At 71.4% G+C, this 56650-nt stretch carries 55 protein-coding genes (2 of these 55 only partly in view); 10 read left to right on the top strand and 45 right to left on the bottom strand.

Translation table 11 applies throughout. The features are described 5' to 3' along the window. Positions 1–395 carry the 3' portion of a pentapeptide repeat-containing protein gene (locus IE311_RS08420; protein ID WP_189830934.1) on the top strand. The gene continues 475 nt to the left of window position 1, outside the view, so 395 of the gene's 870 nt are visible here — the last part of the coding sequence; the start codon falls outside the window, past its left edge; the stop codon is at positions 393–395. A 101-nt stretch (positions 396–496) separates the two neighbouring features. After that, positions 497–961, top strand: a complete 465-nt coding sequence (locus IE311_RS08415) for a hypothetical protein (protein ID WP_189830933.1) — start codon at positions 497–499, stop codon at positions 959–961. A 16-nt stretch (positions 962–977) separates the two neighbouring features. On the opposite strand, the gene IE311_RS08410 is transcribed toward IE311_RS08415, so the two are convergent. The 6 genes from IE311_RS08410 to rpsB form a co-directional block, all read right to left on the bottom strand. After that, positions 978–2594, bottom strand: a complete 1617-nt coding sequence (locus tag IE311_RS08410; protein ID WP_189830932.1) for an MFS transporter — start codon at positions 2592–2594, stop codon at positions 978–980. A 115-nt stretch (positions 2595–2709) separates the two neighbouring features. Continuing rightward, a complete protein-coding gene (locus tag IE311_RS08405) occupies positions 2710–3813 on the bottom strand; it encodes a phosphatidate cytidylyltransferase (RefSeq protein ID WP_189830931.1) in 1104 nt (367 codons plus the stop codon). After that, a complete protein-coding gene (gene frr, locus IE311_RS08400; protein ID WP_073819003.1) occupies positions 3813–4370 on the bottom strand; it encodes a ribosome recycling factor in 558 nt (185 codons plus the stop codon). Before frr ends, IE311_RS08405 begins: the two co-directional genes overlap by 1 nt. A 94-nt stretch (positions 4371–4464) precedes the next feature. Continuing rightward, a complete protein-coding gene (gene pyrH / locus IE311_RS08395) occupies positions 4465–5229 on the bottom strand; it encodes a UMP kinase (RefSeq protein ID WP_189830930.1) in 765 nt (254 codons plus the stop codon). A 167-nt stretch (positions 5230–5396) separates the two neighbouring features. Continuing rightward, positions 5397–6233, bottom strand: a complete 837-nt coding sequence (tsf, locus tag IE311_RS08390) for a translation elongation factor Ts (RefSeq protein ID WP_148006367.1) — start codon at positions 6231–6233, stop codon at positions 5397–5399. 102 nt (positions 6234–6335) lie between these two features. Beyond that, the gene (rpsB, locus tag IE311_RS08385; protein WP_189830929.1) at positions 6336–7259 is read right to left on the bottom strand and encodes a 30S ribosomal protein S2; all 924 of its coding nucleotides are present in this window, start codon (positions 7257–7259) and stop codon (positions 6336–6338) included. 255 nt (positions 7260–7514) lie between these two features. Between rpsB and IE311_RS08380 the strand changes: the two genes are divergently transcribed. Further along, a complete protein-coding gene (locus IE311_RS08380) occupies positions 7515–8093 on the top strand; it encodes a murein hydrolase activator EnvC family protein (RefSeq protein WP_189830928.1) in 579 nt (192 codons plus the stop codon). On the opposite strand, the gene IE311_RS08375 is transcribed toward IE311_RS08380, so the two are convergent. The 17 genes from IE311_RS08375 to IE311_RS08295 form a co-directional block, all read right to left on the bottom strand. Then, positions 8074–8622: a TetR/AcrR family transcriptional regulator gene (locus IE311_RS08375; RefSeq protein WP_189831040.1), complete on the bottom strand. Its 549-nt coding sequence runs from the start codon at positions 8620–8622 to the stop codon at positions 8074–8076. The genes IE311_RS08380 and IE311_RS08375 overlap by 20 nt on opposite strands. A 71-nt stretch (positions 8623–8693) precedes the next feature. After that, complete coding sequence (gene whiG / locus IE311_RS08370) at positions 8694–9530, bottom strand: RNA polymerase sigma factor WhiG (protein ID WP_189830927.1); 837 nt, start codon at positions 9528–9530, stop codon at positions 8694–8696. Between the two features lie 245 nt (positions 9531–9775). Then, a complete protein-coding gene (dprA, locus tag IE311_RS08365) occupies positions 9776–10978 on the bottom strand; it encodes a DNA-processing protein DprA (protein WP_189830926.1) in 1203 nt (400 codons plus the stop codon). Further along, positions 10975–12597, bottom strand: a complete 1623-nt coding sequence (locus IE311_RS08360; RefSeq protein WP_189830925.1) for a YifB family Mg chelatase-like AAA ATPase — start codon at positions 12595–12597, stop codon at positions 10975–10977. Before IE311_RS08360 ends, dprA begins: the two co-directional genes overlap by 4 nt. 1 nt (position 12598) lies before the next feature. Further along, positions 12599–12964, bottom strand: a complete 366-nt coding sequence (locus IE311_RS08355; protein WP_189830924.1) for a YraN family protein — start codon at positions 12962–12964, stop codon at positions 12599–12601. Between the two features lie 137 nt (positions 12965–13101). Beyond that, positions 13102–13410 carry a DUF2469 domain-containing protein gene (locus IE311_RS08350; RefSeq protein WP_005311352.1) on the bottom strand — a complete coding sequence of 103 codons (309 nt, stop codon included), beginning with the start codon at positions 13408–13410 and terminating at the stop codon, positions 13102–13104. Between the two features lie 55 nt (positions 13411–13465). Then, complete coding sequence (locus IE311_RS08345; RefSeq protein ID WP_229901786.1) at positions 13466–14032, bottom strand: NUDIX hydrolase; 567 nt, start codon at positions 14030–14032, stop codon at positions 13466–13468. Then, a complete protein-coding gene (lepB, locus tag IE311_RS08340; RefSeq protein ID WP_189830923.1) occupies positions 14029–14796 on the bottom strand; it encodes a signal peptidase I in 768 nt (255 codons plus the stop codon). The genes IE311_RS08345 and lepB (IE311_RS08340) overlap by 4 nt, the downstream gene beginning before the upstream one ends. 74 nt (positions 14797–14870) lie before the next feature. Further along, positions 14871–15812 (bottom strand): signal peptidase I, encoded by a 942-nt coding sequence (lepB, locus tag IE311_RS08335; RefSeq protein ID WP_189831038.1) that lies wholly within the window; start codon positions 15810–15812, stop codon positions 14871–14873. Next, the gene (lepB, locus tag IE311_RS08330) at positions 15781–16815 is read right to left on the bottom strand and encodes a signal peptidase I (protein ID WP_229901785.1); all 1035 of its coding nucleotides are present in this window, start codon (positions 16813–16815) and stop codon (positions 15781–15783) included. The genes lepB (IE311_RS08335) and lepB (IE311_RS08330) overlap by 32 nt, the downstream gene beginning before the upstream one ends. Further along, positions 16808–17584, bottom strand: a complete 777-nt coding sequence (gene lepB / locus IE311_RS08325) for a signal peptidase I (protein WP_189830922.1) — start codon at positions 17582–17584, stop codon at positions 16808–16810. Before lepB (IE311_RS08325) ends, lepB (IE311_RS08330) begins: the two co-directional genes overlap by 8 nt. A gap of 69 nt (positions 17585–17653) precedes the next feature. Beyond that, on the bottom strand, positions 17654–18004 hold the full coding sequence (gene rplS / locus IE311_RS08320; RefSeq protein WP_053644504.1) for a 50S ribosomal protein L19: 351 nt from the start codon (positions 18002–18004) through the stop codon (positions 17654–17656). 128 nt (positions 18005–18132) lie between these two features. Then, positions 18133–18954, bottom strand: coding sequence for a tRNA (guanosine(37)-N1)-methyltransferase TrmD (trmD, locus tag IE311_RS08315; RefSeq protein WP_189830921.1), 822 nt, complete (start codon positions 18952–18954; stop codon positions 18133–18135). After that, a complete protein-coding gene (rimM, locus tag IE311_RS08310) occupies positions 18951–19568 on the bottom strand; it encodes a ribosome maturation factor RimM (RefSeq protein WP_189830920.1) in 618 nt (205 codons plus the stop codon). Before rimM ends, trmD begins: the two co-directional genes overlap by 4 nt. A 116-nt stretch (positions 19569–19684) precedes the next feature. Further along, complete coding sequence (locus tag IE311_RS08305; protein ID WP_005311361.1) at positions 19685–19924, bottom strand: RNA-binding protein; 240 nt, start codon at positions 19922–19924, stop codon at positions 19685–19687. Between the two features lie 2 nt (positions 19925–19926). Further along, entirely contained in the window at positions 19927–20370 is a 444-nt protein-coding gene (gene rpsP / locus IE311_RS08300; protein ID WP_024755885.1) for a 30S ribosomal protein S16, read from the bottom strand. Positions 20371–20583: 213 nt separating this feature from the next. After that, complete coding sequence (locus tag IE311_RS08295) at positions 20584–21177, bottom strand: hypothetical protein (RefSeq protein ID WP_024755886.1); 594 nt, start codon at positions 21175–21177, stop codon at positions 20584–20586. Positions 21178–21559: 382 nt separating this feature from the next. Here IE311_RS08295 and IE311_RS08290 point away from each other — a divergent pair, with 382 nt between their 5' ends. Then, positions 21560–22285, top strand: a complete 726-nt coding sequence (locus tag IE311_RS08290) for a class I SAM-dependent methyltransferase (protein ID WP_189830919.1) — start codon at positions 21560–21562, stop codon at positions 22283–22285. 103 nt (positions 22286–22388) lie between these two features. Here IE311_RS08290 and ftsH read toward each other — a convergent pair whose 3' ends face one another. The 6 genes from ftsH to nsdA form a co-directional block, all read right to left on the bottom strand. Next, entirely contained in the window at positions 22389–24311 is a 1923-nt protein-coding gene (gene ftsH / locus IE311_RS08285; RefSeq protein ID WP_189830918.1) for an ATP-dependent zinc metalloprotease FtsH, read from the bottom strand. Between the two features lie 221 nt (positions 24312–24532). Further along, positions 24533–26086 carry a signal recognition particle protein gene (gene ffh, locus IE311_RS08280; protein ID WP_189830917.1) on the bottom strand — a complete coding sequence of 518 codons (1554 nt, stop codon included), beginning with the start codon at positions 26084–26086 and terminating at the stop codon, positions 24533–24535. Between the two features lie 131 nt (positions 26087–26217). Further along, positions 26218–28701 (bottom strand): [protein-PII] uridylyltransferase, encoded by a 2484-nt coding sequence (locus IE311_RS08275; protein ID WP_189830916.1) that lies wholly within the window; start codon positions 28699–28701, stop codon positions 26218–26220. 43 nt (positions 28702–28744) lie between these two features. Further along, the gene (locus IE311_RS08270) at positions 28745–29083 is read right to left on the bottom strand and encodes a P-II family nitrogen regulator (protein WP_015036464.1); all 339 of its coding nucleotides are present in this window, start codon (positions 29081–29083) and stop codon (positions 28745–28747) included. After that, positions 29080–30426, bottom strand: coding sequence for an ammonium transporter (locus tag IE311_RS08265; protein ID WP_189830915.1), 1347 nt, complete (start codon positions 30424–30426; stop codon positions 29080–29082). The genes IE311_RS08270 and IE311_RS08265 overlap by 4 nt, the downstream gene beginning before the upstream one ends. A gap of 414 nt (positions 30427–30840) precedes the next feature. Further along, entirely contained in the window at positions 30841–32316 is a 1476-nt protein-coding gene (gene nsdA / locus IE311_RS08260; RefSeq protein ID WP_189830914.1) for a transcriptional repressor NsdA, read from the bottom strand. A gap of 426 nt (positions 32317–32742) precedes the next feature. On the opposite strand from nsdA, the gene IE311_RS08255 reads away from it, so the two are divergent. Continuing rightward, positions 32743–33396 carry a bifunctional DNA primase/polymerase gene (locus IE311_RS08255; protein WP_189830913.1) on the top strand — a complete coding sequence of 218 codons (654 nt, stop codon included), beginning with the start codon at positions 32743–32745 and terminating at the stop codon, positions 33394–33396. 66 nt (positions 33397–33462) lie between these two features. On the opposite strand, the gene ftsY is transcribed toward IE311_RS08255, so the two are convergent. Beyond that, positions 33463–34686 carry a signal recognition particle-docking protein FtsY gene (ftsY, locus tag IE311_RS08250; protein ID WP_189830912.1) on the bottom strand — a complete coding sequence of 408 codons (1224 nt, stop codon included), beginning with the start codon at positions 34684–34686 and terminating at the stop codon, positions 33463–33465. Between the two features lie 86 nt (positions 34687–34772). Here ftsY and IE311_RS08245 point away from each other — a divergent pair, with 86 nt between their 5' ends. Both IE311_RS08245 and IE311_RS08240 read left to right on the top strand, forming a co-directional pair. After that, positions 34773–36239 (top strand): cytosine permease, encoded by a 1467-nt coding sequence (locus IE311_RS08245; protein WP_189830911.1) that lies wholly within the window; start codon positions 34773–34775, stop codon positions 36237–36239. A 72-nt stretch (positions 36240–36311) separates the two neighbouring features. Then, positions 36312–37283, top strand: coding sequence for an LLM class flavin-dependent oxidoreductase (locus IE311_RS08240; protein ID WP_189830910.1), 972 nt, complete (start codon positions 36312–36314; stop codon positions 37281–37283). A gap of 130 nt (positions 37284–37413) precedes the next feature. Here the strand turns inward: IE311_RS08240 and IE311_RS08235 are convergent, their stop codons facing one another. The 4 genes from IE311_RS08235 to IE311_RS08220 form a co-directional block, all read right to left on the bottom strand. Further along, on the bottom strand, positions 37414–38847 hold the full coding sequence (locus IE311_RS08235) for a sugar porter family MFS transporter (RefSeq protein ID WP_189830909.1): 1434 nt from the start codon (positions 38845–38847) through the stop codon (positions 37414–37416). Between the two features lie 193 nt (positions 38848–39040). Continuing rightward, on the bottom strand, positions 39041–42595 hold the full coding sequence (gene smc / locus IE311_RS08230) for a chromosome segregation protein SMC (protein WP_189830908.1): 3555 nt from the start codon (positions 42593–42595) through the stop codon (positions 39041–39043). 261 nt (positions 42596–42856) lie between these two features. Continuing rightward, positions 42857–43075, bottom strand: coding sequence for a hypothetical protein (locus IE311_RS08225; RefSeq protein WP_015036455.1), 219 nt, complete (start codon positions 43073–43075; stop codon positions 42857–42859). A 389-nt stretch (positions 43076–43464) separates the two neighbouring features. Then, a complete protein-coding gene (locus tag IE311_RS08220) occupies positions 43465–43746 on the bottom strand; it encodes an acylphosphatase (RefSeq protein WP_189830907.1) in 282 nt (93 codons plus the stop codon). A 181-nt stretch (positions 43747–43927) separates the two neighbouring features. Here IE311_RS08220 and IE311_RS08215 point away from each other — a divergent pair, with 181 nt between their 5' ends. After that, positions 43928–44878, top strand: a complete 951-nt coding sequence (locus IE311_RS08215) for a CAP domain-containing protein (RefSeq protein WP_189830906.1) — start codon at positions 43928–43930, stop codon at positions 44876–44878. A 139-nt stretch (positions 44879–45017) separates the two neighbouring features. Here IE311_RS08215 and IE311_RS08210 read toward each other — a convergent pair whose 3' ends face one another. Beyond that, positions 45018–45602: a flavodoxin family protein gene (locus tag IE311_RS08210; RefSeq protein WP_189830905.1), complete on the bottom strand. Its 585-nt coding sequence runs from the start codon at positions 45600–45602 to the stop codon at positions 45018–45020. 121 nt (positions 45603–45723) lie between these two features. On the opposite strand from IE311_RS08210, the gene IE311_RS08205 reads away from it, so the two are divergent. Beyond that, positions 45724–46110: a winged helix-turn-helix transcriptional regulator gene (locus IE311_RS08205; protein WP_189830904.1), complete on the top strand. Its 387-nt coding sequence runs from the start codon at positions 45724–45726 to the stop codon at positions 46108–46110. A gap of 150 nt (positions 46111–46260) precedes the next feature. Here IE311_RS08205 and mutM read toward each other — a convergent pair whose 3' ends face one another. From mutM to IE311_RS08160, 9 genes are all read right to left on the bottom strand, one after another. Further along, positions 46261–47145, bottom strand: a complete 885-nt coding sequence (gene mutM / locus IE311_RS08200; RefSeq protein WP_189830903.1) for a bifunctional DNA-formamidopyrimidine glycosylase/DNA-(apurinic or apyrimidinic site) lyase — start codon at positions 47143–47145, stop codon at positions 46261–46263. Positions 47146–47272: 127 nt separating this feature from the next. Continuing rightward, complete coding sequence (rnc, locus tag IE311_RS08195) at positions 47273–48085, bottom strand: ribonuclease III (protein ID WP_189830902.1); 813 nt, start codon at positions 48083–48085, stop codon at positions 47273–47275. A gap of 20 nt (positions 48086–48105) precedes the next feature. Continuing rightward, entirely contained in the window at positions 48106–48279 is a 174-nt protein-coding gene (rpmF, locus tag IE311_RS08190; protein WP_015036448.1) for a 50S ribosomal protein L32, read from the bottom strand. A gap of 2 nt (positions 48280–48281) precedes the next feature. Next, positions 48282–48935, bottom strand: coding sequence for a YceD family protein (locus tag IE311_RS08185; RefSeq protein ID WP_189831036.1), 654 nt, complete (start codon positions 48933–48935; stop codon positions 48282–48284). Between the two features lie 151 nt (positions 48936–49086). Further along, on the bottom strand, positions 49087–50145 hold the full coding sequence (locus IE311_RS08180) for an ATP synthase F0 subunit B (RefSeq protein ID WP_189830901.1): 1059 nt from the start codon (positions 50143–50145) through the stop codon (positions 49087–49089). 110 nt (positions 50146–50255) lie between these two features. Then, positions 50256–50735, bottom strand: coding sequence for a pantetheine-phosphate adenylyltransferase (coaD, locus tag IE311_RS08175; protein WP_189831035.1), 480 nt, complete (start codon positions 50733–50735; stop codon positions 50256–50258). Positions 50736–50761: 26 nt separating this feature from the next. Beyond that, positions 50762–51346: a 16S rRNA (guanine(966)-N(2))-methyltransferase RsmD gene (rsmD, locus tag IE311_RS08170; RefSeq protein WP_189830900.1), complete on the bottom strand. Its 585-nt coding sequence runs from the start codon at positions 51344–51346 to the stop codon at positions 50762–50764. A gap of 67 nt (positions 51347–51413) precedes the next feature. Further along, a complete protein-coding gene (gene recG, locus IE311_RS08165; protein ID WP_189830899.1) occupies positions 51414–53606 on the bottom strand; it encodes an ATP-dependent DNA helicase RecG in 2193 nt (730 codons plus the stop codon). A gap of 60 nt (positions 53607–53666) precedes the next feature. Further along, on the bottom strand, positions 53667–55286 hold the full coding sequence (locus tag IE311_RS08160) for a DAK2 domain-containing protein (RefSeq protein ID WP_189830898.1): 1620 nt from the start codon (positions 55284–55286) through the stop codon (positions 53667–53669). Between the two features lie 275 nt (positions 55287–55561). On the opposite strand from IE311_RS08160, the gene rpmB reads away from it, so the two are divergent. After that, a complete protein-coding gene (rpmB, locus tag IE311_RS08155; RefSeq protein ID WP_015036441.1) occupies positions 55562–55747 on the top strand; it encodes a 50S ribosomal protein L28 in 186 nt (61 codons plus the stop codon). Positions 55748–55934: 187 nt separating this feature from the next. Here the strand turns inward: rpmB and thiD are convergent, their stop codons facing one another. Further along, positions 55935–56650: the 3' portion of a bifunctional hydroxymethylpyrimidine kinase/phosphomethylpyrimidine kinase gene (gene thiD / locus IE311_RS08150; RefSeq protein ID WP_189830897.1), read on the bottom strand. The gene runs 85 nt beyond the window's last position; only the last 716 of its 801 coding nucleotides appear in the window; the start codon falls outside the window, past its right edge — the gene reads right to left on this strand; it ends in the stop codon at positions 55935–55937.

Raw genomic sequence — 56650 nt, 5'->3', positions numbered from 1 at the left:
ACGCGGATCTTTCAAAGGCGCACATCGGCCATGCTTCCCTCAGTGGCGCGGATCTCGCCGACTCGCAGCTCGGCGAAGCAGATCTGCGCGGTTCGAAGCTCACCGGCACCCGTCTGATGCGCTCCGACCTCCGCGGGGCGGATCTCAACGGTGCGGAGCTCGCCGATGCCCGCCTCGCAGGGGCGAACCTCTCCCGGGCCGACCTCACCGGCGCGGACCTCATCGGCGCCGACCTCTCGGGCGCCGACCTCTCGGGGGCGAACCTCACCGACGCCGACCTGACACACGCGAACCTCGCCGGAGCGAACCTCGCCGGAGCGAACCTCGCCGGAGCCGATCGAACGAGGACGAAGTTCACCACCGAGGAGGACTGGTCCTTCCCCGTCCAACCCTGACGCAGGAGCCCCTGCCTCGACCGGCTGGGCTCCAGGGAGTGTGTAAGGTGCACGCCACCCGTGACGGACAGACCGTCCGCAGGGCACAAGGGGTGGGATGCATGAGGACGTTGTGGGCCTGTGGCCTGGTACTGAGCATGATCGGCCTGGCAGGGTGCACCGGCGCCGCGCAGGACTCGAAGGGCGAACCGCAGACCCCGAAGCCCTCCCCGGTCATGATCGCCATCAGTGGCAGGGTGCAGGTCCTCCTGTCCACCGACGGCACCGGCCCCGGGACGGGCGAGCCCTGCACGCCCCCGCAGGGCGCCAAGGCCCAGGCCGGGATGGCGGTCCGCGTGACGGACGGGAGCGGCACGGCGCTCGGGGCCCAGAAGCTCGCGGCAGGCCGCACCACGGGCTCCGCGCTCAAGGGGTGCGCGCTCGACTTCTCGTTCAAGGTCTCCGGTGCGTCCGAGCACTACAAGCTGATCATCGGGGAATTCCCGCCGATGACGTACACCCGCGAGGACATCCGCCGCGGGCTCTCCTTCTACGAGACGGAGCAGGGCACGCTGGCCGAGCAGTAGACCGCGCGGTCGGCGTTCAGGGGGCCGGTGACCTGGGCTGGGTCCGTGGGATGCGGTGGGTGAAGAAGAGTGCCACCACGGACGCGCCGGCGAGGATCGCCAGGGCGGCTCTCAGGCCGTCCAGGCGGGCGGCCTCGTTCGCCTCCAGGGCGGCGTCGGCGACCTCCGGGCTCGTGCCCGCGTCTTCGAGGGCGGTCGTCAGCTGGGCGTCCGAGAGGAACGGGACACCGCTCTGCAGCTCCACGACGGCCTGGCTCTTGACCTCGGCCGGGATCGCCTCGTTCCGCTCCACGGCGCCCAGGAACGAGGACGTGAGCGCGGCGATCATCAGCGAACCGGCGAGCGCCGTGCCGATCGAGGCGCCGAGGTTGGTGACGGCGTTCTGGATGCCGCCGACCTCCGCGCTCTCCCGGTCCGGCACCGCGGAGACCGTCACCGATCCGAGCTGCGACGCCAGCGCCCCCATCCCGAACCCGATGAGCAGCAGCGGGACCGTCACGATCTCCGCTCCCGCCTCCGCGTCCAGCGCCGCCATCAGGGCGACCGCGCCGGCCAGCAGCGCCACCACCCCGAGCCGTACCACCCGCCGCGGCGAGACGTCCGGGAGGAAGCGCGGGATCAGGACCGCGGCGGCCAGCAGCGTCAGCGAGAGCGGCAGGATCCGCGCGCCCGTCTGCAGTGCGGACAGTCCGAGGGCCACGGACAGGTAGAGCGGGACGACGAAGAAGACGCCCATCTGCACGAGGTACTGGAAGAAGAACATCGTCAGCCCGCCGGTGAGCTGCCTGTTGTGCAGCAGGGCCGGGTGGACGAGCGGCTCCCTGCCCTGCTTGACCAGCCGGGCCTCCCAGTGGAGGAACAGGTACACCAGGAGCAGTCCCGCCATCATCAGCCACACGGTCATCGACACACCGATCCAGGCGGGTGCGTCGGGCTTCGGCTGGAGCCACCCCCACTCGTCCGAGCGCAGCACGCCGTAGACGAAGATCCCGAGACCCAGGGCCGACAGGACGGCACCGACCAGGTCGATCCTCGGGCGTTCGTCGTCGACGGCGTCGGCGATGCGGCGGGCGAACACCAGGATGACGAGCACCACCAGGACCTCGCCCGCGAAGACCCAGCGCCAGGAGAAGTAGGTCGTGGCCACACCGCCGATCAGCGGACCGAGCGCGATGGCCACGGCGCCCGCCGCCGCCACGATCCCGTACGCGGCAGCCCGGCGCTCGGTGACGAAGTTGCCGGCCACCAGCGCCACGATCGACGGCAGGATGAGCGCCGCCCCGATGCCTTCGAGGAACGCCCAGCCGAGCAGCAGCACGGGGAGGTTCGGGGCGAGCGCCGTGGTCAGCGAACCGCAGCCGTAGATCGCGCAGCCGATCATGAACGCGCGCCGGCGGCCGATCAGCACCCCGACCTTGCCCCCGGGGATCATGAACATCGCCATCACCAGCGTGTACGCGGTGATGGCGCCCTGGATCCCCGTCACCGTCGTGTCCACGTCGTCGGCCACGGTCGCGATCGACACGTTCATGACGGAGCTGTCGAGGGCCATCAGGAACTGGCCGGCCGCGAGCGTCAGCAGGACGAGAGTTGGCCCTGCGGGTGCGCCGTCGGCGCCTGCCTTGGGTGACATGAGCACATTGTCACCATCTGCCGGTCCTTCGGCTCGGCGAGCCGACTCCGCGCGGGTACGAGGAAGGGCCCGCCACCCCGGAGGGTGACGGGCCCTTGTGTCCCGCGCGTACGGATCAGGCCGAACCGACGAAGATCACGAACAGCAGCCACACGACCGGCGCGGTCGGCAGCAGCGAGTCCAGCCGGTCCATGATCCCGCCGTGACCCGGCAGCAGGGTGCCCATGTCCTTGATGCCCAGGTCACGCTTGATCATCGACTCGCCGAGGTCGCCGAGCGTCGCGCTCGCGGCCACCGCGAGACCCAGCAGCAGACCCTGCCACCAGATCCCGTCTTCGATCATGAACTGCATGCAGAGCGCGCCCGCCGCCATCGCGAAGGCCACCGCCCCGAACAGACCCTCACGGGTCTTCCCGGGGCTGATCCTCGGCGCCAGCTTGCGCTTGCCGAAGCGCCAGCCGATCGCGTACGCACCCGTGTCGCTGACCACCGTCAGCACCAGGAACGTCAGCACCCGCTCCGGGCCGTCGTCGGCGGTGAGCATCAGCGCCACGAACGTCGCCAGGAACGGCACGTAGAACGCCGCGAACACACCCGCCGTGACGTCCTTCAGATAGCCCTCGGGAGGCTCCGTCATCCGCCAGACGAGCACGGCCAGCGCGGTGAGCGCCATCGCCACCCAGGCGCCCTCGGGCCCCCGGACGTAACCGGCGACGACCATCGCCGCGCCGCCGACCGCGAGCGGCACCAGCGGAGCCTTGATCCCCTTGCGCTCCTGGAGACGCGAGGTCAGCTCCCACAGCCCGACCACCACGGCGACCGCTATCACCCCGACGAACGCCGGCGGCCAGATGTACAGAGACGCGATGATGACGGCCCCGAGACCGACCCCGACTCCTATGGCCGCGCCCAGATTGCGCCCCGCGCTCTTCTTCTGCCGTGGCGCCGGCGGCGCGGGCGGCGGAGGCGGGGTGGGGCTGGGCATGGGCTCCTGCGGGTGCTCGTGCGGCGTCTCGTCACGGAACAGGGGACCGCTCGGGTGAGCGGCCCCCCGACCGTGACCGTCCTGGAATCCGCCGGCGGGAACGTCGGGCACGATGGGCATGGGCCGAGTCTGCGCCGCCTGATGCCGATCGTATGCGGGACCCGCCGGGGCGGGCCCCTGGTCGGGTCCCCCACGGCCGGAACCGGCCGGGGCACCCCAGGAAGAGTCGTTCATCAGACCTCGAGCAGCTCGGCTTCCTTGTGCTTCAGCAGCTCGTCCACCTGCGAGACGTACTTCGCGGTGGTGTCGTCGAGCTCCTTCTCGCCGCGGCGGCCCTCGTCCTCGCCGACCTCGCCGTCCTTGACGAGCTTGTCGATGGTCTCCTTGGCCTTGCGGCGGACCGAGCGGATCGAGATCTTCGAGTCCTCGGCCTTGCCCTTGGCGACCTTGATGTACTCCCGGCGGCGCTCCTCCGTCAGCTCGGGGAACACCACCCGGATGATGTTGCCGTCGTTGCTCGGGTTGACGCCGAGGTCCGAGTCACGGATCGCCTGCTCGATGTTGCGCAGCGCGCTCTTGTCGAACGGGGTCACCACGGCCATCCGCGGCTCCGGGACGGAGAAGGACGCCAGCTGGTTGATGGGGGTGATGGCACCGTAGTAGTCCGCCACGATCTTGTTGAACATCGCCGGGTGCGCACGGCCGGTGCGGATCGCGGCGAAGTCCTCCTTGGCGACCACGACGGCCTTCTCCATCTTCTCCTCGGCCTCGAGGAGGGTCTCTTCGATCACCACATGCTCCTGCGTGTCGTCGCGTTGTGTCCTGCACGGTGTACGACCGGCAGGGCTCTGTCCATCCCCTTGCGGGGCGGTTCCCCGGTTCGGGTCAGGCCCGGGTGCCCTGGTCGCTCACGAGCGTGCCGATCTTCTCACCCTTCACCGCGCGAGCGATATTGCCCTCGGTGAGCAGTTCGAAGACGAGGATCGGGAGATTGTTGTCCCGGCACAGGGTGATGGCCGTGGCGTCGGCGACCTTGAGGTCGCGGGAGAGCACCTCGCCGTACTCCAGTGCGTCGAACTTGACCGCGTCGGGGTTGGCCTTCGGGTCGGAGTCGTAGACGCCGTCCACGCCGTTCTTGCCCATCAGGAGCGCCTCGGCGTCGATCTCCAGGGCTCGCTGTGCGGCGGTGGTGTCCGTGGAGAAGTAAGGCATGCCCATGCCCGCACCGAAGATGACCACACGGCCCTTCTCCAGGTGGCGCACGGCGCGCAGCGGGATGTACGGCTCGGCGACCTGGCCCATGGTGATGGCGGTCTGGACGCGGGAGTCGATGCCCTCCTTCTCCAGGAAGTCCTGGAGGGCGAGGCAGTTCATCACGGTGCCGAGCATGCCCATGTAGTCGGAGCGGGCCCGGTCCATGCCGCGCTGCTGGAGTTCGGCGCCGCGGAAGAAGTTGCCGCCGCCGATCACCACCGCGATCTCCGCGCCGTCGCGGACGACGGCCGCGATCTCACGCGCGATGGCGTGCACGACATTGGGGTCGACGCCCAGGCCCGTACCGCCGGAGAAGGCTTCTCCGGACAGCTTCAGCATGTAGCGGCCGACCTTCTTGCCGTTGTTGTCGTCGCCCTGTACGGCGTCCTGGTTCATGGAGATCTCCTCGTGCACATACATACGAAGGAGGCCATTGCCTTGGGTCCTCGCGGTATCCCGTGCGGCAATGGCCTCCTCGTCAGATCTGCGGTCGTCCTGCGCGTGCGCGGACGACTGCCTCAGACCCTACCGGGGTCCGGTGTCCGTCGCGTTCGCGTACGGACTCAGATGCCGACCTTGATGCGGGTGAAGCGCTTCAGGGTGACACCGGCCTCGTCCAGGATCTGCTGGACGGACTTCTTGTTGTCAAGGGCGTACGGCTGACCGAGCAGCGTCGCGTCCTTGAAGAAGCCGTTCACGCGACCCTCGACGATCTTCGGGAGCGCGGCCTCGGGCTTGCCCTCGGCGCGGGTGGTCTCCTCGGCGACGCGACGCTCGGTCTCGACGACCTCGGCCGGAACGTCCTCACGGGTGAGGTACTTCGGCGCGAAGGCGGCGATGTGCTGGGCGACACCCTTGGCGACGGCGGCGTCGGCCTTGTCGAACTCGACGAGGACACCGATCTGCGGCGGGAGGTCCGGCATCGTGCGGTGCATGTACGCGAAGACGAAGCCGTCGGCGTACTGCGCGAAGCGGTCCAGGACGATCTTCTCGCCGAGGTTGGCGTTGGCCTCGTCGACGAACGCCTGCACGGTCTTGCCGGCCTCGATCTCGGAGGCGAGCAGCGCCTCGAGGTCGGCCGGGGCGGTGGCGGCGACGTGCGCGGCGAGCTGGTTGGCGACGGCCTGGAACTTGTCACCCTTGGCGACGAAGTCCGTCTCGCACTTCAGCTCGACGAGGACACCGGAGGTGTTGTCGTCGGCGATGAGGGAGACCACGGCGCCGTTCTCGGCGGAGCGGCCCTCGCGCTTGGCGACACCCTTCTGGCCCTTGATGCGCAGGGCCTCGACGGCCTTGTCGACGTTGCCGTCGGCCTCGTCGAGGGCCTTCTTGCAGTCCATCATGCCGGCGCCGGTGAGCTCGCGGAGCTTCTTGACGTCAGCGGCGGTGTAGTTCGCCATGAGTCTGTTTCTCTCTCGAAGTCTGAAAGATCGGGCGGGTCCACGGGTGGACGGCGGGGGCTTCGTGGGCCCCCGCCGTCGTCACCCGAAGGTCCTGAAGGGTCAGGCCTGCTCGGCGTCCGCGGCCGGAGCCTCGGCCTCGGCCGGAGCCTCGGCCTCGGCGACGACCTCGGTGACCTCGGCAGCCTCGGCGTCCGCGACCTTCTCGGTCTCGGCGGAGGTCTGGACCTCGGCGTCGTCGGCCTTCTTCTCGCCCTCGAGCAGGTCGCGCTCCCACTCGGCGAGGGGCTCGCCGGCGGCCTTCTCGCCCGGCTTCGAGTCGCCGGTCGCGGCGCCGGAGCGGGCGATGAGGCCCTCGGCGACGGCGTCGGCGATCACGCGGGTGAGCAGGGTGACGGAGCGGATCGCGTCGTCGTTGCCCGGGATCTTGTAGTCGACCTCGTCGGGGTCACAGTTGGTGTCGAGGATCGCGACGACCGGGATCTTCAGCTTGCGCGCCTCGCCGACGGCGATGTGCTCCTTCTTGGTGTCCACGATCCAGACGGCGCTGGGAACCTTGGACATCTCGCGGATACCACCGAGGGTCTTCTCCAGCTTGGCCTTCTCGCGCGAGAGCACGAGAAGCTCCTTCTTGGTGAGACCGGAAGCGGCGACGTCCTCGAAGTCGATCTGCTCGAGCTCCTTGAGGCGCTGCAGACGCTTGTAGACGGTGGAGAAGTTGGTGAGCATGCCACCGAGCCAACGCTGGTTGACGTACGGCATGCCGACACGCGTCGCCTGCTCGGCGATGGCCTCCTGGGCCTGCTTCTTCGTACCGACGAACATGATGGAGCCGCCGTGCGCGACGGTCTCCTTGACGAACTCGAAGGCGCGGTCGATGTACGACAGCGACTGGAGCAGGTCGATGATGTAGATGCCGTTGCGCTCGGTGAAGATGAAGCGCTTCATCTTCGGGTTCCAGCGACGGGTCTGGTGACCGAAGTGGACGCCGCTCTCCAGCAGCTCCCGCATCGTGACGACGGCCATGGCCGTATCTCCTTGGGTTTCTCGGTTGTGTTCCTGACGCCCCGACGCGCCATGCCCACGAGGGACCGAAAGGCGCTGCCACGGCCGGTGAGGGAAGTGGCGGGGCGTGCGAAGTCGACCCGGTGACCCGGGTCGCCATAGGAAGTGTACGGGACCCCGGGAGCGACGGGTGACGGCACTGTCCACAACCCGCGAGTAGTCCACAGAAACCCTCGCCGACCCCTATGAACCGGACAGCGCGGAGAGCCTTTCCCCATGCGCCTCACGACTCTGGTCCTCGCCCTGGGCCTGCTCTGGCCGGTCGGCCCGCCGCCCCCGGAGATCATCCGCGGCTGGCACCCTCCGCCCGGCCCCTATGCCGCCGGCCACCGGGGCATCGACCTCGCCGCCCCACCGGGCACCCGGGTCCTCGCCCCCGCCGCGGGGACCGTCACCTTCGCGGGCCCCGTCGGCGGCCGCGGAGTCCTCACCCTCACCCTGCCCGGCACGGGCGCTCCCCCGCTGCGCACCACCTTCACCCCGGTGACCCCGCTGGTGAGGGCCGGCACCCGGGTCCCCGCCGGCACTCCGATCGCGCAGGTCGCCCAGGTCGCCCCGGGCTCCCCGGCCGCCCACTGCCCGCGGAGCTGCCTCCACTGGGGGCTCCTCAGGGGCGACCGCTATCTGAACCCGCTGCTCCTGACGAAGCGCGCCCCGTCACGCCTCCTGCCGGTCGGCGACCGACGGGCCGGTCGCGCGCACGGACACATGGCACACATACACCCGTACACCGGCGTACGGATGTACGGAGTTACGGACGTACAGATGCGGACGATCAGGCCGGCGAGCCGTTGACCCCGTGGAGGGCCATCGTGACCGCCGCCTCGGCGATCTCCGTCGGGTCCTCGGCCGCGCCGAGCTCGATCCGGCGGACGGCGGCGTCGACGACGCCCTGGAGGAGCATGGCGCCGAGCCTCGGGCGGGGCTGGCCGAGGGCCGCGAGCGCTTCGACGATCATGGCGACGAGGCCGCCGTGTGCCGCGCGGATCTTCTCGCGGGCGCCGTCGTCGAGCTCGCTCGCCGAGATGGCGACGACGGCACGGTGGCGCCGGTCACCGACCAGCTCCAGCTGCTTGCGGACATAGGCCTCGACCTTGCCCTGGGGGGTCTCCGCACCGTCCATGGCCACCTCGACCTCGGCGGCCCAGACGGGGAAGTCGACGGCGCACAGCTCTTCGACGACGGCCGCGCGCGATCGGAAGTACTCGTACACCGAGGAGCGGGCGAGGCCCGTGCGCTCGGCGAGTGCGGGGAAGGTCAGCGCCTCCGTACCGCCCTCGGACAGCAGGGAACGCGCGGCGTCCAGGAGGGCGCCGCGCTGCATCGTCCGGTGCTCGGCCACCGAGGCCGCTCGAATCCTGGGCACGGCTCCACTGTACGACCGGCTCGCGCCGGTCAGCGTCCGACGTCGGCCAGCTTCGCGCGGAGCTGGAGGACGGACTTGGTGTGGATCTGGCTGACGCGGCTCTCCGTGACGCCGAGGACGTGGCCGATCTCGGCGAGCGTGAGGCCCTCGTAGTAGTAGAGCGTGACGACGGTCTTCTCGCGCTCGGGGAGGGTGTTGATGGCACGGGCGAGCAGTCGGCGCAGCTCGCGGTCCTCGGCCACCTCGACGGGGTTGTCGGCGGCCGTGTCCTCCAGGGTGTCCATGAGGCTGAGCCGGTCGCCGCCCTCACCGCCGACGTGCAGCAGCTCTTCGAGGGCGACGACGTTCGCCAGGGACAACTGGCTGAAAACCGCGTGCAGTTCCTCCAGCGTGATCTCCATCTCGGCCGCGACCTCGGTCTCCGAGGGAGTGCGCCGGAGCTGGGCTTCGAGGGTGGCGTAGGCACGCTCGACGTTGCGGGCCTTCTGGCGGACGGAGCGCGGGATCCAGTCGAGGGCGCGGAGTTCGTCGATCATGGCGCCGCGGATGCGGGTGATGGCGTACGTCTCGAATTTGATGGCGCGCTCGACGTCGAACTTCTCGATGGCGTCGATGAGGCCGAAGACGCCGGAGGAGACGAAGTCGGCCTGTTCCACGTTGGACGGCAGCCCGACGCTGACTCGTCCGGCGACGTATTTGACGAGGGGCGAGTAGTGCAGGATCAGCTGCTCCCGCAGCCGCTCGTCGCCGGTGTCCTTGTACGACCGCCACAGTTCGTCGAGGGAGGTCGGTGCGGGTGGTCGCACGGTGCCCCGGGCTGCTGGGGGCACCGCAGCGCGGTCAGACCCGGAGGTGTGCTGGGGCATGCGTTGCCTTGAGCCGTTCTGCCGTCGGGTGCGTCGGTGTGGGTGCGGGTGTCCTGGACGGAATTCTGGTGAGCGTAGCGTGAGTGCGCGGTCGCGGTGCGCGAACGTCGGTGGATCGCGCCGCTCCGGGTGGACGCCGTCGGTCACATCTTCGAACCCGGGCCGTGGCGCGTGTCGGCCCCTCGGGTGCGGCCGAGAGAACTCGATTGTTCATCGCCTTCACCCTTTCACCCGAATGCTCCAGGTCAAGTACCGCCTCGCCGCGCGTTCGAAGCGGGAGTCGTCGCGTTCGTCAACCTCCAGCCGTCTCCGTGCCGCTCCGCGAAGCCGAGGGAGTGGAGTTCGTACAGCTTGGCGAGGGTGTCGTCGGGGGTGGTTCCGGCCCGCTGGGCGATGACGGTGGCGGGGGTGGGGCCGCGGGCGGGGACGGCTTCGAGGACGTGCGCCGTGGCGGGGGCGAGCAGGTCGCGGGGAAGGACGGGTCCTCGGCGCGCCGGGGCGAGCTGGCCCATGTCGCCGATGAGTTCGACGACCTCGTCGGCGTCGGTGACGAGGGTGGCGTCGCCGCGGAGGAGCTCGTGGACTCCGGCGGAGAGGGCGCTGGTGACGGGGCCGGGGACGCCCATGGTGTGGCGGCCGAGGCGGGCGGCGGCGCGGGCGGTGGCGAGGGAGCCGCTGCGGTGCTGGGCCTCGACGACGACGGTGCCTCGGGTGAGGGCGGCGATGACCCGGTTGCGGAGGATGAAGCGGCTGGGAGTGGGGTGGCTTTCCGGTGGCAACTCCCCGATGACCAGGCCCTGTTCGGTGATGCGTCGGATGAGCTGGTCGTGGCCGCGGGGGTAGGGGGTGTCGACGCCGCAGGCGAGGACGGCGACGGTGGCTCCGCCCGCGGCCAGTGCGCCGCGGTGGGCGGCGCCGTCGATGCCGTAGGCGGCGCCCGAGACGACGACCCAGCCGTGGCGGGCGAGGCCGGTGGCGAGGTCGGCGGCGGTGTGGGCGCCGTAGGGGGTGCAGGCGCGGGCGCCGACGAGGGCGACGGAGCGCAGGGCCCAGGTGCGGAGGTCGGCGGGGCCCCGGACCCAGAGACCGAGGGGCCGGGCGTCTTCGAGGTCGTCGAGTTGACGGGGCCATTCGGTGTCGCCGGGGACGAGGAAGCGGCCGCCGAGCTCGTGGACGGTCGTGAGGTCGCGGGCCGGGTCGGCCGCGGTGGCGCGGAGTCGCCAGGAGGCGACGCGTTTGTGCCCGGTGCCGGGGAAGGGGTCGGTGCCGGTGTCGTCGCCCCGGGTGGGGTGGAGCAGTCGGTCGAGGAAGCCGGTGGCTCCGTAGCGGCGGAGCCACCGGCCGGCGTGTTCGTCGCCGGGTTCGACGGTCCGGCTGAGTGCGGCGCGGGCCAGCCGCTCGTCGGGGGATGCCGGGGTGGGAAGAGGGACGGGGACGGGGGTGTTCATGCGCGTTCTCCGGCCGCTACGGGCACCCCGCGGGTGATGCCGGTGCGCAGTTCGAGGGCGAGGGCGATGTCCTGGCTGTCGGGCCGGTCGTGCCCGGCGAGGTCGGCGACGGTCCAGGCCACGCGGAGGACCCGGTCGAGGCCGCGGGCGGTGAGGTGTCCGCGTTCGATGTCGCGTTCGGCGGCGGCGAGGGCTCCGGGTGCGGCGTGGTAGCGGGTACGGAGTTCGTGGCCGGGGATGTGGCTGTTGACGCTCCAGGGGGTGTCGGCGAGGCGGGCAGCGGCGCGGGCGCGGGCCTCGTGGACGCGGGCGGCGACGGCCGCGGTGGATTCGCCGCGGTCGCCCTGGCCGAGGAGGTCGGCGCGGGTGACGGGTTCGACGTCGACGCGCAGGTCGACGCGGTCGAGGAGGGGTCCGGAGAGGCGTGCCTGGTATCGGCGGACGACCGCGGCGGGGCATTCGCAGCCGGCACCGTGCCTGCTGTGCCGTCCGCAGGGACAGGGGTTGGCGGCGAGGGCGAGAAGGAAGCGGGCGGGGAGGCGTACGACTCCGGCGGCGCGGGCGATGACGACGTGTCCGGATTCGAGGGGCTGCCGGAGGGCGTCGAGGGCTTTTCCGGAGAATTCGGGGGCTTCGTCGAGGAAGAGGATGCCGCGGTGTGCGAGGGAGACGGCGCCGGGCCTGGGGAGGCCGTTCCCGCCGCCGACGAGGGACTGCATGGTGGCGGAGTGGTGGGGTGCGCAGTAGGGGGCGCGGCGGACGAGGGGTTCGCCCGGCGGGAGGATCCCGGCGACGGAGTGGACGGCGGTGACTTCGAGGGATTCCTGTCGGGTGAGGGGCGGGAGGATGCCGGGGAGGCGCTCGGCGAGCATGGTCTTCCCGGCGCCGGGCGGGCCGGAGAGCAGGAGGTGGTGGCTGCCGGCGGCGGCCACCTCCAGGGCGCGGCGGGCGCGGTGCTGGCCGGCGACGTCTGCGAGGTCGGGCCCTTCGGCGGGGTCGGCGGGGGTGGAGCCGAGGCCGGTGCCGAGGGCGGCGCCGGGGACGAGGAGCCCGGCGAGCATGGCGTCGGGCCGGCCGGCCTCGGTGGGTTCCTCCTCGGGGACGGGTTCGTCGGTGAGGACGGCGATGAGTTGACGGAGGCTCCGGACGCCGAGGACGGAGACCCCGGGGACGAGGGCAGCCTCGCCGGCGGTCTGTTCGGGGACGACGACGTGGTGGTATCCGGCGTCCGCGGCGGCGAGGACGGCGGGGAGGATGCCGCGGACGGGGCGGACGCGTCCGTCGAGGCCGAGTTCGCCGATGAGGACGAGGTCGGCGATGGCGCGGGGGTCGATGCGTTCGGCGGCGCCGAGTACGGCGGCGGCCACGGCGAGGTCGAATCCGGATCCGCCCTTGGGGACGGACGCCGGACTGAGTCCGACGGTGAGTTTCTTCTGGGGCCATTCGGCGCCGGAGTTGACGATGGCGGCACGGACCCGGTCGCGGCTCTCGGTGAGGCTCTTGTCGGGGAGGCCGACGAGGGTGAAGGCGGCGACGCCGGGTTCGAGGTCGGCCTGGACTTCGACGACGACGCCCTCGACGCCGACGAGGGCGACGGAGCACGTGCGGGCGAATCCCATGTCAGGCCACCCCCTGGGCGTGGGTGAGGACGGGGGCGCCGCGGCGCGGCAGGACGATGCCGACGAGGTCGATGCGGACGCCGCCCGGTGGGGCGGGGGTGGCGTGGTGGTCGAGCCAGCAGGCGGCGAGACGGCGGAGCCGGTCGGCCTTGCGGGGTGTGACGGCGGCCATCGGGTGCTCGTAGCCGCCGTGGCGTCGGGTCTTGACCTCGCAGATGACGAGGGTGTCGGCGTGGCGGGCGACGATGTCGATCTCGCCGGTGCGGCCGCAGCGCCAGTTGCGGGCGAGGATGTGCATGCCGGTCGCGGTGAGCAGGCGGGTGGCGAGCTCTTCGCCGTACCGTCCGAGTGCTTGGGTCTTGTTCATACGAGACCACCTCCGTCACCGACTGTGACGGAGGTGGTGGAATCGCGTGTGACGCTGTGGACGGCCGGGAGCCTGTGGAGAACCCGCTCACTCCTGAGGGTGAACGGGCGTCCTCGTGCGTGCGGCGGTTCGGCGGGTCAGCTGCCCGGGAGTTCGAGGTCGCTCTTGTTGAGCTCCTCGATGTTCACGTCCTTGAAGGTGAGGACGCGGACCTGCTTGACGAACCTGGCAGGCCTGTACATGTCCCAGACCCAGGCGTCGGCCATGCTGACTTCGAAGAAGACCTCGCCCTGGACCGAGTGCACCTGCATCTCGTAGTCGTTGGTGAGGTAGAAGCGCCGCTCGGTCTCGATCACGTATTTGAACAGCCCGACGACATCGCGGTACTCCCGGTAGAGCTTCAGCTCCATCTCGGTCTCGTACTTCTCGAGGTCCTCGGCGCTCATGGCATGTTCCCCTTCAGCCGTGCGTCCCCCTATTGTGCGCCAGCCGAACGCGCCCCTAAACGATTTCCGGGGCGAGAACCACCGGTGCACTCGGAGGTCCCTCGTCGAGCAGCGTGCGCAGCAGCTCGGCGAGTCTGGTCGGGTACACCGTCTCACGGGCCGCCGACAGTTCGGCGGAGGTCCACCATCTCAGGCCCGCGAGGCTGCGGTTCTCCAGTTCGGTGAGGGCCTGGGGCCGGGGTGCGGCCTCGGTGCGGCGGGTGCGGGCGAGGTAGTACCACTCGTCCTGGTCCCAGCGGCGTCCGTCGAAGGGGAAGGAGCAGTACCGCGTCCAGAGCACGGGCCCGAGCTCGATGTCGGTGATGCCGGTCTCCTCGGCGAGCTCGCGCCGCGCCGCCTCTTCGCGGCTCTCGTCGCCCTCCAGACCGCCGCCGGGGGTGAACCACCAGGTCCGGCCGGGGTCGTCGGGTTCGTAGCCGTGGAGGAGGAGGATGCGGTCGTCGGGGTCGAGCAGCACGACCCGGGCGACCCGGCGCGATTCGGTCCGCGGGTCGCCCCCCGGTTCCCTCTGGTCGTCGTCGGGTTCCGTCCGGGCCCCGGGCCCTGACGCGGAGTCCGTCATGTGCGTGCCTTCTCCTTCTCCCCCGCCCGCGTTCCCGCCCCGCGTCGCTTCGTGAACAGTCGTACCACCGGCCCGTACGCGCCCCCGGCCAGGACGAGCAGGGCTCCTGCCCCGATCGCGGTGAGGAGGGGGCGTACGGGTCCGGGCTCCGAGATCCCGCCCGGGAGCCCGGCGAAGCCCTTCGGGGGCTCCAGGAGGCCCTTGACGGGCCAGACGACCGCGTCGACCCTCGCGACGACGCTGGAGCGGGGCACGGTGCCCTGTCCGGCTTCCTGCATGTGGGTACGGGAGTCGAGGGAGGTGTGCCGGTCGTCGCCGAGGAGGAAGAGGTTGCCCTCCGGGACGGTGACGGAGAACTCGGTGCCGGAGGCGATGATCCGCCCGCTCGGTCCCGGACGCAGGTAGGGCTCGTCGACGGCCTCGCCGTTCACGGTGAGGTGTCCGTCCCGGTCGCAGCAGGCGACAGTGTCGCCGCCGACGGCGGCGACCCGCTTGACCATGGGCGCGTCGCCCCAGAGCGGGTCGGTGAAGACGACGACGTCCCCGCGTCGTACCTCCTCGCCGTCGACGCGCTGGGCGAGGATCTTCGATCCGACGTCGAGGGTGGGGGTCATGGAGTCGGTGGGGACGGAGTACGGCTGGTAGAGCAGGGCTCCCCAGACGAAGCCGCCGAGGAAGAGCACACAGCCGACGGCCACGGCCAGCCCCGACAGTGCGCTGCCGAGGCGGCCGTGGCCGCTGGTGGTCCGTATGTTTCCGCTCATGTGCGCACCCCGCAGGTCTGTCGGCGGACCGCTGGTCTGTCGACGGTCCGGGACGGCACCCTACCCGCGGGTCACTACTCGGCGGTATGCCGTGCGGCGAGCTTCTTCCGGCGCCACAGCACCAGCGGGAGCGCTCCGGCGAGGCCGGCGGCGCCGAGGGGGGCGGCGCTCATGGCCTTGTTGAGCGCGGGGTTGTCGAAGATCTCGGGCACGGGGAGGGTGGCCCAGCGGGTGACGGGCCAGGCGATCACGACGGCGCGGCCCACGACCTCGTCGTTGGAGACGGTGCCGCCGCCGGGGAGCTGCTGGTGGAAGCGGGAGTCCAGCGAGTTCTGGCGGTTGTCGCCCATGACCCAGATGCGGTTCTCGGGGACCTTGATCGGGCCGAAGGAGTCCTGGCAGGGGACGGAGCCGGGGTAGAGGTACGAGGTCTCGTCCAGGGGAACGCCGTTGAGAACGACCTTGCCGCCCTCCTTGCAGGAGACGGTGTCGCCGCCGACGGCGATGACCCGCTTGATGAGGTCCTTCTCCTCGGCGGACGGCATGAGGCCGATGAAGCTGAGGAACTTCTGGACGACGTTGGGCGTGGGCGCGGTCTGGCCCTCGAGCCAGCCGCCCGGGTCGTGGAAGACGACGACTTCGCCGCGCTCGGGCTCGGAGCCGAACCAGGGGGTCAGTTTGTCGACGAGGACCCGGTCGCCCTTCTGGAGGGTGTTCATCATCGATTCCGAGGGGATCGAGAACGCCTGCACCAGGAAGGTCTTGATCAGCAGGGCGAGGACGAGCGCGATGCCGACGAGGAGGGGCAGTTCCTTCCAGAAGGAACGCTGCTTCTTGGGGGTCCGCCCGGAGCCGCCCGCCGCTTCGTCGCCGCCGTCACCGTCGCCCGGCGTACCACCGCCGGGCGGGTTCGCCTGCTGGTCACCCGTCACGTCGTCACCCGTCGTGTCTTCGCCGAAGGCCCCGCCGGCCCTCTTGTCGGGCTCATCGTGTCCGGATCGTGCGCCGACGGCCAAATCCCCCACATCCACTCCTCAGTCCGTGCGAACGCCTGCCCCGGAACAGGGACAGGCCCACCACTCCCATAACGAGCAGAAGTTCCGCAGGGGTCGGGAGCCCGGGGAATCCGTTCAGATTCCGCTGGGACACACTATGCGACAGACCGAGCGCGGACTCGGAACTCGTACTGCCGTCCGGCACGGCGGCGAAGGTCTCGCGTTCCTCCAGGCCACGCCAGTGTCCGACCGGCCAGGCGATCACCACGGCGCGTCCCACGACCTGCTCCTCGGAGACGGTTCCGTGGTCCTTCTCGTCGAGGTGGAAGCGGGAGTCCGCGGAGTCGGAGCGGTGGTCGCCGAGGACGAAGATCCGGCCCTGCGGGACCTTCACCTCGAAGGGGATCGTGGACGGCTGGTTCCCGGGGTGCAGGTACGGCTCGTTCAGGGGTACGCCGTTGACGGTGATCCGGCCGTCCTCGCCGCAGCAGCGGACGGTGTCGCCGCCGACGGCGACGACGCGTTTGATGAGGTCCCGGTCGTCGGCGGAGGGCAGCAGTCCGATGAAGGTGAGGGCCTGCTTGGCCTGCTTGATGCCGACGGGGTCGTCGGCGGGCGGGGTGGCCTCCTGCTGGAGCCAGTTGCCGGGGTCCTTGAAGACGACGACGTCGCCGCGCTGGGGGCGGGAGCCGAACCAGGGGGTGAGCTTGTCGACGAGCACCCGGTCGGAGATGCGGATCGTCTGTTCCATGGAGCCGGACGGGATGACGAACGCCTGGACGAGGAAGGTCTTGAGGACGAGGGCGATGAGCACGGCCACCGTGACCAGGAGGGGGATCTCGCGGATCGCGGAGCGCTGTCGGCGGCGTTTGACCTTGCGGGCGAGCCTGCGCCGCTCGGCCCGCCCCGGCAGGGGCGCGGCCTGGGCGGGTCCCCGGTCGGCGCCATGGCCGGCGCCGCCGGGCGGTCGTCCTCGGTCGGCACCGTGGCCGGCGGCGCCGGGCGGTCGTCCTCGGCTACCCATGGGGCCCTGCCCCGTGTCCGCCGGCCGGAGCGGCCGGCACGGCGTCGAAGGCCTCGGTCCCGGGCAGGGTCGACCAGCGGTCGAAGGGCCAGGCGATCCAGTCGGCCCGGCCGACGACCTTGTCGACGGGGACCATGCCGCCGCCGGGGTTCCCGAGGTGGTCGCGGCTGTCGCTGGACTGGCTGCGGTGGTCCCCCATGACCCAGAGCCGGCCCTGCGGGACCACGATGTCGAAGGGGACGCTGGACGGCTGGTCGCCGAGCATCACGTACCGCTCCTCGACGGGGACGCCGTTGACGGTGAGCCGGCCGTTCTTGTCGCAGCAGACCACCCGGTCGCCGCCGATGCCGACGACCCGCTTCACGAAGTCGGTCTCGTCGGGTTCGGCGAGCCCGAGGGCGGCCGCGCCGTCGTGGAGGAGCCCGGTGACGGGGTTGCCGCGGGGCTGTTCCCTGACGAAGGATCCGGTGCCGTCGAAGACGACGACGTCACCGCGGCCCGGCTCACTGCCGAAACGGTACGCCAGCTTGTTGACGAGGATGCGGTCGCCGACCTGGAGCGTGGGCTCCATGGAGCCGCTCGGGATCAGGAAGGGCTGCAGCACGAAGTGGCTCAGGAGCAGCAGGAACGCCACGCAGGCGCCGCCGACGAGGGCGGTGCGCCGCCAGGAGGGCGTACTGCTGCTGTCCTCGGAAACGCGCGCGGAGCGCGACCCGTCCTCCGTGTCGGAAGACGGGTCGCGCTCCGTGTGCTGTGCTTCGGTGTCCATCGGGGGCAGAGCCTATCCGGCCTGCCTGTGCGAGGGCTCGGAAGCGTCGAGCGTGCCGGGAGCCGAAGCTCAGCGGTCGCGCTTCTCCTTGATCTTGGCAGCCTTGCCGCGCAGCTCGCGCAGGTAGTAGAGCTTGGCGCGACGGACGTCACCGCGGGTCACGAGCTCGATCTTCTCGAAGATCGGGCTGTTCACCGGGAAGGTGCGCTCGACGCCGACGGAGAAGGAGACCTTGCGGACCGTGAAGGTCTCGCTGACGCCCGAACCCTGGCGGCGGATGACGACGCCCTTGAACTGCTGGATACGGGAGCGGCTGCCCTCGATGACACGCACGTGGACGTTCACGGTGTCGCCGGGACGGAAGGCGGGGAGGTCGGAGCGGAGCGAACCCGCGTTGACCTGGTCGAGCAGGGAGGCCATGGAGGTCTCTTTCCTCGCTGATGCCACAGGTCATCAGCGGTACGTTCGAGGATGATTCGGATCGCCGTCCGCTCCTGGCGGCGTCTTCCCCCTGTGGCAGGGGCGCGCGCCGGACGGACGACAGCGGCCTATTCTTCCACGTCGTGGAGCTTGCGCCAAAATCGGCCGCCGGGCTCGGGGGCCCAGCCCATCATGGAGAGGATCTCGCGGTCCTTCTTGTCGAAGGCGGCGGGGTCGCAGCGCTCGATGAGATCGGGCCGGTGGGCGGCGGTGCGGCGGAAGGCCTCGTCGCGTCGCCAGCGGGCGATCCTGCCGTGGTGCCCGCTCAGGAGGACGTCGGGGATTCCCCGGCCGCGCCACTCGGGGGGCTTGGTGTAGACGGGGCCCTCCAGCAGGTTGGCCATGGCGCCGGGGGCGAAGGAGTCGTCCCGGTGGGACTCGGCGTTGCCGAGGACGCCGGGGAGCAGGCGGGCGACGGCCTCGGTGACGACGAGGACGGCGGCCTCTCCGCCGGCCAGGACGTAGTCGCCGATGGAGACCTCGTAGACGGGCATCCGGGTGGCGTACTCGTCCATGACACGGCGGTCGATGCCCTCGTAGCGGGCCGGGGTGAAGATCAGCCAGGGCCGCTCGGAGAGCTCGACGGCGAGCTCCTGGGTGAAGGGGCGGCCGCTGGGGGTGGGGACGACGAGGACGGGGCCGTGGGCGCCGCCCTCGTAGCCGTCGGCGAGCGTCTGGTCGAGCGCGTCGCCCCAGGGGTCGGTCTTCATGACCATGCCGGGGCCGCCGCCGTAGGGGGTGTCGTCGACGGTGTTGTGCCGGTCGTACGTCCATTCCCGCAGGTCGTGGATGTGGACGTCGAGCTGTCCGCGCGCACGGGCCTTGCCGACCAGGGAGACGTTCAGCGGTTCGAGGTACTCGGGGAAGATCGTGACGACGTCGAGCCTCATGCCGTCTCCTCGCCGGACTTCTCGGCGGAGCCCTCACCGGTCTTCTCGGTGGAGCCTTCGCCCGCGTCCTCGTCGGACTCGTCCCGGGTGGAGACGATCTCGGCACGGTCGTCGATCAGGCCGGGCGGCGGGTCGATGACGGCCCGCTGCTCCTCCAGGTCGATCTCGGTGACGATCTCCCCGACGAACGGGATCATCAGCTCGCTGCCGTCGGGGCACTCGACGATGAAGAGGTCCTGGGACGGCAGGTGGGAGATCTCGATGATGCGGCCGACCTCGGTGCCGTCGGCGAGCACCACGTCCAGGTCGATGAGCTGGTGGTCGTAGTACTCGTCCTCCTCCTCGGGCATCTCCGTGGGGTCGACCTCGGCGATGAGGAGGGTGTTGCGCAGGGCCTCGGCGCCGGTGCGGTCGCGGACGCCCTCGAAGCGCAGCAGCAGCCTGCCGCTGTGCACCCGGCCGGTCTCGATGGTCAGCGGCCCGGCGGTGGCCGGATCCGTGAACAGGACGGCACCGGGTCCGAGCCTGAGCTCGGGCTCGTCCGTGCGCACCTCGACGGTGACCTCGCCCTTGATGCCGTGGGCGCGGCCGATCCGCGCGACTACCAACTGCACTGCTCCACACTCTCCTGTCACACGGTTCGTACGACGCGAACGACAACGGGCCGGGGTGGGCTCGTAAGCCCTCCCCGGCCCGTGCCGGCACTACTAAGGTGATGCTGCCGGCCTGCTCAGCGGACCTGGTCCACGTCGACGAGGTCGACCCGGATGCCACGACCGCCGATGGCGCCCACGACGGTGCGCAGCGCACGCGCGGTGCGGCCGTTGCGGCCGATCACCTTGCCGAGGTCGTCGGGGTGGACCCGGACCTCCAGCACGCGGCCACGGCGCAGGTTGCGCGAGGCGACCTGCACGTCGTCGGGGTTGTCGACGATGCCCTTCACGAGGTGCTCGAGAGCCTCCTCGAGCATGATCAGGCCTCGGTCGACTCGGTGGACGCGGCCTCGGCCTCGTCCGCCTTCTTGTCGGCCTTCTTGGCCTTCGGGGTGATGGCCTCACCCTTGTCGTCGCCGCCCTCGAGGGCCTTCGCGAACTCGTCGAACGAGGCGCGCTTGGCTTCCTTGGTCGCCGGGACGAGCAGGGCCTTCTCGGGGGCCGGGAGGCCCTTGGCCTTCTGCCAGTCGCCGGTGAGCTTCAGGATGGCGAGAACCGGCTCGGTCGGCTGGGCGCCGACGGACAGCCAGTACTGCGCACGCTCGGAGTCGACCTCGATACGCGACGGGTTGTACGTCGGGTGGTAGAGGCCGATCTCCTCGATCGCGCGACCGTCCCGACGGGTGCGGGAGTCGGCGACGACGATGCGGTAGTGGGGCTGGCGGATCTTGCCGAGGCGCTTGAGCTTGATCTTGACTGCCACTGGAGTGGTGTCTCCTGGTCTTGACGTGGTTGGGCACTTTGAGATGCCACGTGGGGTTGCGGTACTCGGATGCCCGATGGACGCGTCAGCCGGAGGAGAGAGGGGTCCTGTGCGACTGTCGAGTACAGCTAGCCATTGTGCCACACGCCTGGGGGGTGTCGTCCGGCCGGCCGCCCCCGGTCCGGCCCGGCCGACGGGTCACCCCCCGAGGGGTCAGCTCGCGGCGCCCACGGTCTCCGGAATGCGGAAGGGCTTGCCGCAGCCGCCGCAGACGATCGGGGCCTGGGCCAGGACCGACGGGACCACGCGCACGTTCCGCCCGCAGTCGCAGACGGCCTTGACGCGGACGCCGCCGCCCGAGGAGCCGTGCCGGGCGGCCGGTCCGCGGAAGGAGCGCTTGGTGTCGGCGGCGGTGGCCACCGTGTGGGCCTTGAGGGCGCGCTGGAGCCGCTCGATGGTCGGGCGGTAGCGCCGCCTCGCCTCGGGGTTGAGCGTGACCAGGGAGAAGCCGCTGCTGGCGTGCGGCTCCTCGGGGTGGTCGAGGCCCATCTCCTCGGCGATCGCGAGGAATCTGCGGTTGTGGTAGCGGCCGGCCCTGGAGGTGTCGCGGACACCCCGGGCTGCGGCGATGCCGTGGACTGCCTCGTGGAGCAGTCGTTCGAAGGAGAGTTCGGCGCCGCAGGCGGACGAGGACTCTCCGATCAGGGACTCGGGCGCGGCAAGATCGGGCAGCTCGGGGTGGTGCCGCTGAATGTCGGCCCACGCCTGTGCCAGCTCTGCGGCGAGAACAGGTGGTGTCGTGCTCACGTCGCGTACAACGAGCCGAAGTGCCCCCGGGTTCCATTCCGGGGCATCCCAAATAATTTGCACGTACCCGTCAGTTGCCGTTGATGTGTCGCGACGAGGGCCAGTGCGCCGATCTGCGGAGAAGCCACGCAGGGGGCGTCAAGCTGGTGCGTAGTAGCGCATACGCCCCGGCGCGTAGCCGTGGTGCGCGCGCCCCTGGGAAAGACGCTCCCCGAACCGGGCGGGGAGCCTGGCAGGGACATTACCGGGTCGGGGCGCGCCGTCGTGCGCCCACCCCTCTTCCGGACGAATCGGTGCGGTGCGAGCACTGGACGCGGCCCGGGATGCGCAGTTCCCTGACTACGGGGGGCTGTCGTCCGAGCACGGATTGGGGCACTTTTCCATGACACCTACGCTCGTCCCGCACCACCCCGCGCGCGACTGGGCCGAGATCCAGGAACGGATGCTCGCCCCGCTCTACGAGGCGGTGTACGACCGTCTCGGTGTGGGCGCCGGGACCCGGGTCCTGGGCCTCCGCTGCGGCTCCGGCCTGGCCCTTCTCATGGCCGCGGCGCGAGGCGCCCGGGTGGCCGGGGTGGACCGGGACCACGCGCGCGTGGAGCTGGCGAGGGAGCGGCTCCCGGAGGACGTGACGGTCACGGAGGAACCCCCGGAGGGTGTTCCGTACGACGTGGTCACGGCCTTCCACACGACGGACGGAATCCTCCCGGAGCTGGCGGCGCTCACCCGTACGGCGCAATCGGGCACGGTGGTCGTGCTCGCCGGATGGGGGCCGCCGGAGCGGTGTGCCTCGGAGCCGGTGCTGCGGGTCGGCGCCCGGCTCGCGGACCGCCGACCGCCCCTGCGGACCGACCTGGACGGTCTGGTGGCGGGTGCGGGGCTGCGGGTGGACGGCTCGGGGCGGGTGTCCTGCCCCTTCGGGTACGCGAACGAGGGCAGCGCGGTACGCGGGCTGCTGTCCACGGGGGCGTTCGACGAGGCCGTACGGGCCACCGAGCTCGCCCAGGTGGAGAAGGAGATCGAGGAGGCGCTCGCCCCGTACGTGCGCGGGGACGGCACGGTGTGGATGCCGAACGTCTTCCGTTACGTCGTCGCCCGGGTGCCGTAGGAGCGGGAGTCCGTCGGATGCGGAGGGCGCGGAGACCGGTCCCGACGGCGCGGAAGGCGCGGCGCCGGGACCGTCGGACCGGCGCGGGCCCCTCGTGGCGGGCTCAGTCCTCGCGGTCCGCGCGCGTGATGCCCGCCGCGCGGTAGGCGGCGGCCTCCTCCAGGGTCTCGTTCTCGAGGAGCGCGGCGGCCAGCGCGTCCAGCTGGTCACGGTGCTCACGGAGCTGGCGCAGGGCGCGCTCGTAGCACTCGTCGACGATGCGGCGCATCTCGGCGTCGACGGTGTCGAGGGTCGCGGGGGCCGCCGAGAGTCCGTATGCCTGCTGGGCGTCGCTCGGGATGGCGGTGAGACGGCCGACGCGCTCGCTCATGCCCCAGCGTCCCGCCATGCCCCGGGCGATGTTGGTGACCTGTTCCAGGTCGCTCTCGGCGCCGGTGGTGATCACTCCGAACACGACCTGCTCGGCGGCCATGCCGCCGAGGGCGCCGATGATCCGTCCGCGCAGATAGTCCTCGGTGTAGGCGTACCTGTCGGCGTCGGGGGTGGAGAGGGTGACGCCGAGGGCGCGGCCGCGCGGCACGATGGTGATCTTGCGGACCGGGTCGGCGCCGGGCTGGAGCATGCCGAGGAGGGCGTGGCCGCTCTCGTGGTACGCGGTGCGGCGGCGCTCCTCCGCGGGCATCACGAGCGGGCGTTCCGCGCCGAGCTGGACCTTCTCCAGGGCGTCGGAGAGGTCGGACCGCGTGACGGCCTTCTGGTCGCGCTTGACCGCGAGGAGGGCGGCCTCGTTGGCGAGGTTGGCGAGTTCGGCGCCGGTCATGCCGGGGGTGGTGCGGGCGACGTGCTCCAGGTCGACGTCCTTGGCGAGGGGGATCTCCCGGGTGTGGATCCTGAGGATGGCTTCGCGGCCGTCGCGGTCGGGCGGGTTGACGTGGACGATCCGGTCGAAGCGGCCGGGACGGGTGAGGGCGGGGTCGAGGACGTCGGCGCGGTTGGTGGCGGCGAGGACGATGACCCCTTCGGAGCCGGTGAAGCCGTCCATCTCGGTGAGGATCTGGTTGAGGGTCTGCTCGCGTTCGTCGTGGCCGCCCATGCCGGAGCCGCCGCCGCGGGCGCGGCCGATGGTGTCGATCTCGTCGATGAAGACGATCGCGGGGGCGACCTTGCGGGCCTCGGCGAAGAGTTCGCGCACCCGCGAGGCGCCGACGCCGACGATCATCTCGATGAACCCGGAGGCGGAGGCGGAGAAGAAGGGCACTCCGGCCTCGCCGGCGACGGCGCGGGCGAGGAGGGTCTTGCCGGTGCCGGGCGGTCCCGCGAGGAGCACACCGCGGGGCATCTTGGCGCCCATCTCACGGTAGGCCTGCGGGTTCTTGAGGAAGTCGACGACGTCGTTGAGTTCGCCCTCGACCTCGTCGATGCCGGCGACGTCGGCGAAGGTGGTGCGCTTGGCCCCGGCCTCCAGCTCGACGGGTTTGGGCGGGGTCTTGCGGCCGAGCATGCCGCCCGCGCCGCCCATGCCCGAGCTCATCCGGCGGGCGATGAACACCCACAGGAGGACGAGCAGCAGCATCGGTGCGAGGGAGATGAGGAGGTTGGCGAGGAAGCTGCGTTCCTGGACGACCGGTTCGGCGGTGACGACGACGTTCTGCTTGGTCAGCTGGGCCCAGAGGTCGTCGTCGGCGAAGGCGGGCCGCTGGGTGGTGAACTTGGTGTAGTCGCCGTCGCCGTCGGGGACGGGCTGCTTGTTCTTGAGCTGTCCCTGGATCGCGTCGCCCTTGGAGTAGATCTTGGTGACGTTCCCGGCGGCGACCTGTTTGTCGAACTCGGTGTACGAGATCGTCGGCCCGTCGCCGTCGTTGAAGAACGACAGGACGATGTTGGCGATCAGGTAGACGACCAGCGCGGTGAGGATGAGGCCGCCCCAGCCACCCGGCATCCGCCGCTTCGGCGACGGGGGCGGCGGTGCCCCTTCCGAGCGCCAGGGCTGGTCGGTCCGGTCGCGCGGGGGTACGGGGTTGGCCACGTGGCTCTCCTCGGGGCGGCTGTGGCCCCAGTATCGAAGAGCGGGACGAACCCGGCATCGCGGGCGGCGCGGAGGGGTGAGAAGGGGCCCGGGGCGGTTTCGCACCGCCCCGGGCCCCCGGGTTCTCCTCCGGCCGGCGCCCGGTCGGGCGTCGGTCCGCGGGCCTCACCGGCCCCTGGACTCCCCGGAGAGCGTGGAGTCCATGGAACCCGTGGGCCTCGTCAGCCCATGAACTTCTTGAACTCCTCGGGGAGCTCGAAGTCCTTCGGTGCCTGACCCGGCGCCGGGAGGCCGAAGGCGCCGCCCTGCTGCGCCTGGTCGCGGCGCTCGGCGGCGGCCTGCTCCTCGGCCTTCCGCTTCATCGGGTTGCCGCTCTTGCGCTTGCCCTTGGCCTGCTTGATCTGCTTCTTCTGACGGCCGGGGCCGCCACCCATGCCCGGCATGCCCGGCATGCCGGGGAGGCCACCGCCCTGGGCCATGCGGGACATCATCTTGCGGGCCTCGAAGAACCGCTCGACCAGACCCTTGACCGCGCTGACCTCGACGCCCGAACCCTTCGCGATACGGGCGCGGCGGGAGCCGTTGATGATGGTCGGGTCCTGGCGCTCGGCCGGGGTCATCGACTTGATGATGGCGGCCGTGCGGTCGACGTCCCGCTCGTCGATGTTGGCGATCTGCTCCTTCATCTGGCCCATGCCGGGCAGCATGCCGAGCAGCTTGGAGATGGAGCCCATCTTGCGGACCTGCTCCATCTGCGCCAGGAAGTCGTCGAGCGTGAACTCCTGGCCCTTCTTCGAGGCGAGCTTCGAGGCCATCTTGGCGGCCTCTTCCTCGTCGAAGGTCTGCTGCGCCTTCTCGATGAGGGAGAGCATGTCGCCCATGCCGAGGATGCGGGACGCCATGCGGTCCGGGTGGAACGCGTCGAACTCGTCCAGCTTCTCGCCGTTGGAGGCGAACATGATCTGCTTGCCGGTGACGTGCGCGATGGAGAGCGCGGCACCACCGCGGGCGTCGCCGTCGAGCTTGGAGAGCACGACGCCGTCGAAGCCGACGCCGTCGCGGAAGGCCTCGGCGGTGTTGACCGCGTCCTGACCGATCATGGCGTCGACGACGAAGAGGACCTCGTCGGGGCTGACGGCGTCGCGGATGTCCGCGGCCTGCTGCATCAGCTCCTGGTCGATGCCGAGGCGGCCGGCGGTGTCGACGATGACGACGTCGAACATCTTGGTCCGCGCGTACTCGATCGAGTCCTTCGCGACCTGGACCGGGTCGCCGACGCCGTTGCCCGGCTGGGGGCCGTAGAAGGCGACACCGGCGCGCTCGGCGACCACGCCGAGCTGGGTGACGGCGTTGGGGCGCTGGAGGTCGCAGGCGACGAGCAGCGGGGAGTGGCCCTGGCTCTTGAGCCAGAGGCCGAGCTTTCCGGCGAGGGTGGTCTTACCGGCACCCTGGAGACCGGCGAGCATGATGACGGTCGGGGCGGTCTTGGCGAACCGCAGGCGGCGGGTCTCGCCACCGAGGATGCCGATGAGCTCCTCGTTGACGATCTTGATGACCTGCTGGGCCGGGTTCAGGGCCTGGGAGACCTCGATGCCGGTGGCGCGTTCCTTGACCTGCTTGATGAAGGACCGGACGACCGGCAGGGCGACATCCGCTTCGAGCAGCGCGATACGGATTTCGCGCGCGGTGGCGTCGATGTCCGCCTCGGACAGACGGCCCTTGCCGCGGAGGTTCTTGAAGGTCGCTGCAAGGCGGTCGGAGAGGGTATCGAACACGGCGGTCGCGGATCCTCGGTGTCGGGGGCGGTCGGATTGCCCTCCAGGGTATCGGGCCGCTCGAAGTGTGTGCCCCCGCCCGCCGAATCCGGCGCGCGGGGGTGGTGCGGACCGGGCGTCCGGGCCGGGGATCAGCGGAGCGCCGACTCCAGGGTCCGGGCCAGGTCGATCGCCTCCTCGTCGGGGAGGAGGGTGCCGTCGGGCCGGGTGACGTACAGGGTGTCGACGGCGTTCGCGCCGAGTGTCGACACATGTGCGCTGCGTACGCGGACGTCGGCGCCCTCCAGGGCGCGGCCGATGCGGTGGAGGAGGCCGGGGGCGTCCTGGGCGCGGACTTCGATGACGGTGGCGAGGCGGGAGTCGGCGGCGGCGACGGTGACGCGCGGCGGTGGCGCGGTGAGGCCGCGGCGGCGGGGGTAGGCGGCCTCGCGTTCGGCGAGGCGGGCGGGGATGTCGAGGGAGCCGTCGAGGGCGCGGACGAGGTCGGCGCGGAGGCGGGCGGCCTCGGGCAGGGAGCCGTATTCGGCGGCGACCCGCCAGTCGAGGACGAGGACGGGTCCGGTGCCGGTGCCCAGGTCGGTGGGGAGGTCGACGGCGCGGAGGTCGGCGGCGCGGACGGTGAGCCGGTGCAGGGCGAGGACTCCGGCGACGGCGGGGAGGACGCCGGGCTGGTCGGGCAGGGCGATGACGAGTTCGACGCCGACGGGTTCGGAGCCTTCGCCGTCGGCCTCGGGGTCCACGGGCTGCTCGCTCCGGGTGCGCAGGGCGAGGACGGGTTCGCCGGTGCGCAGGGCCTCGATGGCGAGGCGTTCCTGTTCGGCGCTGGGGGCGGCGGCCTCGGGGTCGGGCGGGGTCTCCCCCGCCAGGACGCCGGCGACGCGTTTGACGAGGTCGGCGACGAGCGAGGCGCGCCAGGAGGACCAGGCGGCGGGTCCGGTGGCGAGGGCGTCGGCCTCGGTGAGGGCGTGCAGGAGCTCCAGGGTGCCGACGGTGCCGACGGCGGTGGCGACGGAGCGGACGGTGGCGGGGTCGTCGAGGTCGCGGCGGGTGGCGGTCTCGACGAGGAGGAGGTGGTGGCGGACGGCGGTGGCGACGGTGGTGACGTCGGTGCGGTCGAAGCCGATGCGGGTGGCGAGGTCGCGGGCGATGGTCTCGCCGGCGACGGAGTGGTCGCCGGGCCAGCCCTTCCCGATGTCGTGGAGGAGGGCGGCGACGAGGAGGAGGTCGGGGCGGCCGACGCGGCGGGTGAGCGAGGAGGCGCGGACGGCGGTCTCGACGAGGTGGCGGTCGACGGTCCAGGTGTGGACGGGGTTGCGCTGGGGGCGGCAGCGGACGCGTTCCCAGTCGGGGAGGAGCCGGGTGACGATTCCTTCGGCTTCGAGGGCTTCCCAGACGGGGACGGTGGCCTCGCCGGCTCCGAGGAGGGTGACGAGTTCCTCGCGGGCCTCGGCGGGCCAGGGCACGGGGAGGGGTGCGGCGGTGGCGGCGAGGCGGCGTACGGCGTGGAGGGAGATCGGCAGGGCGGACTGGGCGGCCGCGGCGGCGGCCCGCAGGGGCAGGACGGGGTCGCGTTCGGGGCGGGCGGTGCGGGCGAGGACGACTTCGCCGTCCATCTCGACGACGCCTTCGGCGAGCGGGGTGCGCTCGACGGGCGGTTTCCCGGTGGCGGACCTGCCCGCGCCGCCCCGGCCGCCGAGGAGGCTGCGCAGGCGGGGCCGGGCGGAGCGGGCCTTGAGGACGCGGTTGACCTCGCGCCAGGTGACGTCGGTGGCGTACGAGATGGTCCGGGCGGCCTCGTAGACCTCGCGGAGCAGGGTGTCGGCGTCGAGGAGGCCGAGTTCGGCGGCGACGGCGTCCTGCTCCTGGAGGGCCAGCCGGTCGGTGGCGCGGCCGGTGGTGAGGTGGAGGGCGTCGCGGGCGTCGAGGAGGCGGCGGCGGGCGCCGTCGAGGCCTTCGCGGGGGGCGTCGGCGAGCCAGGAGGCGGCGACGGCGCGGAGGGCCTGGGCGTCGCGGAGTCCGCCTCTGGCCTCCTTGAGGTCGGGTTCCAGGAGGAACTGCAGCTCACCCATGCGTTCGGCGCGTTCGCGGCAGAGTTCGTCGAGTTCGGGGAGCCGTTCGGGTGCCTGGTTGCGCCAGTCCGCGAGGACGGTGGTGCGGAGGGCGGCAACGAGTCCGTGGTCTCCGGCGAGGGGCCGTGCGTCGAGGAGCCCGAGGTGGACCTTGAGGTCCTCGGTGGCGGTGGCGCGGGCTTCGGCGGGGGTGCGGACGGAGTGGTCGAGGGCGAGTCCGAGGTCCCAGACGGGGTACCAGATGCGATCGGCGAGGGCGGCGACGGCGGCCTTGTCGGCGCTGCCGTCGTGGAGCAGGAGGAGGTCGAGGTCGCTGCGGGGGGAGAGTTCGGCGCGGCCGTAGCCGCCGACGGCGACGAGGGCGACTCCCCGGGGTGGCGCGGCCGCCGTGAAGAGTCCGGACAGCCAGTCGTCGGTGAGCCGGGCGAGGGCGGTACGGCGCGGCGGCCCGGACCGCTCCTTCTCGTGGAGAAGGAGCAGCCGGGCCGCCGCGTAACCGCCGGGTCCCGATTCTTCGGTCTCTTCGCTGACTTCGAGGCTCGTCACCCGGCGGCTCCTTCGTGTGCGTACGGTGCGTCCGGACCGCTGCTTACAGGGCGTCCGGGCCGCGTTCGCCGGTGCGGACGCGTACGGCGGTCTCGACCGGCACGCTCCACACCTTGCCGTCTCCGATCTTGCCGGTTCGGGCGGCCTTCACGACGACGTCGATGAGCTGTTCGGCGTCCTCGTCCTCGACGAGGACCTCGATGCGGATCTTGGGAACCAGGTCGACGGTGTACTCGGCGCCCCGGTAGACCTCGGTGTGGCCGCGCTGGCGGCCGTAGCCGCTGGCCTCGGTGACGGTGAGGCCGTGGACGCCGAACGCCTGGAGGGCCTCCTTGATCTCGTCGAGCCGGTGCGGCTTCACGACCGCGGTGATGAGCTTCATGCGTCCACCTTCTTGTTCTCCGTGACGGCCGGGGCGGGGGCGGCGGTGGAGCGCGAGGACGCGCCGCCGCCGGCTCCGCTGAAGTCGTACGCGGTCTCGGCGTGCTCGACCTGGTCGATGCCGGAGACCTCGTCGTCCTCGCTGACCCTCATGCCCATGGTCTTGTCGATGATCAGGGCGAGGATCGCGGAGGCGATCAGAGAGTAGGCGAGGACGGCGAAGACGCCGACGGCCTGCTTGCCGAGCTGTTCGAGACCGCCGCCGTAGAAGAGGCCCTTGGCGTCGGACTGGACGCCGCCGGTGGCGAAGAGGCCGACGAGGAGGGAGCCGATGACACCGCCGACGAGGTGGACGCCGATGACGTCGAGGGAGTCGTCGTAGCCGAACTTGTACTTGAGGCCGACGGCCATGGCGCAGAGGAGACCGGCGATGGCGCCGACGGCGATCGCGCCGAGGGGGCTGACGGCGCCGCCGGACGGGGTGATGGCGACGAGGCCGGCGACCGCGCCGGAGGCGGCGCCGAGGGTGGTGAAGGAGCCGTGGCGGATCTTCTCGTAGGCGAGCCAGGCGAGCATGGCGGCGGCGGTGGCGACCTGGGTGTTGACGAACATCACGGCGCCTACGCCGTCGTCGTTGCCGAGCCACGAGCCGGCGTTGAAGCCGAACCAGCCGAACCAGAGGAGACCGGCGCCGAGCATGACCAGCGGGAGGCTGTGCGGGCGCATCGGGTCCTTCTTGAAGCCGACGCGCTTGCCGATGACGAGGATGACGCCGAGGGCGGCGGCGCCCGCGTTGATGTGGACCGCCGTGCCGCCGGCGAAGTCGATGACGCCCATCTCGAAGAGCCAGCCGCCGGCGCCCCAGACCCAGTGGGCGACGGGGAAGTAGACGACGGTGACCCAGAGGGTGATGAAGAGGGCCCAGGCGGTGAACTTGACGCGGTCGGCGAGGGCGCCGCTGATCAGGGCCGGGGTGAGGATGGCGAACATCAGCTGGAAGACGGCGAAGACGTACACCGGGATGGTGTAGCCGTCCCAGAGTTCGGTGACGCCGATGCCGCTGAGGCCGACGTAGTCGGAGGACCAGCCGATGATCGAGCCCGAGTCGGCGCCGAAGGCGAGGCTGAAGCCGTAGAGCACCCAGAGGATCGTGACGATCCCGAGGCTGATGAAGCTCATCATCAGCATGTTGAGGGTGGACTTGACGCGGACCATGCCTCCGTAGAAGAAGGCGAGTGCCGGGGTCATCAGCATGACCAGGGCGGAGCAGATGAGCATGAACCCGGTGTTGGCGGCAGACAGCTCGGGGGCGTCTGCTGCCAGGGTCGTGATGGCTGGTGCCATCGGCGTCTCCTCGTCGTCGGTACGGCCTGTGCGGGGCGGGGCCGGAGAGAGCGGCCGGCCGCGAGGGGCGTGGCCGGTTATGGGCCAGAGATTCGCGCAGCGCGGTTTCCGTCGATGCCGCACGATGTTTCGCGACGGTGACGAAGGGGTGTGGCGTGTTACGCGGCCGTGAACGTCTGGGTCACGGGCACGTAACGGGCCCCTCTCCCGAGATCGCCCCGCGAAGACCGCGACCATCGATGGACGAGCCACGACGGCGATCAGCCACATCCGCGAGAGCGGCGCCGGTTCAGGCGCAAAAAGGGGAACCGGCCGCGCCGGGCGTCCGTGTGACCTTGCGGCGGGGGAGCCGAGTCGGGCAGTACGGGACGTCCGGCGCGGCCGGAGTGCGGGGGCGCGGGGCGCCGGGTGGGGTCAGACCGCTTCGGCGGCCTCGGGCAGCAGCTGGGTGAGCCGGTCGGTGAGCTGGACGACCTCGGCGACGTCGCTGTAGTTGCGGGCGGCGTGGTCGACGGTCTTGCGGAGTCGGGTGTTGACCCGCTCGGACCGGATGCTGCGGGCGACTCCGAGGGCCTTCTCGGCGAGGACGACGGACTGCTCGGGCTCGCGCTTGAGGAGGTGGACGGTGGCCATGCCGATGAGGTTGAGGGCGTACGACCGCTGGTGGTCGGGGTCCTTCTCGAAGAGTTCGACGGCCCGCTCCATGACGGGCTCGGCGAGTGAGGCGTAGGTCGGGGAGCGGCCGGCGACATAGGCGAGGTCGCGGTAGGAGTGGGAGTTCTCGCCGTTGAGTTCGGCCTCGGAGAAGAAGCCGATCCAGTCGGGCTCGGGCTCGCCGTCGAGGCCGACGTCGGAGAAGGTGTCCTCGGCCATCCGGACGGCCCGCTTGCACTTGGAGGGCTGGCCCATGTTGGCGTAGGCGCGGGCCTCCATCGCATACAGCATGGCCTGGGTGCGGGCGGTGGCGCAGTCTCGACTGCCGTACTGGGCGAGGTGGATGAGTTCGAGTGCGTCGTCGGGCCGGCCGAGGTGGATCATCTGGCGGCTCATCGAGGACAGGATGTACGAGCCGAGGGGCTTGTCGCCGGCTTCCTTGGCGGCGTGCAGGGCGAGCACGAAGTACTTCTGGGCGGTGGGCTGGAGGCCCACGTCGTAGCTCATCCAGCCGGCGAGTTCGGCGAGTTCGGCGGCGCAGGTGAAGAGGCGCTTGGCGGTGGCGGCGGGCTGGGGTTCCTGGAGGAGGTCGGTGACCTCGTGGAGTTGTCCGACGACGGCCTTGCGGCGCAGTCCGCCGCCGCACTGGGCGTCCCACTTGCGGAACATGGCGGTGGTGGATTCGAGGAGGTCGAGCTCGATCTCGGAGAGCCGGTTGGGGCGGCGGGCGTCGGCGAGCGGGTCGGGGCGCTCGATCTCGCCGACGGGGGTGGGGACGAGCCAGCGCTGCATCGGTTCGATGAGGGCGGGTCCGGCGGCGAGCGACAGGGACGAGCCGAGGAAGCCGCGGCGGGCGAGCATGAGGTCGCTGCGGGAGAACTCGCTGAGCAGGGCGACCGTCTGCGGGCCTGCCCAGGGCAGGTCGACGCCGGAGACGGAGGGCGACTGGTGGGCGGTGCGCAGGCCGAGGTCCTCGACGGCGACGACGGAGCCGAAGCGTTCGGAGAACAGCTCGGAGAGGATCCGCGGGATGGGTTCGCGCGGCTGCTCGCCGTCGAGCCAGCGGCGTACGCGCGAGGTGTCGGTGGAGATGTGGTGGGCGCCCATCTGGCGCGCCCGCCGGTTCACCTGACGTGCGAGTTCGCCCTTGGACCAGCCGCTGCGCACGAACCACGAGCCCAGCTGCTCGTTCGGGCGCTTGCCGGCAGTCGTACCGTCTGCGCCGTTGCCGCCCACTGGAACGCCCCCATCCACCTGATTGCCTGTCGTGCGAACCCCTATCAGAATGCCGTGTCTCGCGGCACCCGTCCGGCGTTCGCGCTCCTTCGAACTGGAAACCGGGTTGCCTCCGGCATACCCGCGCGCGCAAGCCGACCCGGGGTTCGAGTACCGAAAGTAATCCTACGATCACCCGTCCACGAGGGCGATTCAAGAAACGCCACCATTCGCCACCCCTTCGAATGAACTCGCCGCCCGCGGAACGCGATTCACTTGACATGCGACGAACCGGAGTCGGCGGACGGAAGCGCGGCGAGGCGCGCGCCCCGGCCCGCACCACCCCGCACGCGACCGCACGCCATCTTCGGCGACGGAAGCGTGACGAAGGGTGACGACGGTGCTCCGGGTCGTAACCACCGGCGCGCTCTACCCGTTGGAGGGGGCATGGGTTTCACGATCGGCGGCATTCGTGAGATGCGGTCCGGCGCACGCCGCCGCGTACGCACCACGGAGTGCACCGCGGTGGCGGAGTACACAGGACTGTGGGGCTGGGACGTGGCCCCCGGAGCTCGGGCCGTCTCCGGCCAGTGCTCGTGCGGGGACCGGGCCTGCGCGGCTCCGGGCGCGCACCCCCTCTCCTTCGCGGAACCGGTCCCGGCGGGCGCCGGGCTCGACGACGCGACCAAGGCGTGGTCGGAGTATCCGGGCGCCGCGCTGATGCTGCCGGTGGGCAGGGCCTTCGACGTGATCGAGGTCGCGGAGGCGGCGGGCCGGCGCGCCCTCGTCCGCCTGGAGCGCATGGGGCTGCCGCTGGGTCCGGTCTGCGCGACGCCGACCGGCCGGGCGCGGTTCTTCGTGGCGCCCGGGGCGGCGGCGGAGCTGCCGCAGCTGCTCTACCGGATGGGCTGGGACGACGCCGATCTCGACCTGCACTGTCTGGGGCCGGGAACCCACATCACCGCTCCCCCGTCGGACCTGGGCGGTCTGGGTCCGGTGCGGTGGCTGCGGCCCCCGACCCTGGACACGGCGGGTGCGCCGCCGCAGGCACGGCTGCTGCTCGGCACCCTGGCGTACATCTGCCACCGCACGCACTTCTGAGACCGGCTGCGCGGAAGGGCCCTCGCCACCTGGTGGCGAGGGCCCTTCCGCGTACCGTACGAGGCGTCAGTCGCCGATCAGGGCGTCGACGAAGGCGCCCGGCTCGAACGGCGCCAGGTCGTCCGGGCCCTCGCCCAGGCCGATCAGCTTGACCGGGACGCCCAGCTCGCGCTGGACGGCGACGACGATGCCGCCCTTGGCGGTGCCGTCGAGCTTGGTCAGCACGATGCCGGTGATGTCGACGACCTCGGCGAAGACACGGGCCTGGGTCAGGCCGTTCTGTCCGGTGGTGGCGTCGAGGACGAGGAGGATCTCGTCGAGCGGGCCGTGCTTCTCGACGACGCGCTTGACCTTGCCGAGCTCGTCCATGAGGCCGGTCTTGGTGTGGAGCCGGCCGGCGGTGTCGATGAGGACGACGTCGGCGCCCTCCGCGATGCCCTCCTTGACCGCGTCGAAGGCGATCGACGCCGGGTCGCCGCCCTCCGGGCCGCGGACGGTGCGGGCGCCGACGCGCTCGCCCCAGGTCTGGAGCTGGTCGGCGGCGGCGGCGCGGAAGGTGTCGGCCGCGCCGAGGACGACGGACTTGCCGTCGGCGACGAGGACACGGGCCAGCTTGCCGGTGGTGGTGGTCTTGCCGGTGCCGTTGACGCCGACGACCATGACCACGCCCGGCACGTCCGCCGGGCTCTCGGTCTTCACCGTGCGGTCGAGGTCGGGGCCGAGGAGCGCGACGAGCTCCTCGCGGAGCAGACCGCGCAGCTCCTCGGGGGTGCGGGTGCCGAGCACCCGGACCCGCTCGCGCAGTCGCTCGACGAGCTCCTGGGTGGGGGCGACGCCGACATCGGCCGTGAGGAGGGTCTCCTCGATCTCCTCCCAGGTGTCCTCGTCGAGGTGCTCGCGGGACAGGAGCGTCAGCAGCCCCTTGCCGAGCGAGTTCTGGGAGCGGGCGAGCCGGGCCCGGAGCCGTACGAGACGGCCGGCGGTGGGCTCCGGGATCTCGATCTCGGGAGCGACGGGCTCGGCGACGACGGGGTCCTCGACGGCGGCCGGCGTCTCGACGGCCTCCTCGGCGGGGAGTTCGACCTCCTCGACCGTGCGGCGTGGTTCCTCCCGCGGCGTCTCCGCCTCCTCGCCGACATGCGGTTCGGCGGGCGGAGCGGTGATGGTCGGCGTGGTGGACGGCGGCTCGGCCGGCGGCAGCTGCTTCTTCTTGCGGCCGCTGATCACGAGCCCGCTCGTCACGGCGACCGCGACGACCAGAGCGATGACTACAGCAAGGATGAGTTCCATAACCTGACCAGTATCGGCCAAGAAGCGTCGGAAGACGGAGCACGTACGCTGGGTGGGTTCCCCCCACATCTGTACGGAGTACCCCCATGCCCCACGACGCCTCCGAAGCCGCAGGCGCGACGCACGACGGTGCCATGGAGACCCGAGGTCTCGAACCCGTCCCCGACGCCGAGCGGACCGGCCGGGTCCGCGAGCTCTTCCCGACCTGGGTCGCCGCCAACATCAGTGTGCTGCTGCTCACCATGGGCGCCGGTCTGATCGTCTTCAACGGCCTGAACTTCTGGCAGGTGCTGACCGTGGCGATCGCCGCGCCCGTCCTGTCGTACGGGATCGTCGGCCTGATCTCGATCGCGGGGAAGCGGGGCGGTGCGCCGGGGATGGCGCTGTCGAGGGCCGTCTTCGGCCAGCGCGGAAACCTTTTTCCCGGGGCGCTGATCTGGGTGGCCCGCTGGGGCTGGGAGACCATCAACGCGGTCACCGGCGCCTACGCGGTGCTGACCGTCCTGGACCTGCTCTTCGGCGTGAAGTCGAACACGCTCCTCATCGTGGTCACCCTGCTGCTCTTCGTGACCTGCACGTTCCTGGTCTCCGGGCTCGGGATCAACGCGCTCCGGGTGTGCAGCAAGTGGTCCACCTACCTCTTCGGCGCCTTCTCGGTCCTCGTCCTGGCCTATCTGGTGGCGAACACGGACTGGTCGGCGGTCTTCGACAAGCCGGCCGGTTCGACGGCGATGATGGTCGCCGGCATCGGCACGATCGCGGCCGGCGGCATCAGCTGGGTCCCCTCGGGCCCCGACTTCACCCGCTATCTGCCCCGTACGGCCTCGTCGAGGGCGATGGTCGGCTCGACGGTCGGCGGCGCCGGGATCGTCGTTCTGCCGATGGTGCTGATGGGCGCGGTGATGGCGGTGTCGACGCCGGATCTGGCCTCGGCGCAGGACCCGGTCTCCTTCATCGGCGAGCTGCTGCCGATGTGGATCTCGGTGCCGTACCTGGTGATCGCCCTGCTCGGGATGCTGCTGATCAACTCGATGTCGATGTACTCGGCCGGGTTCACGGCACAGACCCTGGGCATCAAGGTGTCGCGTGCGGCGGCGGTCAGTGTGAACGCGGTGATCAGCCTGGTCTTCGGTTTCCTGCTCATGGTGGTGGCGACCAGCTTCATCGGCTCGTTCATCTCCTTCCTTACGCTGCTCGCGGTGGCGTTCTCGGCGTGGATCGGGGTCTTCGGCGCGGACATGCTGCGGCGCCGGTCGTACGACGCGGTGGCGTTGATGGACACCACCCGGACCAGTGCGTACTGGTACCGGGGCGGTTTCGCCTGGCAGGCGATGACGGCCTGGGCGGTCGCCCTGCTCGTGGGGCTGCTGTTCACGAAGGTGGACTGGTTCTCCGGTCCGCTCGCCTCCTCGTGGATCGGAGAGAACGGCCTGGGCTGGGCGGCGACGATCGTGGTGGCGGGCGCGCTCTACGCCGTACTGCCGCGGACGACCGCGGAGGCCCCGGTGGAGCCGGTGGAGCCGGCCGAGGTCCGCGAGACCGTTTCCGTCTGAGCGTTCTCATCTGACACTGCGTCAGATACTGTCCCCCTTCGCCGGTATCCCACTCGCGGAGGGGGACTTCCCATGCCCTTCACAGTCGTACGGTTCAACCTCGTCGACCCGGACGCGACCCCCGAATCCCTCTCGGAGCGCTACCGGGCCGCCGTCCGGATGGCCGCCCACGCCGACCGGCACGGGGTCGACACCGTGCAGACCGAGGAGCACCACGGCGTCGAGAACAACTGGCTGCCCTCCCCCTTCGCCTTCGCGGGCGCGGTCTTCGGCGCCACGGAGCGGATCGCGGTGACGGTGTCGGCGATCATCGGGCCGCTGCACGACCCGCTGCGGCTCGCCGAGGACATCGCCGTCCTCGACCTGCTGAGCGGCGGACGCCTGGTGACGGTGGCGGGGATCGGCTACCGGCCCGAGGAGTACGAGGAGCGCGGGGTCGACTGGGGGCGGCGCGGCAAGCTCCAGGACCTGCTCCTGGAGACCCTGCTCACGGCCTGGACCGGGGAGCCCTTCAGCTACCAGGGCCGTACGGTACGGGTCACCCCGCGGCCCTTCACCCAGCCGCATCCGATGCTCCTGGTCGGGGGCTCGTCGCGGGCGGCGGCCCGGCGGGCGGCCCGGCTCGGGCTGCCGTTCTTCCCCAGCGCGCATCTGCCGGAGCTGGAGGCGTACTACCGGGAGCGGTGCGCGGAGTACGGCACGGAGGGCTGGACGATGATGCCGGCGGAGGTGACCCCGCTGCTGCATCTCTCGGAGGACCCGGACCGGACCTGGGCGGAGTACGGGGAGCACTTCCTGCACGAGGCGCGGACGTACGCCTCCTGGCAGTCGAAGGACATCCGCTCGGCGGTGCGGTCGGCGGCGACGACGGTGGCGGAGCTGCGGGCGGAGGGGGTGTACCGGGTCGTGACTCCGGAGGAGTGCCTGACGCTCGGTCCGGAGAGCCTCGTACTGCATCCGCTGTGCGGCGGGATGCCGGTCGAGGAGGGGTGGCGGAGCCTGCGGCTGTTCTGCGAGGACGTGCTGCCCCGGCTCACGGCCTGAGGGCGGGGGGCCGCGGCGTACCCGCCCCGGCTCACGGCCCGAGGAGGCCGGCCACGGCGTACTGCCCCGGCTCGAGGCGGGAGGCCTCGGGCCGGGGCAGTTCCGTGGACGAGGAGAGGGGCAGCGGGGATTAGCCCATCTCCTCCAACGCCTTGCCCTTGGTCTCCTTGACGTACCTGAGCACGAAGGGGATCGAGAGCACGGCGAAGACCGTGTAGATGATGTAGGTGCCGGAGAGGTTCCAGTCCGCGAGGGACGGGAAGCTGGCGGTGATGGCCCAGTTGGCGATCCACTGCGCGGAGGCGGCGACGCCGAGGGCCGCGGCCCGGATCCGGTTGGGGAACATCTCGCCGAGGAACACCCAGACCACCACGCCCCACGAGAGGGCGAAGAAGAGCACGAAGACATGGGCGGCGACGAGGGCCACGACGCCCTGGGTCTCGGGCAGCTTGCCGTCCACGAGGTCGGCGGAGAAGGCCCAGGCCTCGACGGCGAGGGCGATCGCCATGCCGACGGAGCCGACGAGGGCGAGCGGCTTGCGGCCGACCCGGTCGACCAGGACCATCGCGATCACGGTGCCGATGATGTTGATGATCGACGTGGTGAACGAGTAGAAGAACGAGCTCGACGGGTCGATGCCGACGGACTGCCAGAGGGTCGCGGAGTAGTAGAACGCGACGTTGATGCCGACGAGCTGCTGGAAGACCGAGAGTCCGATGCCGACCCAGACGATGGGCAGCAGCCTGAAGCGGCTGCCGGCGACGAGCAGGTCCCTGAAGGTGGACTTGTGCTCACTGCGCATGGCCCGGTCGATCTCGGCGACGCGCGCGTCGAGATCGACGCCGTGGCCCTCGACCTCGGCCAGGACCTCCTTGGCGCGTTCGGTCTTCCCCACGGAGATGAGGAAGCGGGGGGACTCCGGGATCGCGAAGGAGAGCATGCCGTAGAGGAGGGCGGGCACGACCATCACGCCGAGCATCCACTGCCAGGCCTCCAGGCCGCCGATCTCGCCGCGCTGGTCGCCGTCGGCGAGCTGGAGGATGCCGTAGTTGACCAGCTGGGAGATGGCGATGCCGATGACGATCGCGGCCTGCTGGAAGGAGCCCAGGCGGCCGCGGTAGGCGGCGGGGGCGACCTCGGCGATGTACGCGGGGCCGATGACGGAGGCCATGCCGATGGCGAAGCCGCCGACGATCCGCCAGAGGGCCAGGTCCCAGAGGGCGAAGGGAAGCGCGGAGCCCACGGCGCTGACGGCGAAGAGCACCGCGGAGATCTGCATGCAGCGGATGCGGCCGATGCGGTCGGCGATCCGGCCGGCGGTCGCGGCGCCGATGGCGCAGCCGATCAGCGCGATGGCGATGACCTGGGCGAGGGTGCCGGAGCCGATGTCGTAGCGGTCGCGGATCGCCTCGACGGCACCGTTGATGACGGAGCTGTCGTAGCCGAAGAGGAAGCCGCCCATCGCGGCGGAGGCCGTGATGAAGATGACGTGGCCGAGGTGGTCCGGGTGGGCGGCTCGGCCTTCGGAAGGCGGCGGCGTGGGCGCCTGCGCGGTGTGGGGCACATGGACTCCTCGGTGGGGGGCAAGCCCTTCCAGTGGCGCACAACATCGCGCCGCCCACCACGTGAAGGTAAAAGCAACGTTGCAGAGACTATGCCTTCAAGTTTCTAAGTCAATAGCCGATGTCATGTGACTTAATAAGCACTAGAAGGTGGCTTGAGTTCAACACTTGAAGAGATGGCTGGGGATGCCCTCCTCAGCGCAGTCGCTGGCTGATCACCTTCGAGACGCCGTCACCCTGCATCGACACGCCGTACAGCGCGTCCGCGACCTCCATCGTCCGCTTCTGATGGGTGATCACGATCAGCTGCGAGGACTCCTGGAGCTCCTGCATGATCCGGATCAGCCGCTGGAGGTTGGTGTCGTCGAGCGCGGCCTCGACCTCGTCCATCACATAGAACGGACTGGGCCGCGCCTTGAAGATCGAGACGAGCAGCGCCACGGCCGTCAGCGAGCGCTCGCCGCCGGAGAGCAGCGACAGCCGCTTGACCTTCTTGCCGGGCGGGCGGGCCTCCACCTCGACGCCGGTGGTGAGCATGTTGTCGGGGTCGGTGAGGATCAGCCGGCCCTCGCCGCCCGGGAAGAGCCGGGAGAAGACGCCCTCGAACTCACGGGCCGTGTCCCGGTACGCCTCGGTGAAGACCTGCTCGACCCTCAGGTCGACCTCCTTCACGACCTGAAGCAGATCGGTCCGGGTCTTCCTCAGGTCCTCCAGCTGCTCGGAGAGGAAGCGGTGCCGCTCCTCCAGGGCCGCGAACTCCTCGAGGGCCAGCGGGTTGACCTTGCCCAGCTGGTGGTGGGCCCGTTCGGCGGCCCTGAGACGCTTCTCCTGCTCCGATCGGATGAAGGGGCGCGGCTCGTCGCCACCCGCGTCCTCGCCGTCGACGGCGGGCGAGGGCGGTACGGGCTGCTCCGGGCCGTACTCGGAGACCAGCGCGGTCGCCTCCACACCGAACTCCTCCAGGGCCTTCGCCTCCAGCTGCTCGATCCGGAGCCGCTTCTCCGCGCCGAGCACCTCGCCCCGGTGGACGGAGTCCGTCAGCTTGTCGAGCTCGGCCTTGAGATCCCTGCCCCGGGTCCGGGCGGCGGTCAGGCCCTCCTCCCGGTCGGCCCTCGCCGCCTGGGCCGCGACCCGCTCCCGCTCGGCGCGGACGAGGGAGACCTCGACATGGGCCAGGAGCCCGCGGGCTCCGGCGGCGACCGCTCCCGCGACCCGCTCCTCGTGGCGCAGCCGTGCCCGGCGCTGCGCGGCCCGCTCACGTGCCTCCCGTTCGGCGCGGGCGGCCCGGTCGAGCGAGTCGGCCCGTCCGGCGAGTGCCTTGACCCGCTCCTCGTGGGTGCGGACCTGGAGCCGCGCCTCCATCTCGGTCTGGCGCGCGTGGGAGCCGTCGATGGCGAGCCGGTCGCGGGTGGCGGTGTCCGGCTCCTCCTCCCCGCCGTCGCCGAAGGCGGCCGCCTCCTGGGCCACGAGCAGCCGTTCGGCGAGTTCCTCCGCCTCGGCGGTCGCCTTCTCCAGGGCCTCCTGGGCGCGGGCGGCGGCCGCCGCGGTCCGCTCCGCCTCCCCCGCCGCTCCCCTGGCCTGTCCGGCGAGCCGCCCGAGCTGCTGGGCGACCGCGGACTTCTCCCGTTCGGCGGTACGGCGGCGGGTGTCGAGTTCCTCGACGAGCGCGGCGGCGGTGCGGCGGCGCTCGTCGGCCGCGTGCTGCGCGGCCGTCAACTCCTGGCACCGCACTGCCAGTTCTTCGAGCTCGGCAGCGGCCTCGGCGACCGATGCCTGGACTTCGAGAAGGCTCGGGGCGCCGGCGGAGCCGCCCTGGGCGAAGTGCGCCCCGAGCAGGTCGCCCTCGGCGGTGACGGCGGTCAGCGCGGGCCGGGTCCTGACCAGTTCGGCGGCCTCGTCCAGATCGCCGACGACCACGATTCCGGCGAGCAGGCGGCGGACGGCGCCCATGAGGTCCTCGGGTCCCCGCACGAGGTCGGCGGCGTACGGGTGCCCCTCGGCCGTGGGCCGCGTCTCGGGGGAGGGATCCGGTTCCGGGGCTCCGGCCAGGAGCAGCGAGGCGCGGCCCGCGTCCTGCTTCCGCAGCAGGCGGAGGGCCTCGGCGGCGGCGGAGGGCCCGGAAGCGGCGACGGCGTCGGCGGTCGCCCCGAGGGCCGCGGCGACGGGAACCTCGTATCCCGGGGTGACGGTGAGGAGCTCGGCCGCCGGGCCGAGGAGCCCGCTGAGTCCGGCGGTGAGGAGCGCTCCCGTGCCGTCCTTGCGGCGCAGTCCGAGCGCGAGGGTGTCGTGCCGGGCCCGGGTCGCGGCGCGGCGGCGCTCGGCGGTGGCGGAGGCCTCGCGGGCGGCGCTCAGCGCGGTCTCCGCCTCGGCCAGTTCGCGGCGGGCGGCCTCGTACCGCTCGCTCTGCTCGGTGTCCTCCGCGTCGAGGCCGTCCACCTCCGCCCTGAGCTGCTCGTACTCCTCCTGGGCGGTGACCGCCCGGTCCCCCGCCTCGTCGCGGGCGGCGGCGAGCCGGTCGATCTCGGCCTGGGCGGAGGAGGCCCGGGAGCGGGCGGCGTTGACCTGGCCGTGGAGGCGGGCGAGCCCCTCACGCCGATCGGCGAGGGCGCGGGCGAGGTCCTTGAGACGGCGTTCCTCGGCCGTCAGAGCCTGTTCGAGCTCGGCGCGGTGGGCGACGGTGTCCTCGAGGGCGCGCTCGGCCGCCTCCAGGGCGGCTTCCAGCTCCGCCTCCTGTTCGCGGACGCGGGCGGCCTCGCGCTCCAGGTCCTCCGGGTCGCGGCCGCGGCGTTCCTCGGCGGGTGCGGCGGTGGCGCTCTTCACCCGCGCGTCGGCCAGCGAGACCGTGCCGCGGACGCGTTCGGCGAGCTGGGAGAGGGCGTACCAGTTCTGCTGGGCCCGCTCGACGCGGGGCACCAGGGCGCGGGCCTCCGCGTCGAGCTCGGCCTCGCGGGCGAGCGCTGCCCGGAGCTCGTTCTCGGTGGCCTGTTTGCGGGCGAGGAGGGCGGCTTCGTCGGCGACCTCGGCGGTGAGGGCCCGCTGGAGGTGGACGAGGTCGTCGGCGAGGAGGCGGAGCCGCGCGTCGCGCAGGTCGGCCTGGATGACGACGGCGCGGCGCGCGACGGCGGCCTGGCGGCCGAGGGGCTTGAGCTGGCGGCGCAGTTCGTCAGTGAGGTCCTGGACGCGTGCGAGGTTGGCCTGCATCGCGTCCAGTTTCCGGAGCGCCTTCTCCTTGCGCTTGCGGTGCTTGAGGACGCCGGCGGCCTCCTCGATGAAGGCGCGGCGGCCCATCGGGTCGGCGTGCAGCACGGAGTCGAGCTGTCCCTGCCCGACGATGACGTGCATCTCGCGGCCGATGCCCGAGTCGGAGAGCAGGTCCTGGAAGTCGAGCAGCCGGCAGGTGTCGCCGTTGATCTGGTACTCGCTGCTGCCGCCGCGGAACATGATCCGGGTGAGGGTGACCTCGGCGTAGTCGATGGGCAGCGCGCCGTCGGAGTTGTCGATGGTGAGGGAGACCTCGGCACGGCCGAGCGGCGGGCGCCCGGTCGTGCCGGCGAAGATGACGTCCTCCATCTTGCCGCCGCGCAGCGACTTGGCGCCCTGCTCCCCCATGACCCAGGACAGGGCGTCCACGACATTGGACTTGCCCGATCCGTTGGGGCCCACGACACAGGTGATTCCTGGTTCGAACCGCAGGGTCGTGGCCGAGGCGAACGATTTGAATCCGCGGAGGGTCAGGGCCTTGAGGTGCACCCCGGGGACTCTACCGGGGCGTGTGCGTTTCACCCGCGAAGGTGCAGGGCAGATCCTCGGGTGAGGAGAGGTGGGACAGGGGGGAAACGGCGGGTGAAAGAAAGAAGGGACGCCGAAGCGTCCCTTGCATGCCCGGCTCTGTCGGCTGGGTGTCCAGTCGGCTGTGCCGTCATGAGTGTGCGGTCAGCCGTGCCGACGCGATGTTTCCGAGCCGGCCGTGCCGGCGAGAGTGTTTCCCACCTGGCCCCGAGGGGCTGAGTGTCAGGTGAGCGCAGGCTCCGCCTGGGGTACGTCGAGGTCGATGCTGTTCAGCAGTGACTCTCCCTGGTGCTGAGCGGCGGCAGCGGCAAGCGAGTCGTTCTCGGACTGGATCCGTACCAGCTCGGATTCCAGGTCCTGGACGCGCTGCTGAAGCCGTCGCATCTCGGCGAGGAGTCGCGGGTCGGAGCCGCCGACGTAACCGAGAAGCGCCTTTGCCATGATGGATGGTCCTCCACAATGAGTGACCGACCGAAGCGGTTGGGTCGTGAGGGATTTCGCACCCGCGGTGCTCGGCAGTACTGCTCGTCGTGCCGGTTCCACTGCCAAACAGCTAAGGTGCGCGGGGATTCCAGAGTCTCACCAAAAAGTTTGACGGTCAACACGATCACGCCCGTACGAAGGGGCTACCGAGGAGTCCACAGCCGCTCAGGGGGCGGCGGGGCCTCGCAGACTCGGTGCCTCGGGGCGTCGCGATCTTCCTTGTCCGGCAGCCTTCCATGACGGGCGCTTCTTGGCAACCACCAGGAGCTTTCCCCGTCGGACACCTGTTACGGCGCGTCCGCGCGGCGCCTCTCCCGGTCACCGGGAGAGGTGTCGGAGCGTGATCGTCAGCGGATGGCGAAGCCGTCGTATCCGCCGCGCGGGGTGGCCCAGATCTCAGTGACGCCGTCCACTCGCCCGGGTGTGTCGTCGGAGTGGAGCCAGGCGAGCAGACGGTGGCAATTCTCACGCGCCCCTTCGGCCACGATCTGCACCCGGCCGTCGTCGAGGTTCAGGGCGAAGCCCACCAGGCCTCCGATCTCCAGTGCGTTTGCCCTGGTGAACCAGCGGAAGCCCACTCCCTGTACCCGGCCGCGCACCCAGGCGGTCATCCGTACGTCGTCGCTCATGCCTGCACGCTAACGGGCGGATTGCCAGATCAGCACATCGCCCCCGCCGCTCATGGACTACAGTCCCGACCGAACACGCCTCACCCGTTCGGGGGCGCACTGTTCGACTGGCGGGCCGCAAACGGTACCGACAGCAAAGATCAGCAAAGGCCAGCAGGACCAGCAGAGGAAGGCAGACCAGATGGGACGCCACCGTCGCGCCGGAGCCGCACCCGCCGCAGAAGACTACGCGGAGGGCACGGACCGCCGGCAGCGGGGTACCCGCCGCAAGCGGCGCGGTGCGCCCGTGCGTACCGGCCTGCTCGGAGCCTCCGCGGCCGTCGCGCTCGGCGCGGTCGCCGTCGCCTCGGGCCTGCTCCCGGGCGGGGACACGTTCACGGTCGGCAGCGCCGGCACGAGCGAGCGCCCGGTTCAGTCCCGGCAGGCCCCGGAGCTGACGACGCAGGGCGGGTCCACGCAGACCCCGGCCGGCGACTCGGGCACCACCCGCACCAGGGCGAGCACGGGTACGGACACCGGCAAGGCGGCCGCGCCGTCGGCCACCCCCTCCAGGAAGCCGACCCCGAAGGCGACGCCGAAGGCCACGCCCAAGGCGACCCCGAAGCCCACGCCGACCCCGACGAAGGTCGCGAGGACCAAGCCCGCCGTCCCGAGGGTCACGACCGCGCCGTCCACGAAGGCCCCCGCGCCGAAGCCGGACCCGACGACCGAGGCGCCGGTCGAGAAGACCTCGGCCCCCTCCACCGCCGACCGCGGCGTGGCCGCCGAGGCGGAGGTCCTCCGTCTGGTCAACGTCGAGCGCGCCAAGGTGGGCTGCACGCCGGTCAGTGCGGACGCGCGGCTCGCGGCGCTCGCCGGGGCGTTCAGCGCGGACATGGCCGCCCGCGGCTTCTTCGACCACACGGACCCTGACGGGGACACCCCGTGGGCGCGCGCGGAGCAGGCGGGCATCACGGGCCTGGGCGGCGAGAACATCGCCCGCGGCCAGGCGGACGCGGCGGCGGTGATGGAGTCCTGGATGAACAGCGACGGTCACCGCGCCAACATCCTGAACTGCGAGTTCACCACCCTCGGCGTCGGCGTCCACTTCGCTGACGGCGGCCCCTGGTGGACCCAGGACTTCGGCCGCTGAGCCGGCGGGGCGGCTGACACACGCGCACGAAGGGCCCCGTCACCGGGAAGGTGACGGGGCCCTTTCGCGTACCGGAGCACCTGTCGTCGTACGCGCCGAACCGCGCACCCGAGCGTGCGCCGAAGCGACTGCCGACGCGTCAGGCGGCGGCCTTTCCGGCCACGAAGGTACGGGTGGTCAGGGCGACGCGGCGACCGAGGTGCTCGGCGGTGGCGACATCCGCCTTGTGGACGCCCTCGGGGCCGAGGTCGCTGAACGTCTGGGCACCGGCGCCGGAGAAGAAGCCGAGGCGGTTGAGGTCGTTCTCGGAGGAGTCGCTGGTGTTCCAGCCGGGCTTGAGGCCGAGGTTGATCCAGGTCATGCCGTGCTGGCCGGCGAGGGTCTGGAAGAACTGCAGGGTGTGCAGCTTGTCGCCGCTCTTGGAACCGGAGTTGGTGAAGCCGGCGGCGAGCTTGTCCAGCCACGCGTCGGCGAACCAGCGCTTCGAGGAGGCCTCGGCGAACTGGTGGAACGCCCCGGAGGCGGTGCCCATGTAGGTCGGGGAGCCGAAGACGATCGCGTCGGAGGAGTCGAGCAGCTCCCACTCGGCCTCGGTGATCCCGTCGACCTTGATCAGGTGGACGGTGGCGCCCGCGTCGGCGGCGCCGTCGCGGACGGCCTCGGCCAGGACGGCGGTGTGGCCGTAGCCGGAGTGGTAGGCGATGGAGACGACGGGGGTGGTCACAAGGGGCTCCTCGAACAGGTCTGGGGGACGACCAGAAGTACAGCACTAACTTTTCGATAGCGCAACCCTATGGTTAGCGCACTCCTGGCAGTGAGCGCTGCGCGGGAGTACGGTGGAGGGCATGACTGACGACCTCGCCTACGACGTGTTCGCGCGGGCCTGTCCCTCGCGCGGCACGCTGGAGCATGTGACGGGCCGCTGGGGAAGCCTGACGCTGGGCGCCCTGCACGACGGGACGTTCCGGTTCAACGAGCTGCGGCGCCGGGTCGACGGCGTGAGCGAGAAGATGCTGTCCCAGACCCTGCACGCCCTGGAGCGCGACGGCCTGGTCCATCGCGAGGCGCAGCCGACCAACCCGCCGCGGGTCGACTACCGGCTCACCCCGCTCGGCCGCGAGATCGCGGAGCGGCTGATCGGTCTGATCGAGCTGGTGGAGGGCCGGATGCCGCAGGTCGAGGCGGCCCGGGAGAGTTACGACGCGGAGCGCGAGGCTCCCGTCGGCGCCTGAGCCCGAGGCCGCGCCCGCGCTTGAGTCCGAGCCCACGCCTGCGCTTGAGCCCAGGGCCCGCGCCCAGGGCCCGGGGTCAGCGCCTGAGCCCGGGGCCGGATCGGCGCGTCGGGCCGGGTCGACACCCGGGACCGCGCCGGCGTCGGAGCGTCAGACGCTCGTGCGCGGCGGGCGCTGGCAGCGCGGGCAGAAGTAGCTGGAACGGTTCATCCACGCCCGGCGCCGCATCGGCGTACCGCACCGGTGGCACGGCTCGTCCTCGCGCCCATAGGCGTCGAGCGAGCGGTGGAAGTAGCCGGACTCGCCGTTGACGTTCACATAGAGGCTGTCGAAGCTGGTGCCGCCGACCTCGAGGGCCGCGTTCATCACGTCCCGGACGTGCCCGAGGAGTTCCGCCGAGCGCGGTCGGGTCAGGGTGGCGGTCGGCCGGTCGTAGTGCAGCCGGGACCGCCAGAGCGCCTCGTCGGCGTAGATGTTCCCGACCCCGCTGATCAGCGACTGGTCCAGGAGAGCCCGCTTGACCGTCGTACGGCGCAGCCGCAGCGCGCTCTGGAACGCGGCGTCGTCGAACTCGGGGTCCAGCGGGTCACGGGCGATGTGCCCGATGACGTCCGGCAGTCCGTCGGGAGTCTGGTCGTGGAGCGAGAGACCGCCGAAGGTGCGCTGGTCGACGAAGCGGAGCTCCGTGCCGGTGGTGCCCGCGGCGGAGTCGCTGTCGGACGCCGCGAAACGGATGCGGATGCGGAGGTGCTTCTCGTCGGCGGCCTCCTCCGGCTGGACGAGCAGCTGTCCGCTCATGCCGAGGTGTCCGAGGACGGAGGTGCCGGTGTCGGCCAGCGGCAGCCAGAGGTACTTGCCGCGCCGCCGCGCCACCCCGAAGCGCTGCCCCTCCAGCCGGGCCGCGAAGTCCGCGCCGCCCCCCGGATGGCGCCGTACGGCCCTCGGGTGCAGCACCTCGACCTCGGTCACGGTCCGCCCGGCGACCCAGCGTTCCAGTCCGCGCCGGACGACCTCGACCTCGGGCAGCTCGGGCACGGGACTCCTCCGGACGAACGTCTTCGACAGCGGTTCAACCCTACCGGGGGCGAGCCCGCGAGAAGGACGGGAAAAGACGAGAACCCCGCCCTGGGGCGGGGTTCTCGGGAAGCGAGGGATGCGGCCGTCAGGCCGACGCCCGGTGGGCGGTCGAAGAGGGGTCGGTGACCTCTCCCGTACCCGCCTCGGCCGCGGCCTTCGCCGCCGCCACGCGTTCGTCCGCCGCCGCGCGAATCTCGCGCCACGCGGACTCCGCCGCCTGCTGTTCCGCTTCCTTCTTGCTGCGGCCGGTGCCGGTGCCGTACGAGACACCACCGACGCGGGCGGCAGCAGTGAACGTCTTCTCGTGGTCCGGGCCCTCTTCGGAGACGAGGTACTCCGGCACACCCAGGCCCTCGGCCGCGGTGAGTTCCTGGAGACTGGTCTTCCAGTCCAGGCCGGCACCGAGGTTCGAGGACTTCTCGATCAGCGGGTCGAAGAGCCGGTGCACCAGCTCGGACGCCGCATCGAGGCCCTGGTCGAGATAGACCGCGCCGATCACCGCTTCAAGGGTGTCGGCGAGGATGGACGCCTTGTCCCGACCGCCCGTGCCCTCTTCGCCCCGGCCGAGCCGGATGAAGGAGCCGAGTTCGAGTCCGCGCCCCACGTCCGCCAGCGCACGCGAGTTGACCACCGCGGCCCGCAGTTTGGCCAGCTGGCCTTCCGGCAGGTCGGGGTGGGTCCGGTACAGCGTGTCCGTGACCACCAGGCCGAGCACGGAGTCCCCGAGGAACTCCAGACGCTCGTTGGTGGGCAGACCGCCGTTCTCGTACGCGTACGAACGATGGGTCAGCGCACGCACCAGAAGGGCGGACTCGAGCTGATAGCCGAGCCGCCCTTCCAGAAGCGTGTGGGACGAGGCATGGTCCGTCTTGTCGTCCGTCTTGCGGGACTCAGACATTGCGCCTCTCACCAGCCCAATCAGACCGAGAGGACCTGGCGCTTGTTGTAGGTGCCGCAGCTCGGGCACGCGATGTGCTGCAGCTTCGGCTCCTGGCAACGCTCACACGAAACCAGGGTGGGGACCGCAGCCTTCCACTGCGACCGGCGGTGGCGCGTGTTGCTGCGCGACATCTTCCGCTTCGGAACAGCCACGGCTACTTCTCCTGCTTCTCGGCGGCGCTTCGGACGTCCCCGTCAGAGGCATTGCCGCTCATGTTGTCCTTCTCATCGGTTCCCAGCGAACCGGCGAGTCCCTGCAGTGCCGCCCAACGAATGTCGACGGCGTCGTGGTGGTGGTCCGGGTTCTCGTTCAGGTTGGTTCCACACTCGGAACACAGACCCGCACAGTCCTCCCGGCACACCGGCTGCATCGGCAGTGCGAGCACCACCGCATCACGCAGCACGGGTTCGAGGTCGAACATGCCGTCCTCGAGGGGGATCATGTCCTCGTCGGCCTCGGCTTCGTCGTCCGCGGCCGCCTTGGAGCGGCCCCGGTCGTCGGAGTCGGGGTACGAGAACATCTCCTGGAAATCCACGTCGAGCGACAGCTCGACGGGCTCCAGACACCTTACGCACTCCCCCTCGGCCGATGCACGGGCGGTGCCTGTGACAAGCACCCCTTCCATGACCGACTCAAGACGGAGATCGATTTCCACCGGAGCGCCCTCGGGCACCCCGATCACCCCTTCGACGCCCAGATCCCTGGGGGCCTCGATCGAACGCGAGATCCGCTGGAGGGCACCAGGACGCCGCCCCAGCTCGTGTGTGTCGAACACGAGGGGGTTGCGGTGGTCGAGGCGCGTGCTCAGGGTTCTTCCTGCTTTCGAATCGTTCTGCGTCGTGGGGAGGCTGCCAGACGTGGGCAGCAAGGATCGCGGACATACGCGCGACCGAAGAGCCAGGATACTGGACGCTTCGCTCAGGGCCCAATCCGGGCCTTGAGGACCATACGGCCCCGCCCTACTGCCCCTGCTCGTAGCGGCGCAGCTGATCCAGGTCGATCATGCCCGTGTCGAAGAAACTGGTCTCGTCGAGCGCGGCGGTCTGCTGGGGGTGCCCCTGCGGGTGGCCCTGCTGCTGGACGGGCTGCTGGTACGCGTACGGGTCCTGCTGCTGGTAGCCGTACGGGTCGGCCTGCTGCGGCTGCTGGTACGCGTACGGGTCGGGCTGCTGCTGGACCTGCTGGTAGGCCGCGTACGGGTCGGGCTGCTGCTGCGCCTGCTGGTAGGCGGCGTACGGGTCGGGCTGCTGCTGGGCCTGCTGCTGGGCCGGGATCTGCACCGGCTCCGGGTCGGAGAGCTCCGCGAGTCCGGCCAGATAGTCCGAGTCGCTGGTGTGCACCGTGCCGCCGAGACCGTCCTGGGCGGCCATGTGCTCGCCCAGGGCGTCGCTGGCGATCCGGCCGTGCAGCTTCTGCCGGCCCCGGCCGACGGCCTCCAGGGTTTTGCTGAGCACCGCCTCGAAGGCGCCGAGCTTGGCGTCGACGTACTCGTCGGCCCGGTGGATCAGGGTCTGCGGGTCGGAGCTGTACTCCGGTGCGTCCTCATCGGCGTAGCCGTTCTGGTCGAGGCCGGGACCGCGGCCGAGGAGCTTCTCGCGTCCGCGGTCGACGGAGCCGATGGTCTTGTTGAGGACGACCTCGAAGTTGGCGAGCTTGGAGTCGACGTAGTCGTCGGCCTCCGCGCGGACCTCCTCGGCCTCGCGGCGGGCCTCGGAGAGGATCCGGTCGGCCTCCTCCTGCGACTGCCGGGCGACCTGGGTGTCCGAGACGATCGAGCCGCGCTCGGCGTGGGCGGCCTCGATGATCCGGTCGGCCTCCTGGCGGGCCTGCTCGACCATGTGCTCGCGGCCGCCGATCAGCTCCTGGGCCTGTGCGAGGGAGCCGGGCAGGGCCTCCCGTACCTCTTCGAGCAGGGCGAGCAGCTCGGCCCGGTTGACCACGCAGGATGCCGACATGGGCATGGAGCGGGCGCCCTGCACGGTCGCGACGATCTCGTCGAGCTTCTTCTGTACGTCCACCGGGTGCTCGCCACTCTCTACAGCTGGATGGAGACGGACGGGACGACTGTAAGGGCAGTCGGTGCCCGTCCGACACCAGGTGACGGAGCGTCAGCGGCGGTGGCCGCGCGTCACCTCCGCGCCAGTCGCTCGGTGAGCCGGGGAAGGACCGTCGGCGGGACCAGGTGGGAGACGTCGCCGCCCCAGGCGGCGACCTCCTTGACCAGCGAGGAGGACAGGAAGCTGTAGGTCGGGTTGGTGGGGACGAACAGGGTCTCCACGCCCGTGAGGCCGTTGTTCATCTGCGCCATCTGCAGCTCGTAGTCGAAGTCGCTGACGGCGCGCAGCCCCTTGACGATGGCGGGGATGTCACGCTGCTTGCAGAAGTCGACGAGCAGCCCGTGGAAGGACTCCACCTCGACGTTGCCGAAGTCGGCGGTCACCTCGCGGATCAGCTCGATCCGCTCGTCGACGGTGAACAGGCCCTTCTTCGACTGGTTGATCATCACCGCGACGTGTACGACGTCGTACAGCTTGGAGGCTCGGGCGATGATGTCGAGGTGTCCGTTGGTGATGGGGTCGAATGACCCCGGACAGACGGCGCGGCGCAACTTGGGTCCCTCGCTCTCCGGTCCGGTCATCGTGCGTCTTCGCACGTTGAGGCGGCGCGACCGTACCAAAACGTTCCCTCGCCGTAACGACGGGCCCGCAACGGTTCGAAACCGGCCGGCCAGCCGAATTCCCCGCCTCTGGTGCTGCGCTCCACGGTGACGAGGGCATCCTCGCTCAGCCAGCCCCCCGTGCGCAGTGTGAGGAGAATCTCGCGGAGCTCCTCGTCGGAGACGGCGTACGGCGGGTCGAGGAAGACCAGGTCGTACGGGTCGGCGGGCGCCGGTCCCGTCACGATCTGCTCCGCTTTGCCGGTGCGGAGTTCGGCGCCGGGCAGGCGGAGCGAGGCGATGTTCTCGCGGATGGTCTTCGCGGCGCGCGGCTCGGCCTCGACGAGCAGGGCGTGGGCGGCCCCCCGGGAGAGGGCTTCGAGGCCGACGGCGCCGGAGCCCGCGTACAGGTCGGCGACCCTTGCCCCGTCCAGGGTGCCGAGGAACGCCCCCCAGGTGGAGAAGAGGCCCTCACGCGCCCGGTCGGAGGTGGGTCGGGTGCCGGTGCCGGGCGGCACTGCCAGGCGGCGCCCGCCGGCGGTGCCGGCGATCACGCGAGTCATCGGTGTCCTCGTCCTGCGTCGTCCAGTGCGTCCGTCTCAGGATATGACCGCGGTCCGCACCGCGCGGTCAGCCCTTCTCCAGGTACTCCTCCCGGTCCTTGTCGAGCAGGGCGTCCAGGGCGGTCCTCAGCCCCGGGTGGGCGGTGAGGTCGGGGTCGGAGAGGACGAGGGCGGTGGCCTCCTCGCGGGCGGCGGCGATGACCTCCTCGTCGTCGATGACGGTGAGCACCCGCAGGGAGGAGCGGACGCCGGACTGGGCCTGGCCGAGGACGTCGCCCTCGCGGCGCTGTTCGAGGTCGATCCGGGAGAGCTCGAAGCCGTCGAGGGTGGCGGCGACGGCACCGAGGCGCTGGCGGGCGGGGGTGGCCTCGGGCATCTCGCTGACGAGGAGGCAGAGGCCGGGGGCGGAGCCGCGTCCGACGCGGCCGCGGAGCTGGTGGAGCTGCGAGACGCCGAAGCGGTCGGCGTCCATGATCACCATGGCGGTGGCGTTGGGGACGTTGACGCCGACCTCGATGACGGTGGTGGCGACGAGGACGTCGAGTTCGCCGGCGGCGAAGCGCCGCATGACGTCGTCCTTGTCGTCGGGGTGCATCCGGCCGTGCAGGACGGCGATCCGGAGTCCGGCGAGGGGGCCCGCGCCGAGCTTCTCGGCGACGTCGAGGACGGCGAGCGGAGGGCGCTTCTCGGCCTCGTCGGCGGCGGAGGGCCGGGACTTCTTCTTCTGGTCCTCCTCGTCGCCGATGCGCGGGCAGACCACGTACGCCTGGTGCCCCTTGCCGACCTCCTCGCGGACCCGCTCCCAGGCGCGCGCGAGGAAGTGCGGCTTGTCGGCGGCGGGGACGACATGGCTGGCGATCGGGGAGCGGCCGGCGGGGAGCTGGTCGAGGACGGAGGTCTCCAGGTCGCCGAAGACGGTCATGGCGACGGTGCGCGGGATGGGTGTGGCGGTCATCACCAGCAGGTGCGGGGGCTGCTTGCCCTTGCCCCGGAGGGCGTCGCGCTGCTCCACGCCGAAGCGGTGCTGCTCGTCGACGACGACCAGGCCCAGGTCGTGGAACCGGACCTTGTCCTCGATCAGCGCGTGGGTGCCGATGACGAGGCCGGCCTCGCCGGTGACCAGGTCGAGGAGGGCCTGACGGCGGGCCGCGGTGCCCATGGATCCGGTGAGCAGGACGACCTTGGTGGCCCGCTCGGCGCCGCCGAGCATCCCTCCCTCGGCGAGCTCGCCCATCATCTCGGTGACCGAGCGGTGGTGCTGCTGGGCGAGGACCTCGGTGGGGGCGAGCATCGCGGCCTGTCCCCCGGAGTCGACGACGGCGAGCATGGCGCGCAGCGCGACCATCGTCTTCCCGCTGCCCACCTCGCCCTGGAGGAGCCGGTGCATGGGGTGTTCGGTGGCGAGGTCGTCGAAGATCTCCTTGGAGACCTTCTGCTGGCCCTCGGTGAGGGTGAAGGGCAGCTTGGCGTCGAAGGCGTCGAGGATGCCGTCGGGGGCGGGGCGCCGGGCGACGGCGGGGAGCTGGGTGTCGGCGTGCCGGCGGCGGGCGAGGGCGACCTGGAGGACGAAGGCCTCGTCCCACTTGAGGCGCTCGCGGGCGGTGGCGATGTCGGCCTTGGTGCGGGGCCGGTGGATGAGCCGGAGGGCGTCGGGGAGTTCGGCGAGGCCGCGGCCCTCGCGCAGGGCGTCGGGGAGCGGGTCGACGGCGTCGACGGCGCTCGGCAGGACGGCGTCGACGGCCTTGGCGATCTTCCAGGACTCCAGTTTGGTGGTGGCCGGGTAGATCGGGATGAGCGCCCCGGCCCAGACGTCCACGGCCTCCTCGCTGTCGCCGCGGAGGAGTTCGTACGAGGGGTGGGCGAGCTGGAGGCGCCGGTTGAAGAGCGAGACCTTGCCGGCGAACATCGCCCGGGTGCCGGGCAGCAGGTCGTGGTGCGGCTTGTGCACGCCCTTGCCGAAGAAGACCAGCTGGAGGCGGCCGCTGCCGTCGGTGATGGTCACTTCGAGGCGCTGGCCGCGCCCCTTGGAGCCGTTGAAGGTGTGCACACGGGCGTCGGCGACCTGTGCGACCACCGTGACGTGCTCGTCGAGCGGCAGGTCGGCGAGGGTGGTCAGCTCCCCGCGCTCGGCGTACCGGCGGGGGTAGTGGTGGAGCAGGTCGCCGACCGTGTGCAGGTCGAGCGCCTCGGCCATGACCTTGGCGGTGGCGGGGCCGAGGGACTTCTTGAGTGGTTCGTCGAGCGCGGGCACGCGTTCCATTGCACACCACGGGACTGACACGCGTGCGGAGGGTCGGGGACGAGCGCCCGGAACGGGCGCCTATTCCACCCCGATGAGCAGCGGCGGGGCCCCCGCGCCGGCGTGGTACGTGGTGGTGTCGACGGCCAGGTAGCCGCGGCGGACGTGGGCCTCCAGGTCGGTGGCGAGCGCGGGCGGGGTGCCGTCGGCGACGACGAGGGTGACGAGTTCGCCGCCGGCGGAGAGCATCCGGTCCAGGACGGTGCGGGCGGTCTCGGTGAGGTCCTCGCCGATGACGGCGACGTCGCCCTCGATGAGGCCGAGGACGTCTCCGGCCTGGCAGACGCCGGCGGAGGTGAAGGACTGGCGTTCGGCGACGGCGAGTTCGGCGTAGCGGGTGGCTCCGGCGGCGGCCGTCATGGCGACGACGTCCTCGTCGAAGCGCCGGTCGGGTTCGTGGACGGCGAGGGCGGCGATGCCCTGGACGGCGGCCCGGGTCGGGATGAGGGCGACGCGGATGCCCTCGGCCCTGGCGCGTTCGGCGGCGGCGGTCGCGGTCTGCCGCAGGTCGGTGTCGTTGGGCAGGAGCACGACCTCGCGGGCGTGGGCCCGTCGGATCGCGTCGAGGAGTTCGTCCCCCGCGGGCTGTTCGCCGGGCCGGGTCCGTACGGTCGTGGCGCCCGCCTCGGCGCAGAGCCCCGCGAGGCCCTCTCCGGGGACGACGGCGACCACCGCGCGCTGGGCGCGCTCCCCGCGTCCGGCGGTCGCGGTCGCCTCGGCGGCGAAGTGGGTGATCCGGATGCGGTGCGGCCGGCCGGCCTCGACGCCGGCCTCGACGGCGGCACCCGCGTCGTCGACGTGGACGTGGACGTTCCACAGTCCGTCGCCGCCGACGACGACGAGGGACTCCCCCAGGGCGTCGAGCCGGCCCCGCAGGAGCTCCACGGCGGCGTCGTCGGCCTCCAGGAGGTAGATCACCTCGTAGGCGGGTCCGTCGGCGTCGTCGGTGGGGGGGCACTGCTCGCGGGGGGTGGGTGCGGCCGGCGCCGTTCCGGCGGGGGGAGGGCTCTGTCCGGTGACGGTTTCGAGGAGCGTGCCGAGGACGGTGACCAGGCCCCGGCCGCCCGCGTCGACGACTCCGGCGCGGGCGAGGACGTCGAGCTGGCCCGAGGTGGCTTCGAGGGCCCTCCTGGCCCCTTCGTGGGCGTTCCCGGCCACCTCGACGAGTCCGCCACCGCCGGCGCAGGCCGTGGCCGCGGCGGCGGCCACGGTGAGGATGGTGCCTTCCACGGGGTGGGCGACGGCCCGTCGCGCGGCGCTCGCGGCCTCGGCGAGCGCCCGGGCGAGGTGATCACCGTCACCTCCCCCGGCGAGGACGCCGGCCATGCCGCGGAGCAGCTGGGAGAGGATCGTCCCGGAGTTGCCGCGGGCGCCGAGCAGGGCGCCGTGCGCCATGGCCCGTACGGTCTCGGCGGTGTCGGGCGCGGAGGCCGCGAAGACGGCCTCGACGGCCTGGTGGGCGGCTTCCGCCGTCAGGTACAGGTTGGTGCCGGTGTCCCCGTCCGCCACGGGATAGACGTTGATCGCGTCGATCTCCTCGCGCTCCCGGCCGAGCGCGTCCAGCGTCCGCGCGCACCAGGACCTGACCGCTTCGGCGTCGAGCTCGACGAGCTCCTCGAAGGGGTGAAGGGCTCGCGACAACGGGGGTCCTCCTTCGGCGGTGAGCTCACCGCAGGGTAGACCCGGGGTGCCCCTCCCCCAAGCTCACGGCTTCGTTCGAGCTGGGGGGACCCCCGGTGACCGGGGCCCGGGGCGAGGTCCGCCCAGGCCGTGGTAGTTTCGTTCCACCGATGCAGGCGTTGTATGCTGCTTCGGTTGCCCGGTTCCACACCGGGCCATCCCCCGGCAAGCCACTTCAGACTCCTGATTCCGGTGCGCCGGATTTCACTGTAATTCTGAAGTCTTTGGAGTGACCCGTGGCTGCCAACTGCGACGTCTGCGGCAAGGGGCCGGGCTTCGGCAACAACATTTCGCACTCGCACCGCCGTACGCCCCGTCGCTGGAACCCGAACATCCAGCGCGTGCGTGCCGTGGTCGGTCGGACGCCGAAGCGGCTCAACGTCTGCACCTCGTGCATCAAGGCCGGCAAGGTTTCGCGCTAATTGCGGCGCGAGTTCTGTCGTAGCGCAGCCCCTGCGGTTGCCCTTGAGAGGCCGGTTCACCTAGGTGAACCGGCCTTTTGCCTTTCCCGGAGACGGTTGCCCGGACACGGTTGCCGGGGGCTGTTGCCCGGAGACCGTTGCCTCGGGGCGGACGGACGGGCCGCCGGTGTGAGCACCGGCAACCCCCTCAGTCCCTGAACCGCCAGCCGTGGTCGACCGGCCCGATGCCCGCGCCCAGCGCGAATCCGGCGCCGATGGCCCCTGTGACGTACTCCTTGGCCTCCCGTACCGCCTCCGGCACCGGGAGCCCCTTGGCGAGCCCGGACGCGACCGCCGAGGCGAGCGTGCAGCCCGTCCCGTGGGTGTGCCGGTTGTCGTGACGCGGGGCGCGCAGCCAGTGCTCCTCGGAGCCGTCCGTGAGCAGGTCCACGGCCTCCCGGCCGGTGGGCAGGTGCCCGCCCTTGATCAGGACCCAGTGCGGTCCGTACGACAGGATCGCCTCCGCCGCGACCCGCATGTCGCTCTCGTACACGACGTGCACGCCCGTGAGCTGCGTCACCTCGTCCAGGTTGGGGGTGGCGACGGTAGCCCGGGGCAGCAAGGCCCGGCGTACGGAGTCGAGCGCGCTCTCGGCGAGCAGCGGGTCCCCGTGCTTGGAGACGCCGACCGGGTCGACGACGACCGGGGCCCCGGTGTCCGCGAGGAGCTCGGCGACGGTCTCCACGAGCGTCGCAGAGGCGAGCATGCCGGTCTTCACGGCCTGGACGCCGATGTCGTCGACGACGGCCCGGTACTGGGCGCGTACGGCCTCCTCCGGCAGCTCCCAGACTCCCTGGACACCCCGTGAGTTCTGGGCGGTGACGGCGGTGACCACGCTCATGCCGTGGACGCCCAGCGCGAGCA

Source organism: Streptomyces zaomyceticus, assembly GCF_014656215.1.
In the GTDB taxonomy this organism is placed as follows: Bacteria; Actinomycetota; Actinomycetes; order Streptomycetales; family Streptomycetaceae; genus Streptomyces; species Streptomyces zaomyceticus.
The sequence above is the reverse complement of the archived record's forward strand: the minus strand, read 5'-3'. Positions and strand labels throughout refer to the sequence as shown.

Coding starts and splice junctions, on each gene's coding strand:
- recG (WP_189830899.1), bottom strand. CDS start 53,606: ATGGAACGCGTGCCCGCGCTCGACGAACCACTCAAGAAGTCCCTCGGC.
- IE311_RS08350 (WP_005311352.1), bottom strand. CDS start 13,410: ATGAGCGCCGAGGACCTCGAGAAGTACGAGACCGAGATGGAGCTGAAG.
- rplS (WP_053644504.1), bottom strand. CDS start 18,004: ATGGCCTCCCTGCTCGACCAGGTCAACGCGGGTTCGCTCCGCTCCGAC.
- rsmD (WP_189830900.1), bottom strand. CDS start 51,346: ATGACTCGCGTGATCGCCGGCACCGCCGGCGGGCGCCGCCTGGCAGTG.
- IE311_RS08270 (WP_015036464.1), bottom strand. CDS start 29,083: ATGAAGCTCATCACCGCGGTCGTGAAGCCGCACCGGCTCGACGAGATC.
- IE311_RS08225 (WP_015036455.1), bottom strand. CDS start 43,075: ATGGCAAAGGCGCTTCTCGGTTACGTCGGCGGCTCCGACCCGCGACTC.
- IE311_RS08355 (WP_189830924.1), bottom strand. CDS start 12,964: ATGAACAAGACCCAAGCACTCGGACGGTACGGCGAAGAGCTCGCCACC.
- IE311_RS08345 (WP_229901786.1), bottom strand. CDS start 14,032: ATGACGGACTCCGCGTCAGGGCCCGGGGCCCGGACGGAACCCGACGAC.
- IE311_RS08305 (WP_005311361.1), bottom strand. CDS start 19,924: ATGCTCGAGGAGGCTCTCGAGCACCTCGTGAAGGGCATCGTCGACAAC.
- rnc (WP_189830902.1), bottom strand. CDS start 48,085: ATGTCTGAGTCCCGCAAGACGGACGACAAGACGGACCATGCCTCGTCC.
- IE311_RS08220 (WP_189830907.1), bottom strand. CDS start 43,746: ATGAGCGACGACGTACGGATGACCGCCTGGGTGCGCGGCCGGGTACAG.
- IE311_RS08415 (WP_189830933.1), top strand. CDS start 497: ATGAGGACGTTGTGGGCCTGTGGCCTGGTACTGAGCATGATCGGCCTG.
- lepB (WP_229901785.1), bottom strand. CDS start 16,815: ATGGGTAGCCGAGGACGACCGCCCGGCGCCGCCGGCCACGGTGCCGAC.
- IE311_RS08375 (WP_189831040.1), bottom strand. CDS start 8,622: ATGCAGCGCGGCGCCCTCCTGGACGCCGCGCGTTCCCTGCTGTCCGAG.
- rpsB (WP_189830929.1), bottom strand. CDS start 7,259: ATGGCCGTCGTCACGATGCGGGAGCTGCTGGAGAGCGGCGTCCACTTC.
- ftsY (WP_189830912.1), bottom strand. CDS start 34,686: ATGGAACTCATCCTTGCTGTAGTCATCGCTCTGGTCGTCGCGGTCGCC.
- dprA (WP_189830926.1), bottom strand. CDS start 10,978: ATGAACACCCCCGTCCCCGTCCCTCTTCCCACCCCGGCATCCCCCGAC.
- IE311_RS08265 (WP_189830915.1), bottom strand. CDS start 30,426: ATGGCACCAGCCATCACGACCCTGGCAGCAGACGCCCCCGAGCTGTCT.
- IE311_RS08240 (WP_189830910.1), top strand. CDS start 36,312: ATGCCCTTCACAGTCGTACGGTTCAACCTCGTCGACCCGGACGCGACC.
- IE311_RS08410 (WP_189830932.1), bottom strand. CDS start 2,594: ATGTCACCCAAGGCAGGCGCCGACGGCGCACCCGCAGGGCCAACTCTC.
- lepB (WP_189830923.1), bottom strand. CDS start 14,796: ATGAGCGGAAACATACGGACCACCAGCGGCCACGGCCGCCTCGGCAGC.
- pyrH (WP_189830930.1), bottom strand. CDS start 5,229: ATGAACCAGGACGCCGTACAGGGCGACGACAACAACGGCAAGAAGGTC.
- IE311_RS08215 (WP_189830906.1), top strand. CDS start 43,928: ATGGGACGCCACCGTCGCGCCGGAGCCGCACCCGCCGCAGAAGACTAC.
- IE311_RS08290 (WP_189830919.1), top strand. CDS start 21,560: ATGACACCTACGCTCGTCCCGCACCACCCCGCGCGCGACTGGGCCGAG.
- whiG (WP_189830927.1), bottom strand. CDS start 9,530: ATGCCCCAGCACACCTCCGGGTCTGACCGCGCTGCGGTGCCCCCAGCA.
- IE311_RS08405 (WP_189830931.1), bottom strand. CDS start 3,813: ATGAACGACTCTTCCTGGGGTGCCCCGGCCGGTTCCGGCCGTGGGGGA.
- IE311_RS08205 (WP_189830904.1), top strand. CDS start 45,724: ATGACTGACGACCTCGCCTACGACGTGTTCGCGCGGGCCTGTCCCTCG.
- IE311_RS08245 (WP_189830911.1), top strand. CDS start 34,773: ATGCCCCACGACGCCTCCGAAGCCGCAGGCGCGACGCACGACGGTGCC.
- IE311_RS08255 (WP_189830913.1), top strand. CDS start 32,743: ATGGGTTTCACGATCGGCGGCATTCGTGAGATGCGGTCCGGCGCACGC.
- tsf (WP_148006367.1), bottom strand. CDS start 6,233: ATGGCGAACTACACCGCCGCTGACGTCAAGAAGCTCCGCGAGCTCACC.
- IE311_RS08360 (WP_189830925.1), bottom strand. CDS start 12,597: ATGGGATTCGCCCGCACGTGCTCCGTCGCCCTCGTCGGCGTCGAGGGC.
- lepB (WP_189830922.1), bottom strand. CDS start 17,584: ATGGACACCGAAGCACAGCACACGGAGCGCGACCCGTCTTCCGACACG.
- trmD (WP_189830921.1), bottom strand. CDS start 18,954: ATGAGGCTCGACGTCGTCACGATCTTCCCCGAGTACCTCGAACCGCTG.
- IE311_RS08380 (WP_189830928.1), top strand. CDS start 7,515: ATGCGCCTCACGACTCTGGTCCTCGCCCTGGGCCTGCTCTGGCCGGTC.